We start from the raw sequence: 55,402 nt of genomic DNA, 5'->3' as shown, positions 1-55,402 counted from the left end.
CAGCGTTCGTCGTTAAGCATGGCCTCACTGTGCTTAGCCAGCCAGAGTTCATTAAGAAGCCTTGCCCAGAAGCGCTGAGCATCATGGTTCTGTTCCAAGACTCGAATTTCCCAATGAGCAGGGTTTGCGTCCATGATGGCTTGGGCTGCGAGCTTACCTATGCCTTTCGCTCGATACTTCCGAACTACAAAGAATTCCACGATGGCGCGCGTGTTGCCCTGAATGTGTACCTCATCATTTGTAAGCGCGAAGCCAGCCCATTTACCTTCCACAGTAATGACATATGCCGACCAGTTCGGATTAATCCAGAAGCAGTCCAGATCGCAGTAGCCATACTGACCGTGCTCATCCAAGTCTGTCCCATCGATCTCGGAAAAATCGTGCTGGTAAAGTTCCATCAAATTTCTGACTATCAGGCGTTCACTCAAACGAGCAAGTCGGGTTTCGATCATTGCGTCTCAGTAGAGAATTAATGCAGGTAGTAAGCATGCAAATTTCAGAGCAAGGCAATGTCGAAGCAGCGGCCATTTCTGACCGAACCCGGCCGTTCCCGTCAGCTTAGCAGGTTGCCTGCGTTGAAGAATCACTGACTGTCACGACAGGCCGCTGCCGACCCAAAGCAGACGATCGGAACCATTCCTGGTATGTATAGCCCTAGCCTCCAAGTATGGGATAACATCGGCGAGAATGGTCGCGCGCGGGGTGGGCCAATTTGGCGCTAGTGGCGACCAACGAGAGTAACGACGGGCGCGCAAAAAATCGCCGCGTCGAAATGGTCGTCCGCTGATCCACCTGGCACACTGCCGGACTCAACTACTATTTATCCGGAGATTCATTTGTCCACCATGTGCTTTCCCCCTCGCCGGCCGGCCGTGATAGCAATGATGCTGTTGCCATTCGGCGTGGCCAACGTAGCCGCCGCTACGGCTGCCGCACTGGTCAATCTGCCGCCACCCGGCTTGTACCGGGTCGACTCGGACGCTAACTCCATACAAAGTAACGGCGCTGTGCTAAAACAGAAAAACGACAGCACAAGCGGCATGGCCAGTATGCGGGTCCATTCTCCAGGTGGTACCGCTGTTGTCAGCACGCTTGCTAGTCCGGGACAAATTTGTATCGGTGCTACCGGCAGCGGCCTGATGCAGCCGACTGGCCAGCAATGCAAGAGTTCGGCACCCGTGCACGCGGCAGGGAGCACCACCTTCAGTTCGCGCTGTGCCAACGCCGATACCACCGTGGCCGTGCGCAAGCTCAACAGCGGTACTTGGGAAATGAAGACATCGGTTATCGAACGCTTAGGGCAACAAGGCCTGCTCGACTTCGATCAACAGCGCAAGACGTTCGAGAACGTGTTGAAGAACTCCACCAGCGCCGATGAGCGTGAGGATGCGCAATATGCGCTGGCAAACTGGGAAGAACACAAGGCCGACATGCGCGCGATCGCTGCGGAAGGTGGTGCAACCGGTGCCGCTACGCGTTCGAGCGTTCTCGTGACGCGTCTGACACGAATCGGTGGTCAGTGCACAAGCTCTGGAGCGTCGCTGACTAAGGGGGCGCGATGAGGAGCACCCTGACGGTAGCATGCGCCGCCCTGCTGCTTGGCGCGTGCAGCAAATCTGCCGACCAGACGCCGCCTGAAGATGGCGCCACAGGCCAGGCAGCTTCGGCCACCAGTAGCGAAAACCAACCATCAGCTTACCGCGCTACCCTGCTTGGGCTGGCTGCCGGCACCTACGGCGGCTCATGCAACGGCATCGGCGGCCCCATGCCGTCAGAGGCAGTTTTCTAGTTTTCATTCGTATCGGTCGACGGTGATAGGAGTGTTCGAAAGTCCGCACTTGGCCGAAAGCGTCCTGTCGCACTAGGTTAGCAGCTTCAAAAACGGAAAAATCCACGGGTTGTCACAGACGCCGTTTTCCTTGATGGCATCCTTTAGATCGGCCAACGTGAACAAATTCTTGATCTGATATTCCGAAGTCGTGGCAACGAATGCTACGTAGTCCGGAACGGGAGCGTAGCAAAGTTTCCTTGCATGGCTGCGCGTACCTTCACTTCCATTGCCCCCTTGCGTCGAGCACTTTCTTCCTTCCCTTCCCGGCGCCGTCCAGCCGGGGCGCCAGGACGGAGAGAATTTCGGCCGCTTCTTTGAGAATGCGCTGTTTTTTACCGCTCAACCGGGCTCGTATGCCAGCCTCGTTGCACGCGACAACGATCTTGACGCTCAGCCAAAAGCATCTACAGGAAGAGACGGAAATCGTCATTCCTGGCGATCCTCAACCGTTCTGGGCCGCCTTGGCGTCTGCCAGCTCGTCGGTGCTAGCCATGTAGCCCTCATCGGCGGCCAGCTGCGCGTCCGGCGGCAACTGCTCGTGTTCGCGCGCGCGGGTGAGGAGCACTTGCACCGTGTCGATTTTATGGCGCACAGTCTCGGATAACGCGGCCAGGGTCAGCGGCTCCGGGAGCATCACTTCGCATTCTTCGGCGGCGCGCGCGGCCGGGTGCTCGCGCGCGAGTTCGCCGGATTGTCCCGTCTCGTCGCGCTCGATCAAGCGCAGCACGTTGCGCAAACCCTGCTCCAATTGTTCCAGCCGGCTCGATTCCATTCAAAACCTCCCGTGTTTGCGATAAAAAAAGGCACTTCGGCCAACTGCACGCCGCAACGCCCTGCAAAGCATACACATTCTTCCTCGCCGACGACGCCCTGCTCGAAGCTAACGCCAGTGAGATGGATGCGCGATATGTACCTCAACGTGAAAACGCCGTGGCGGGGCCTAAAATTGGCTGGAACAGCTCTCGCCGCGTGATTTACCGCTCTTCCTGCAGACGCTTTTAACTGAGTGTGCTTACCTGCGGCTTTAGCATTGAGGCCGGCACACTAGCCGGTTGAGTAGTGGGCGGGGCGCGGAGTTTGCGACACGTCTAGAGCGATTTATCCGGGTCTTGCGTCCCGAAGCGATGGCCGCTTGCAAGTGACGGACTGTCACGACAGGCAGCAATCGCCCGATTGCTTTCCGTTCTATTTCCTGTCCGCTTAGGAGGCCGACCGCCTCAAGCCGCAAGGCATCCGAACTTCCGGTTTCGACCCGAAGCGGACGGTCGTCGAAGGGCCAGCCTCATCGATGCACCAATCGCCACTTTCCTATACAGCCAACAAGCAAAAAATAGGACGCCGCCATGAGCCAAAGCATGTCGCCCCATCCGATGCGCGGCCAGCCGTAGTCGTGAAAGTACTTAGCATTGACCGTCCAACTTGTGTAAGCGGAAAAAGCAAATAAGACTAGCAAAACCGCACCAAAGCCACCGACAAGAAGGCGCGCAACATATCCAATCTTATGGTGTTTAGTATCCATATCTTATGTCCGGTTATGGCCGAAAGCGGAAGTTCGCCAGAGCATGTCAGCCCTGGCTTCTTGTATCGAACTTTATTGTTTTGTGTCCGTCTTTGTTGTTCGTCCACATCGGCGTCCGCCTGACATCGATGTCGTTCAAACTTTTCCGATCTGCCGGTCGATCGCCTTGAGCGCACGCTCGTTACGCTCGCTATAACGATCGGTCAGGTAATCGCTCCGCCCCCTGGTCAGCAGCGTGAACTTGACCAGCTCCTCCATCACGTCGACCACGCGGTCGTAATAGGCCGAAGGCCGCATCCGGCCGTCGTCATCGAATTCCTTGTACGCCATCGGTACCGACGACTGGTTGGGAATCGTGATCATGCGCATCCAGCGCCCCAGCAGGCGCAGCGTGTTGACCACGTTGAACGATTGCGACCCGCCGCAGACCTGCATCACGGCCAGCGTCCGGCCCTGGCTCGGGCGGACGGCGCCCTGCTCCAGCGGGATCCAGTCGATCTGGTTCTTCATCACGCCTGTGACCGTGCCGTGGCGCTCGGGGCTGCACCAGACCTGCCCTTCCGACCACAGGCACAACGCGCGCAGTTCGACGACTTTCGGGTGCGTCTCCGGCACGCTGCCCACCATCGGCAAGGTCATCGGATCGAATATTTTCACCTCGGCGCCGAAGTGCTCGAGGATGCGCGCAGCCTCGAAGGTGAGAAAGCGGCTGAACGAGCGTTCGCGCAGTGAACCGTACAGCAGCAGGATGCGCGGCGGATGATTCATGTCGTCCACTGGCTCGAGCTTGTCGATGGTCGGCATGTCCAGCAGTTCGGGCCGGATATTCGGCAGGTTCGGGATGTTGTCGTTCATGGTAATCGCCTTTCTTAGCTCAGGCGCAGCGCAAGCGCGCACAGGGTAACGAGCAGGATCGGCAGCGTCAGCACGATACCCACCCGGAAGTAGTAGCCCCACGAGATCTGGATATCCTTCGCCGCCAGCACATGCAGCCACAGCAGGGTGGCCAGGCTGCCGATCGGGGTGATTTTGGGGCCGAGGTCGGCGCCGATGACGTTCGCATACACCATCGTCTCGCGCACCACGCCGCTGGTCGTGGTGGCGTCAATAGCCAAAAGGCCCACCAGCACCGATGGCAGATTGTTCATGATCGAGGACAGGATCGCCGTGATGAAGCCGGTGCCAAGCGCGGCGCCCCAGACACCGTATTGCGCGCACCAGTTCAACAGCTCGGTCAGATATACCGTTAGCCCGGCATTCCTCAGGCCGTACACGACCAGATACATGCCGAGCGAAAAGATCACGATCTGCCACGGCGCATCGCGCAGCACGGCGCGCGTCGAGATGCGGTGGCCGCGCGCAGCCACCGCCAGCAGGAGTGCTGCGCCGGCCGCCGCCACGGCGCTGATTGGCACGCCCATGTCGTCAAGCCAGAAGAAACCGACCAGCAGGATCCCCAGCACCCACCAGCCGGTGATGAAGGTTGCCCGGTCATGGATGGCGTCGCCTGGATGCTTCAATTGCGCCATGTCGTAGTTCGCCGGAATGTCCTTGCGGAAGAACCAGATGAGTGCGCCAAGCGTTGCCGCCACCGCGACCAGATTGACCGGTACCATCACCGACGCGTAGCGAGAGAAGCTGATGCCGAAATAGTCGGCCGAGACGATGTTGACGAGGTTCGACACGACCAGCGGCAGGCTGGCCGTATCGGCGATGAAGCCGGCCGCCATGACGAAGGCCAGCGTCGCCTTGGGGGTGAAGCGCAGCGCCAGCAGCATTGCGATCACGATCGGCGTCAGGATCAGCGCTGCGCCATCGTTGGCAAACAGGGCCGACACCGCGGCGCCCAGCAGCACGAGCAGGATGAACAGCCGCAGGCCATTGCCCTTGCCCCAGCGCGCAACGTGCAGGGCCGCCCATTCGAAGAAGCCCGCCTTGTCCAGCAGCAGGCTGATGATGATGATGGCGACGAATGCCCCCGTCGCATTCCAGACGATGGCCCACACCACCGGGATATCAGCGACGTGGATGACACCGGTCAGCAGCGCGACCGCAGCGCCGGCCGTGGCGCTCCAGCCGATGCCCAGTCCCCGGGGCTGCCAGATGACCAAAACGAGTGTTGCGAGAAAAATCAGTGATGCGATCAGCACAAAGGGTCCTAGTGAACAGGTCAATCAAATACAGCGTCGGCAGTGCCGGATGCCGCTCAGGGCAACAGGGTGCCGATGCGGTCGAGCTCGGTCTTGAACCGGTTGCGGTCAGCTTGCAGTTCCTCCAGCGGCAGCGCCAGGAAGGCGTGCATGCGGGCCAGGATGATGGCATAAGTACGCTCGAACGCCGCTTCGATTTGTTCGTCGGTACCGACGACGTGACCTGGATCGTCCAGGCCCCAGTGCGTCCGCAGCACCGGGCCCAGGTAGGCAGGACAGGTCTCGCCAGCCGCGCTGCTGCAGACGGTCACGACGATATCCGGCGTAACCGGCAAATCGTCCCACGACTTGCTGTAATAGCCTTCGGTCGAGATGCCCTTGCGGTGCAGGAGCGCGACAGCGCGCGGATGCAGCGTGCCCGTCGGCTGGCTGCCTGCGCTGATTGCCTGCCACCCCTCGGGCGCCAGATGGTTGAACGTGCCCTCGCTGAGGACGGAGCGGCAGGAGTTGCCGGTGCAGAGAAAGAGAATGTTCATGGGATGGTTGGTCTGGTTAAGGGTTATGTGCAGCGTCAGTTTGGTTTGCATGGCTCGCCAGCGGCCACGTCGCACGGCACGCCACCGCAGCAGTTTTCAGTCAGAAAGCCGACCAGGCCATTCATCGTCGCGATGTTGGCTGAATAGATCACGAAGCGCCCGTCCTGCCGGGACGACAGCAGATCTGCGTGTGACAGCTCTTTCAGATGAAACGACAGCGCCGAAGGCTGCACATCGAGGTGCTCGGCAATCCGGCTGGCCGCCAGCCCCGCCGGCCCCACCTGGACCAGCAACCGGAAAATCGCCAGGCGGCTCCCCTGCGACAAGGCTGACAGGGCGGCAAGTGTGGCTTTGGTATCCATGGTGTTCCCAGTTAATGCATTACAAGACATGAAGATCATATCTGAACGATACAACGATTCAAAGAATATTGAAGTATTTTGACGGCTTGATGACATGGGGGTGGCCATGTCAGGAAAGGCAGGCTGCAGTAGAATGCGCGCTGACTGCAGCTTCGCAGGCGCCGCATTACACTAGGCGCCAGGACGTATCGTTTTAAAGGATTTCTTCATGAGTGGTTATTTGCAGGGTAACGAGATGACGGCAGGCGCAGGTGCACCCACGCCCACCGCTGTGCCCGCTCCCGCGGCCCCCGTACCGGCAACGCCGAAAGCCGTCACCGTGCCATCGCTGCTGGCCATGCGCGCAGCCGGCAACAAGATCGCGATGCTGACCTGCTACGACGCCAGCTTCGCGTCGCTGATGGACCGCTGCGGCGTCGAGATCCTGCTGATCGGCGATTCGCTCGGCATGGTCTGCGCCGGTCACGATTCGACGCTGCCGGTGACGGTGGCCGACATGGTCTATCACACGGCCTCGGTCGCGCGCGGCAACAAGCACGCACTGGTGCTGGCCGACATGCCGTTCGGCGCCTATGGCAACCCGCAGCAAGCCTATGACAGCGCCGTGCAGCTGATGCGCGCCGGTGCGCAGATGATCAAGATCGAAGGCGGCGCCTGGCTGGCCGACACCGTGCGTCTGCTGGTTGAACGGGGCATCCCGGTGTGCGCCCACATTGGCCTGACGCCGCAGTTCGTGCACCAGCTGGGTGGTTTCCGCGTACAGGGCAAGACCGACGCCGGCGCCGACAGCCTCAAAAACGATGCGCTGGCGCTGCAGGCGGCCGGTGCGGCGCTGATCCTGATCGAGGCGGTGCCGGCGGCGCTGGGCAAGGAAGTCACCGAGCTGCTGTCGGTGCCGACGATCGGCATCGGCGCAGGTCCCGATTGCTCGGGCCAGGTGCTGGTGATGCACGATCTGCTGGGCGTGTTCCCGGGCCGCAAGGCGCGCTTCGTGAAGAACTTCATGGACGGCCAGACCAGCATCGATGCAGCCGTCACGAGCTATGTGACGGCCGTGAAGGATGGCAGCTTCCCGGCTGCCGAACACTGCTTCTGATCTACGCGACGCCCTAGCGCCTGATAATACGGGCGCTCAGGGCGATCACGAGGCCCGACAGCGACAGTCCGCCCAGCGCCACCATGATGCTCGAGTGCATGGCGACCCAACCGAGCACCGGCGGCGCCAGCAGCAAGCCACCGTAGCCGAGCGTGGCCACCGCTGCCACGCCATTCCCGGCGCTCATGCCGGGGATGCGCGCGGCGGCCCCGAACAGCAGCGGCACCACGTTTGCCGCGCCCAGTCCCACCAGCGCAAAACCGACCGCCGACAGCACGAAGTGTGTGCTGGCCACTGCCAGCGCTAGCCCGGCGAACATCGCCAAGCCGCCAATGACCATGATGCGCAGCGCGCCGAAGCGCACGATCAGCCGGTCGCCGGCGAAACGGCACGCCGCCATCGCAATCGAAAACGCCGAGAAGCCCAGCGCCGCCGATGCTGGCGTGGCGCCGGTGCGTTCTTCCATCAGCAAGGCGCTCCAGTCGACCAGCGCGCCTTCCACCGCAAAGCACAACAGCGCCAGCAGGCCCAGACTCAATGCTGCGCCGCGCGGCAGCGAGAAGTGGCTGCCGGCGCCGTGCGTGGCGGCAAAGCCCATCACGCGCGGCGCGGACAGTGCCAGCACGACCGCCGTGACCACGCCGACCATCAGCGCGCCCTGGCCATGGCCCAGACCCTGCCCGACCAACAGCCCGCCAATGCCGGCGCCGAACAGGCCGCCGAGGCTGAAGAAGCCATGGAACGACGACATCGTCGGCAAGCCGCGCGCGGTTTCGACTTCGCTCGCGTTGGCGTTCATCGCCACGTCCAGCGCGCCGTTGCTGACGCCGAACAGGAACGCGGCGATGAACAGCAGCGGCAAACTCGGCGCGCCCATGATCAGCGGCGTCATCGCCGCAAACGCAAAGCCCGACAGCAGCACCATGCGGCGTGTGCCCCAGCGCCCGGTCAGCCCACCCATCAGCGGCATTGCCAGCAGGGCGCCGCCAGCGATGGTCAGCAGCACCATGCTCAGCATGCCGGTGTCGATCCCCATGCGCGCCTGCACGGTCGGTACGTGCGCGGCCCACAGGCCGATGCCGGCGCCGTTGAGCAGGAACACGGTGGAGATGGCCCAGCGCGCCGCGTCGATGCTGCGTGGATTGGCGGTAGATACGGGATTCATGCGACAGCCTTTGTGGTGATGGTGATGTCGAGCGCCGGATGGTGCTGGCGCAGCAGGGCAATGCTGGCGGCGGGTGCGTCGTGCTCCAGCACCAGATGGTCGATCTCTGACAGCGCGCCGAACAGGAACGCCGCGCTGTCGTCGAAGCGTTCGTTGAGCGCCGCGACCGCGTGGCGCGTGCTGGCGGCGAACATCGCGCGTTTGAGCGCTGTTTCTTCGGGGTCGGATGCACTCACGCCACGCGCGGGATCGAGGCCGCAGACGCCGACGAGCGCCAGATCGAGCCGCAGGCGCGCCACCTCGGCCAGCGTGGCCGCGCCGACCGTCGCGCCGAGCGCGGGATGGTAAGTCCCGCCCAGCAGCACGATCCGGGTGCGCTGGAACGCGCCCAGCGCCAGCGCGATCTGTGGGCTGTTGGTGACGATCGTCGCGGCGCAGCCGTCGTCCAGCAGGCGCGCCAGCGCCAGGTGCGTCGAGCCGGCGTCGATCAGGACCGTGTCGTCCGGCCGGATGCAGGCGCGCAGACCATGCGCCAGTGCGGTCTTGCGCGGCAGGTCGGTGGTCGCACGCTCGCTGAAGCTGGGCTCCGGCTGACGCCGGATCGCGCCGCCATGCACGCGGCGCAGCAGGCCGGCAGCATCGAGTTCGCGCAGGTCGCGCCGGATCGTATCTTCCGAGGTGGCCAGGCGGGTGGCCAGTTCTGCCGCCAGTACCCTGCCCTCGCGCTCGACGGCATCGACGATCGCATCACGCCGTTCTTCGGCTAATTGCATGGTGTTCTCCTTGTTCTAGACACGTCACTGTACACAAACATGCACGTTCGTGCAATAACGTGCATAAAAACGCAAAAACGTGATCCGTGTCCCGATGACGCAATCCTGCAGTTCGCACCGGATTCCCGCATTTCGGCGCAAGACCCGCCGCAGCGCGGTTTTTCTGCGCGATACTCGACAGATGACGACGACCAAGTCTTACGCACTGTCACCGATGTGGCGCCTGTACGTCGCCGCCTGGCTGAGCTACATGCTGGTGATTGCACTGGTGATGCAGGCCGACACCCTGCTGGCGGGCCGGCTCGACCCATCCCTGTTCTGGCGAGCCTTTGTGAGCATTGCGCCATCGGCTGCGATGCTGGCCCTGCTCTGGCCGCTCAGTGGCCGCTTCGAACGGCGCGCCGTCGCCGGCGTGCAGCGCTTCGTCATCCATATCTTGACGGCAGTGGCCTTTGCCACCTATGCGCATACGGTGCTGGTGGTAACGCAGAATCCGCCGCCCCATCCGCTGTCCTGGCACCTGTGGCCCTTCCTGTACAACATGATGAGCTACGCCGTGGTGGCGGGTGTCTTTCACCTGGTGCGCGCCAACGCCGCGACCCAGCGCCAGGCCCTCGCCACGCAGCAGGCGCAGACGCTGCTGGTGGCGAGCGAACTGGGCGCGCTGCGCAGCAAGCTCAATCCGCATTTCCTGTTCAATACGCTGCACTCGATCATCGCCCTCACCGGCCGCAATCCCGAGGCAGCCGAAACGGCACTGTTCCAGTTCTCGAACATGCTGCGCTATGTGCTCGATACCGAACGCGCCGGCATCGACCGCGTGACGCTGGACGCCGAACTCGATTTCGTGCGTGACTACCTGGAACTGGAAAGCCTGCGCCTGGGCGAGCGCCTGCGGGTCGAGTGGGATCTCGACCCCGACCTGGGCGATTGCCTGGTGCCGGCCCTGAGCCTGCAGCCGCTGGTCGAGAACAGCATCAAGCACGCGTTCAATCCGTTCACCCGCCATGGCATCCTGCGCATCGAGAGCCGGCGCGAACCCGACACCGGCCTGCTGCGCGTGACCGTGCGCGACGACGGCCCTGGCGCTGCAGCGGCCACGATCGAGGCCTCGCCCGGCCTGGGCATCCGCACCATCGGCCGGCGCCTGGACCTCGACTACGCCGGCCGCGCCGCGCTGCGCATCGACTCCCAACCCGGCGCCGGCTTCGCCGCCTGCGTCACCGTGCCCACGACGCCATGACCACAAAGACCGTATTTTTCGCCGAAGACGAACCGCTCGCACGCGATGTGCTGCGCGACGCCATCTACGCCCATCCGGGCCTGCGGCTGGTAGGCGAAGCGGCCGATGGCGCGAGCGCGCTGGCGCGCATCGGGGCGCTGCGGCCCGACGTCGTGTTCATGGATATCCAGATGCCCGAGATGACGGGCCTCGAGGTGCTGCGCCAGCTCGACTACCTGCCGCAGATCGTCTTCACGACCGCTTATGATCACTATGCGGTGGCCGCGTTCGAGCTGCACGCGGTCGACTACCTGCTCAAGCCGTTCACGCGGGCGCGCTTTGCCGACAGCGTGGCGCGCCTGCTCGATGGCGCGCGGTCCGAACGCGCCGCCGTCGACGATGCGCTGGTGCGCGCCAGTGCGGGGCCGGCGCCGCTCGATCGCATCCTCGTGCGCGACCGTGGCCGCATCTTTCCCCTTGCGGCGCACGAGATCGAATACATGAAAGCCGATTCGAAGTACACGGTGATCACCGCGCGCGGCCAGCATTTCCTGGTGCGCATCGGGATGTCGGAACTCGAAGCGCAGCTCGATCCACGGCGTTTCATCCGCGTGCACCGCTCGGCGCTGGTGAACCTGGACTTCGTCGAATCGATGCGCGCCGACGACCAGTCGCAACTGCAGATCTTCATGCGCGACGGGACCTGCATCGGCGCCAACCGCGAGGCGTCCCGACTGTTGCGCGAGATGGCAATTTAGGCCGCCGGCCAGGTTTCGGATTTATAATCGCGGAATTTTCCGCTCATAAATTTCCTGGCCTCGGAGCACCTACTGCATGAACCTCACTTTGATCACCTTCGTCGTGCTCTATCTGCTCGGCACGCTGGCTCTCGGCATGTGGGCGGGCACGCGGATCAAGAACACCAGCGACTTTGCCGTCGCCGGGCGCAGCCTGCCGCTGGTCATGGTGATCACCACCACCTTTGCGACCTGGTTCGGCGCCGAGACGGTGATGGGCATCCCGGCCAAGTTCGTGCAGGGCGGCCTGAACGCCGTGATCGAAGACCCGTTCGGCGCCGGCATGTGCCTGGTGCTGGTGGGCCTGTTCTTCGCCACCAAGCTGTATAAACTCAACCTGCTCACGATCGGCGACTATTACCGGCAGCGCTACGGCAAGGGCATCGAGATCTTTTGCTCGGTCGCGATCATCATGAGTTATCTCGGCTGGGTCGCGGCGCAGATCACGGCGCTGGGCCTGGTGTTTTCAGTCCTGACGGCCGGCGCGATGTCGCCGGCTGCCGGCATGATCGTTGGCACGCTGACGGTGCTGATCTATGTAGTGGTGGGCGGCTTCCTGGCCGTGGCGATTACGGACTTCATCCAGATGATCGTGCTGGTCGTGGGCATGAGCGTGATTGCCTGGTTCGCGGCCGACCTGGCCGGCGGCGCCGGCAACGTGATGGCGATGGCGCAGAACGCTGACCTGTGGCGCGTGTGGCCCGAGCCGAGTTTTACCGACATCATGTTCTTCATCGCCGCGGCCGTGACGATGATGTTCGGCTCGATCCCGCAGCAGGACGTGTTCCAGCGCGTGATGTCGGCCAAGGACGCCCCGACCGCGCGCACCGGCGCCGTGATCGGCGGCGTGAGCTACATCCTGTTCGCCTTCGTGCCGATGTTCATCGTGGCCGCTGCCGTGGTGGTGATGGGCAGCCAGGCGCTCGAGATCGCGCAGAACGACTACCAGCGCCTGCTGCCCACGTTCGTGATGACCAAGATGCCGCTGGTGATGCAGATCCTGTTCTTCGGCGCCCTGCTCTCGGCGATCAAGAGCACGTCATCGGCCACGCTGCTGGCGCCGTCGACGAGTTTTGTCGAGAACATCCTCAAGAACATCCGGCCCGGCATGACTGACCGCCAGCAACTGCTGGCGATGCGCGTCACGATCGTGATCTTTGCCACGCTGGTGCTACTGTATGCAATCGCGATGGAAGGGACGTCGATCTACGAACTGGTGTCGAGCGCGTATCAGGTGCCGCTGGTGGGGGCGTTCGTGCCGCTGGTGATGGGCCTGTACTGGAAGCGTGCCACCACCCAGGGTGCAATCCTGTCGATCGCCGGCGGCTTGCTGACGTGGATACTGTTCTTCGAGCAGATCACCGGCTGGGGCGTGCATTTCCCGGGGCAGCTGGCCGGGTTGATCATGGCGTTTGTCGGCATGGTCGTCGGGTCGCTGGCGCCGCAGGTGCTGGTCAATCGACGCGAAGTGGCGGCGTAAGCCTTGGTTGAACGCGTGGACGGCGGAGCCGTCCACCCTACGTCGATCATCGTGCCAATCGGTGGAACGATTTCATCACCACGCAAACCCGCGTAGGGTGGACGGGTCCCCCGTCCACGCGTTCAACGATCGTCCGATCAAACGTGCAGCAGCAAATGCTCGCGTTCCCACGGGCTGATCACCCGCATGAACTCCTGGTGCTCCAGATCCTTGACCGCCGTGTAGACGTCGATGAAGCGCTCGCCCAGCACATCGCGCAGGCGGTCTTCGCGGCGCAGCACCGTGATCGCTTCGGACAACCCTTGCGGCAAGTCCACCGGCATGTCGTAGGCGCTGCCTTCCACCATTGCTGATGGCTCGATCGCTTCGACCATGCCCAGGTAGCCGCAGGCCAGCGTGATCGCCAGCGCCAGGTACGGGTTGGCGTCGGCCCCGATCACGCGGTTTTCCACGCGCCGGTCTTGCGAACCCGACACCGGCACCCGGATACCCACGGTGCGGTTATCGATCCCCCACTGCAGATTGATCGGCGCGGCCGTATGACGCACGATGCGGCGGTACGAGTTCACGTACGGTGCAACGATCGCCATCGCCGATGGCATGTAGCGTTGCAGGCCGCCGATATAGTGGTGGAACAGCTCGGAAGGCGCGCCGTCTTCGGTGCTGAAGATATTCTTGCCCGTCTCGCCATCGATCACGCTCTGGTGCACGTGCATCGCCGAACCCGGCTCATTGGCCATCGGCTTGGCCATGAATGTCGCGTACATGTCGTGCTTGAGCGCTGCTTCGCGCAGCGTGCGCTTGAAGTAGAACACCTTGTCGGCCAGGCCCAGCGGCTCGCCATGCTGGAAGTTGATTTCCATCTGGCCGGCGCCGATCTCGTGGATCAGCGTGTCGACGTCCAGGTTCATCAGCTCGCAGTAATCGTAGATGTCCTCGAACAGCGGATCGAACTCGTTGACCGCATCGATGCTGTAGACCTGGCGGCTGGTTTCGGCACGGCCGCTGCGGCCGATCGGCGGCACCAGCGGCAAGTCAGGATCGATGTTCTTGGCCGTCAGATAGAACTCGAGTTCCGGCGCCACCAGTGGCTTCCAGCCGCGCTGCTCGTACAGCTTGAGCACGCGACGCAGCACGCTGCGCGGCGCGAAGTCGACCAGGCGGCCGTCGGCGTAATAGCAGTCGTGGATCACTTGCGCGGTCGGGTCGACCGCCCACGGCACCATCGTGATCGTGGTGGGGTCGGCCTTGAGGATCATGTCACGGTCGATGCTCGAGATGGCGCGCTCGTAGGCGTCGTCACGTTCGGGCGTGTTGCCGGTCACGGTCATGCCCAGCACAACTTCAGGCAGGCGCATGCCGCGGTCGTCGGTGAACTTCACGCGCGGCAGGATCTTGCCGCGCGCAACGCCGGTCAGATCAGGCACCAGGCATTCGATTTCGGTGACCCGCTTTGCATCGAGCCACTCGTCCATATCGGTATAACTGAAATTTTCGCGTATTGCCATTATTGCCTCATGTCGGTAATCGATTGCGCGCCCGCTTCATGCCGGGCGCGCCGGGTCATTTCAACAGCGAGCCGCTACCCAGGCGCTGCTCGCGGTAAGCGCGGCAGGCGTCGCCAAAGGCGCGGAACATCTTCATCGAATAGGGGTTGTGCTGGATGCGCCATTCGGGATGCCATTGCACGGCCAGCGTGAAGCCGGGCGACGTCGACACGGTGAACGCTTCCACCAGACCGTCTTCGGCCACGGCTTCGACCGACAGGCCAGGCGCCAGTTCATTGACGCCCTGCCCGTGCAGCGAGTTCACGGGGATCTCGGCCGCGCCGAGAATGCCCTCGAGCATGCCGCCGGGAGTGACCGTGACGTTGTGCGCGTCGCCATATTGCTCATCCATGCCGAGCTCGGCTTTTTCGCGGTGATCGAACTTGCCCACGACCGTCTGCACCGCCTGGTGCAGGCTGCCGCCGAGGGCCACGTTCATCTCCTGGAAACCACGGCAGATGGCGATGATCGGCACGCCGCGGCGCACCGCTTCGCGGATCAGGGGCAAGGTGGTCTGGTCGCGCGCCGGGTCTTGTGGCAGCGTTGGATCCAGCACTTCTTCCGAGTAATAGCTGGGATGCACATTGGAGGCCGAACCGGTCAGCATGATGCCGTCGATGGTGCCGAAGATGGTTTCCAGGTCCAGCGATTCGCCGGACGATGGCAGGATCAGCGAGGCGCAATCGGCGCCCAGGGTGACGGCGTCGACATACTTGTGCTGGGCGGCGTGATACGGATGTTCTCCGAAATCACGCGTGCATGCGGGGACGATTACGATAGGGCGCATGGTGTTGTCCTTCTCTTTGAGGCGCGCGACCACAAGGCAGTCAACGGGTCGGGCGCGGGGGAAATTTCATGTCAAAAGCTTAACTTCATTCGGCTGAGGCAGCCCACACGTTTCCAAAAGTCATCACAATTTCAAGAATCTCAGTATGCAGGAATCGGGCACGGCGGCACGTTCGTTTGCAAATGGGTCTACCATAACGGCTTGCATCCGCGCTCTGCAGCCGATGCTCGACATGAATTGACGAGGACACTATGCCGAATTTGAAAGACCCTTCCCTGCTGCGCCAGCAAGCCTTTGTAGGCGGCGCCTGGTGCGACGCCGACGACGGCCAGACCATTGCCGTGACCAATCCTGCCAACGGCGAGACCGTGGCCAGCGTGCCGCACATGGGCGCTGCCGAAACCAAGCGCGCCATCGATGCGGCCAACGCCGCCTGGCCTGCCTGGCGCAAACTGCCCGCCAAAGAGCGCGCCGCGATCCTGCGCAAGTGGAACGATTTGATGCTGGAAAACGCCGACGACCTGGCATTGTTGATGACGCTGGAACAAGGCAAACCGCTGGCTGAGGCCAAAGGCGAAGTGGCCTACGCCGCCTCGTACTTCGAGTGGTTTGGCGAAGAAGCCAAGCGCGTCGCCGGCGAGACGCTGGCTTCGCCATGGCCGGACAAACGCATCGTCGTGACCAAGGAACCGATCGGCGTGTGCGCCGCGATCACGCCGTGGAACTTCCCGGCCGCGATGATCACCCGCAAGGTCGCGCCAGCGCTGGCCGCCGGTTGCCCGATTGTACTCAAACCGGCCGAACTCACGCCGCTGTCGGCTTTGGCGCTGGCCGTGCTGGCCGAGCGCGCCGGCGTGCCGAAAGGCGTGTTCAGCGTCGTGATTGGCGACTCGAAAGCCATCGGTGGCGAGATGACGGGCAACCCGCTCGTGCGCAAGCTGAGCTTTACCGGCTCGACCGCCGTGGGGCGCCTGCTGATGGAACAATGCGCGCCGACGGTCAAGAAGATTTCGCTCGAACTGGGCGGCAACGCGCCGTTCATCGTGTTCGACGATGCTGATCTGGACGCTGCGGTCGAGGGCGCGATCGCCTCGAAATTCCGCAATGCGGGGCAGACCTGCGTCTGCGCCAACCGGCTGTACGTGCAGGATGGCGTGTACGACGAATTCGCGCGCAAGCTCGCGGTGGCGGTGGGCAAACTGAAGGTGGGTGACGGCCGCGAAGAAGGCGTCACGCAAGGCCCGCTGATCGAAGAAAAAGCCGTGCGCAAGATCGAGCAGCACATCGAGGATGCGCAGGCCAAGGGCGCCAAGCTGCTGCTGGGCGGCAAACGCCACGCGCTGGGGCACAGCTTCTTCGAGCCGACGGTGCTGACCGACGTGACGTCCGATATGCTGGTGGCCCACGAAGAAACCTTCGGCCCGCTGGCGCCGCTGTTCCGCTTCAAAACGGAAGACGAAGTGATTGCCATGGCCAACGACACCGAGTTCGGGCTGGCGTCGTACTTCTATGCGCGCGACATCGGCCGCGTCTGGCGCGTGGCCGAGGCGATCGAGAGCGGGATGGTGGGGGTCAATACCGGCATCATCTCGACCGAGGTCGCGCCGTTCGGCGGGGTCAAGCAATCAGGCCTGGGGCGTGAAGGCTCGACCTACGGGATGGATGATTATCTGGTCGTGAAGTACATCTGCATGGGCGGCATGTAAGCGGCGCCGGCGATCACGTTTTTTTGTAGTCTTTGTACTCGTAATACTTGCGTGCATCGCCGCGCACCAGCTCGGCCGGATACTTCGCCCGGTTGAGCACCATCTTTTCTTCGACCGCCGCGACCAGGTCGACGTCGAGCTTGTCTGCCAGCCGCACGAGATAGACCAGCACATCGGCCATCTCGTGCCGCACCTCAACCAGTTTATCCGCGCCTAGTTCTTCGGCACGGCCCGACTGCAGCCACTGGAAATGCTCCAGCAGCTCGGCCGCCTCGACCATCAAGGCCGAGGCGAGGTTCTTCGGCGTGTGGAACTGATCCCAGTCCCGCTCGTCGACGAACGCGCGCACCAGCGCGCGCAGTCGCATCAGATCACTGTCCACGCCGCTCTTCACGCACGACGCCGTCATCGACGTAACCATCGAGCACCCGGCGCAGCTTCGGTTCGATCTCTTCGAAGCTGCTCACGGTGATGCCCAGGTCGCGCAGCAGGCCGTCGTGCACGCCGTACACCCAGCTGTGGATGGTCAATGGCTGGCCGCGTTCCCACGCATCGCGCACGATGGTGGTGTGGGCCGTGTTCATGACCTGCTCGGCGACGTTCAGCTCGACCAGACGATTGGTGGCGGCGCGGCCGCTCACGTGGCCCAGGTACTTGCCGTGCTTGTCGCGCACATCGCGCACGTGGCCGAGCCAGTTGTCGGCCAGACCCACGCGCGCATCGGTCAGCGCCGCGTGCACGCCCGAGCAGCCGTAGTGGCCGCAGATGATGATGTGCTTGACCTTGAGTACGTCGATGGCGAACTGCAGCACGCTCAGGCAGTTCAGATCCGAATGTACGACGACGTTGGCGATATTGCGGTGAACAAACAGTTCGCCCGGCGCCATGCCCAGCAATTCGTTGGCAGGAACGCGGCTGTCCGAGCAGCCGATCCACAGGTATTCCGGCGCCTGCTGTTCCGACAGCGCCTTGAAGAAGTTCGGGTCCTCGGCCACCATCGTGGCGGCCCACGTGCGGTTGCGTTCGAACAGCTCTGCCGTGGTCAATCCCTTGGTCTTGTATTTGTCCATATTGGTTCCTTGTGCTTGTTGCCGTCCCAAAAGGGGCGTTGCCAGGCCTGTTCTGGAGCAGGCTTCAAAGGCGGGTAGGTCTCGAAACAGGGGGAGTATAACCGTGTTGGCGGACACCGTCGTCAATACGGCAGCGACCAGCCTGATACGCCAGGCGTTGGCAAGATGCCAACCGCGTGGACAAAAAACGGCGCAGTCAACGTTAAATAGAGACTAGCTTTGAACTGACGAGTAGTCCAGTGGTCCAACCCCTGTCCCCAGCGTCAGGAGTCGATCATGAAAGCGCCACGTTTCAAGGGCTGGTTCGCAAAACTGCCATCACTGAACCAGCCGCAGCGCCGGCAAGTGCTTGATGCCCTGCATCCTGCCGCCGGGCTTGATCAGGTGGTTGCGCTCATCACTGAGGTCAGAGCGCCAGGCCGCTGCTGCCCCAGATGCGGCAACGATCGCTGCTACCGGCACGGGTTCGCCAACGATTTACAGCGCTATCGCTGCTGTGTCTGCGGTCGCACCTTCAACGACCTCACCGGCACGCCGCTGGCGCGGCTCAGGCACAAAGCCAAATGGCTCGCGTATTCGCAGGTGCTGCTTGACTCCCTCCCCGTACGCAAGGGAGCAGATCGAATCGGCGTACACCGCAACACCGCCTTTCGCTGGCGACATCGCTTCCTGCATTGGGTCAAGCTCGACCGGCCCGCGCTCCTGAATGGCATCGTCGAGGCTGACGAAACATTTCTGCTCGAATCACAAAAAGGTTCGCGTACGCTTGATCGGCCACCGCGCCACCGCGGCGGCCATGCTGCCAAACGCGGCATTTCCAGCGAACTCGATTGCATTCTGGTCGGGCGCGACCGCGAGGGTCGCACGATCGATGCCGTCACTGGCCGGGGTGCTCTCACGGCTGCGCAACTCGAGCGTGACTTGCTGCCCAGGCTCGACAGGCAAGCCTTGCTTGTCAGTGACGGCCATCCCGCTTACCGCGCGTTTGCACGCAAGCACAGGATCGCGCACGAAGCGGTCAATGTGCGCGCCGGTGTGCGTGTAAGACGTCTGGGGAGCCTTGCCATCCACGTGCAGAACGTGAACGCCTACCACCAGCGCTTCAAGGCCTGGCTACAGGGCTTTCGTGGCGTGGCGTCGCGCTACCTGCCCAATTACCTGGGCTGGCGCTGGGCGCTGGATGGAGAGCGAGTTATTTCGCCGGAACAGTTGCTTCGCATTGCCATCAGCGTCATCAACAGATAACGCTGACTGAGCCCAAAAAAAACCGCTGAAGGCATATGCCATTCAGCGGTAAGTGGACTTACTCGAAGAAGTCCTTGACCTTGTCCATCCAGCCCTTGCTCTGCGGGCTGTGCTTGGCGCCACCTTCGATCGTCAGGCGTTCGAACTCGCGCAGCATGTCCTTCTGCTTGTCGGTCAGCTTGACCGGCGTCTCGACGATCACGTGGCAGAACAGATCGCCCGTGTAGCCCGAACGCACGTTCTTGATGCCCTTGCCCTTGAGGCGGAAGGTCTTGCCGGTCTGGGTGCCTTCAGGCACCGTGAACGACACCTTGCCGGTCAGGGTCGGCACTTCGATTTCGCCGCCCAGGGCCGCTTTCGAGAACGAGATCGGCATTTCGCAGTGCAGGTCGTCGCCTTCGCGCTGGAACACGGTGTGCGGCTTGATGTGGATCTCCACATACAGGTCGCCTGCCGGCCCGCCATTCGTGCCCGGTTCGCCATTGCCCGACGAGCGGATGCGCATGCCGTTGTCGATACCGGCCGGGATCTTCACTTCCAGCGTCTTGTTGCGCTTGATGCGTCCGGCGCCGCCGCAGGCCGCGCACGGCTCAGGGATGATCTTGCCGCTGCCATGGCATTTCGGGCAGGTCTGCTGCACGCTGAAGAAGCCCTGCTGCATGCGCACCTGGCCATGACCGGCGCAGGTGGTGCAAGTCACAGGCTGGGTGCCCGGCTTGGCGCCGCTGCCGTGGCAGGTGTCGCACTTGTCCCAGCTTGGCACGCGGATCGTCGTGTCGAAGCCGTGAGCGGCCTGTTCCAGCGTGATCTCGAGGTTGTAGCGCAGGTCGGCGCCGCGGTACACCTGCGGGCCGGCACTGCGCCCGCCACGGCCACCGCCAAAGATGTCGCCGAAGATGTCGCCGAACGCATCGCCGAAACCACCGGCGCCGCCGCCCATGCCGCCCATGCCGCTGTTCGGATCGACGCCAGCGTGACCGTAACGGTCATACGCTTCGCGCTTCTCCGGGTTGGTCAGCATCTCATAGGCCTCTTTGACCTCCTTGAACTTCTCTTCCGCTTCCTTGTTATCCGGGTTGCGGTCAGGGTGGAACTTCATCGCAAGCTTGCGATAAGACTTCTTGATCTCGTCTTCCGACGCACCCTTCGCGACCCCAAGGATCTCGTAAAAATCACGCTTCGCCATGGTCGGCACCTAAAGTTATCTGAAAACTGAATTCTTTAAACCAAAAAAACCGAGCCGAGTACCTGGAAGGTGTCGGCTCGGCCTGTACGCGAAGGCACAAGGCCTTCGCGCCGGAGACGCTTACTTCGCGTCTTTCACTTCCTTGAAGTCGGCGTCGACAACGTCGTCGTCCTGCTTGCCCGACTGCTCGCCACCGGCTGCACCGGCGCCTGGGCCACCGGCCGCGCCAGCGCCACCAGCCTGCTGCGCCTGCATGTCGGCGTACATCTTTTCGCCCAGCTTCTGCGACGCGCTCGACAGAGCTGCAGTCTTGGCATCGATGTCCGCCTTGTCGCCGCTCTTGATCGCGCCTTCGAGGTCGGTGATTGCCGCTTCGATCTGCTCTTTCTCACCGGCTTCCAGCTTGTCGCCGTATTCGGTCAACGATTTGCGGGTCGAGTGCACCAGGGCGTCGCCCTGATTGCGCGCTTCCGCCATTTCCTTGACCTTCTTGTCTTCTTCGGCGTTCAGCTCGGCATCCTTGACCATCTTCTGGATCTCTTCTTCCGTCAGACCCGAGTTCGCCTTGACGGTGATCTTGTTCTCTTTACCGGTGGCCTTGTCTTTCGCGCCGACGTGCAGAATGCCGTTGGCGTCGATGTCGAAGGTCACTTCGATCTGTGGCGTGCCACGCGATGCTGGCGGGATGCCTTCCAGGTTGAACTCGCCCAGGCCCTTGTTACCGGCCGCGATTTCACGCTCGCCCTGGAACACCTTGATGGTCACGGCCGGCTGGTTGTCGTCGGCAGTCGAGAACACCTGCGAGAACTTGGTCGGGATCGTGGTGTTCTTGTGGATCATCTTGGTCATCACGCCGCCCAGGGTTTCGATACCCAGCGACAGTGGCGTCACGTCCAGCAGCAGCAGATCCTTGCGCTCGCCCGACAGGACCGAACCCTGGATCGCGGCGCCGACAGCGACGGCTTCATCCGGGTTGACGTCCTTGCGTGCTTCCTTGCCGAAGAATTCTTTCACCTTCTCCTGCACCTTCGGCATACGGGTCATACCGCCGACCAGGATGATGTCATCGATGTCCGAAACCTTGACGCCGGCATCCTTGATGGCCATGCGGCATGGCTCGATCGTCTTGATGATCAGCTCTTCCACCAGCGACTCGAGCTTGGCACGGGTCATCTTCAGGTTCAGGTGGACCGGCGCGCCGTTCGCCATGGCGATGTACGGCTCGTTGATTTCGGTCTGCTGCGACGACGACAGTTCGATCTTTGCGCGCTCGGCCGAAGCCTTGATGCGCTGCAGGGCGATCGCGTCTTTCGACAGGTCGAGGCCGTTGATCTTCTTGAATTCGTCGATGATGTAATCGATGATGCGCTGGTCGAAGTCTTCGCCGCCCAGGAACGTGTCGCCGTTGGTCGACAGCACTTCGAACTGCTTTTCGCCATCGACGTCAGCGATTTCGATGATCGAGACGTCGAACGTGCCGCCGCCCAGGTCATACACGGCGATCTTGCGGTCGCCCTTGTCGGTCTTGTCCAGGCCGAATGCCAGTGCAGCAGCGGTCGGCTCATTGATGATGCGCTTGACGTCCAGACCCGCGATACGGCCGGCATCCTTGGTTGCCTGGCGCTGCGAGTCGTTGAAGTAGGCCGGCACGGTGATGACCGCTTCGGTGACTTCTTCGCCCAGGTAGTCCTCGGCGGTCTTCTTCATCTTGCGCAGCACTTCAGCCGAGATCTGCTGGGCAGCCAGTTTCTTGTCGCGCACGCCAACCCATGCGTCGCCGTTGTCGGCCTTGACGATGGCATATGGCATCAGCGAGATGTCTTTTTGCACTTCTTTTTCATCGAACTTGCGGCCGATGAGACGCTTGACTGCGAACAGCGTGTTCTTCGGGTTGGTCACGGCCTGGCGCTTGGCCGGCGCGCCGACGAGGATCTCGCCGTCTTCCTGGTAAGCGATGATCGATGGCGTGGTACGCGCGCCTTCGGCGTTTTCGATCACTTTTGGCTGACCGTTTTCCATGATGGCCACGCACGAGTTCGTGGTGCCAAGGTCGATACCGATAATTCTGCCCATGATGTATTCCTTTTTATATGCTGAGTTTCTGATGGATTCAATATTGGGAAAAACGGCGTGCTTTCAAGAGCATTACGCGGCACGCGGCCATTCTTATTTTGGTGCTGCTGCCGTCACGATGGCTGGCCGCAGCAGGCGGTCGGCGATCATGTAACCCTTTTGCAGCACGGTGACCACGGTATTGGCTTCCTGCTCCGCCGGCACCACGGCAACGGCCTGGTGCTTGTTCGGATCCAGCTTGTCGCCCACTTGCGGCAGCACCTCGACCAGGCGGTTCTTTTCGAACGCGCTGGTGAGCTGCTTGAGCGTCATCTCGACGCCTTCCTTGATCGATTCGACCGTCGGCGCTTCGACCTTCAGTGCCATCTCCAGGCTGTCGCGCACCGGCACCATGGCCTCGGCGAAGCTTTCGATCGCAAATTTGTGGGCCTTGCTGACGTCTTCCTGAGCGCGGCGGCGGATATTTTCCGCGTCGGCCTTGGCGCGCATGAAGGCGTCGTGCATCTCCGCCAGCTTGGCTTCGGTGGCGCTCAGTTGTTCTTCGAGGCCCGGCGTGCCCGCCTGCGCGGCGCCAGCGGTAGCACCATCGTTGATGTCAGCGCCAGGCGCCTGTACATCCTGCTCGTTGCTCATCTCTTTGTTTTCTTGGTCTTGCATCGGAAAAACTCCTGGAATCAAGGACTTGGCTGATTTAAAAACGTATCCTGATTGATACACAGCGCACCAGATGGGGCGATCTCCTACAATTACAAGGGGAATTGCAGAAAAGCCATCTGAAATTCAGGCAAATGCGGCCCTGCAGCGCCAACAACCCGCTATTTTAGCAGGTTGTCAACAGGCAAGTCGGTATGGACTAGTTGGGAGCGCCGAGGCTCTTGGCGCGCGCGGCGCCGCGTTCGGCATCGATGCGGCGTGCTTCGCGCTGCGCCGGCGTGAGGATGGTGGGCCAGCCGATCAGGTGCTGCTCGGCGATTTCGGCCAGGCCGCGAATCCAGGCGGGCGACGCGTTCAGGCACGGGATGTAATGAAACTCCTTGCCACCGGCCGCTTCGAAATCGTGGCGCACTTCCATCGAGATTTCTTCCAGCGTTTCCAGGCAGTCGCTGGTAAAGCCCGGGCAGATCATGTCGATGCGCTCGAGGCCATCGCGCGCCAGTTGCGCGACGGTTGGCGCGGTGTATGGCTGCAGCCATTCGGCCTTGCCGAAGCGCGACTGGAACGTGACCATGTACTCGTCCTGCGACAGGTCGAGCGCGGTCGCCAGCAGGCGCGCGGTTTTATAGCACTCGCAGTGGTACTGGTCGCCCAGCAGCAGGGTGCGCTTGGGCACGCCGTGAAAGCTCATCACCAGCTTCTGGCCGCGGCCATGATTGTCCCAGTGCGCCAGCACATTGTCGCGCAGCGCGTGGATATAGCCTTCGTGGTCGTGATAGTGCTTCACCAGGCGCAGCTCGGGAATGTTGCGCACCTTCGCGTAGTGCTGAAACACGGCATCCCAGATCGAGGCGGTGGTGGTGCCGGAATATTGCGGGTAGGCGGGCAGCACGACGATGCGGTCGACGCCTTCCTCTTTCAGGCGATCGAGCACCTCGGGCATCGATGGCGAGCCGTAGCGCATCGCCATCGCCACAGTGACGTCTTCGTGGCCGCGCTCGGTCAGCATCGCTTGCAGGCGCGTCGCTTGCAGGGCCGTGTTCACGCGCAGGGGCGAACCGTCGCGGGTCCAGATCGTGCGGTATTTCGCGGCCGACTGACCCGAGCGGAACGGCAGGATGATCAGGTGCAGGATGCACCACCAGACCAGGCGCGGCACCTCGACCACGCGCGGATCGGACAGGAACTGCTTCAGGTAGCTGCGCACCTTGCCGCGTGTGGGCTCGTCCGGCGTGCCGAGGTTGACCAGCAAGACCGCGCTGCGCGGGATGGTACCGTGGGTGTAAGGCGGTTCAGGGCGAAATGACATGGGGGCGTAGTGAAGACAGGATCTGGCCATTATAAGTCTGGCATGTCCTGCCCGCAGGACCCAACAGCGGGTCAGCGCGCTTTGGGTTGCCGGTCCGTGGTGTTCGAACCACGGACCGGCAAGGCTAGCGCGAGGTCAGAATCAGAATCAGGTGCTCACGTGCAGGCGCACGTCGATGTTGTTGCGGGTGGCGTTCGAGTACGGGCACACGATGTGGGCCTTGTCGACCAGCTCCTGCAGCTGGGCCTGGTCCATGCCCGGGCCCTTGATGCTCAGATCGACTTCGATGCCGAAGCCCGTCGGGATCTGGCCGATGCCGACGTCGCCGGTGATGGTCAGGTCGGCAGGCAGCGTGACCTTGGCCTGGCCCGCCACAAATTTCAGCGCGCCCAGAAAGCAGGCCGAGTAGCCAGCGGCAAACAACTGCTCGGGATTGGTGCCCGCGCCGCCACCGCCGCCCAGTTCCTTCGGCGTGGACAGCGTCACGTCCAGGGCGCCATCCGAACTTTTCGACGTGCCTTCACGGCCGCCTTGCGACGTGGCTTGTGCGCGATACAGGACTTTTTCGATGCTCATGCGAGTTCCTTCCGGAGTGGTTGTGGGGGTGTTTACTGTGCCACAAAAACACCCGGGGCCCGCGCATGCAAGCCATCACGACGCCAGCAACTCCCTTGCATGCTTGCGTGTGGTCTCGGTAATTTCGATCCCGCCCAGCATGCGCGCCACTTCCTCGACCCGCGCGCGCTTGTCGAGCACGTCGATGCGCGAGACCGTGCGGCCGGCATCGGTCGTGCCCTTGGCCACCTGGAAGTGCTGGTTTGCCTGGCTGGCCACCTGCGGCAAGTGCGTCACGCACAGCACCTGGCGTTGCTGGCCCAGGCGCTTGAGCAGGCGCCCCACCACCTCGGCCACGCCGCCGCCGATGCCGGTGTCGACTTCGTCAAAAATCAGCGTCGGCACGGTCGTCGCATTCGACGTGATGACGGAGATCGCCAGCGAGATGCGCGCCAGCTCGCCGCCCGACGCGACCTTGGCCAGTGCCCGCGGCACGACGCCCGCGTGACCCGCCACCAGGAATTCAATGTGTTCCAGGCCATGCGCGCCCGGCTCGCCGCGGTTCAGGCCGATGGCGAAACTGCCGCCACTCATGCTGAGCTCCTGCATCGCCGCCGTCACCTGCGATCCCAGCTCGTGCGCCGCGGCCGCACGCCGCACCGACAGGCGCCCGGCCACATCCATGTACGCCGCTTCGGCCTTTTCTTCCTGCTTGCGCAGGCCGTCGATGTCGGTGGCATCGGCCAGCTGGCGCAGCTTGGTGGCCAGCAGCGCGTGTTCGTCCGGCAGTTCTTCGGGCGTGACGCGGTACTTGCGCGCCGCCGTGTGCAGCGCTTCCATGCGCGCGTCGACTTCGCGCAGGCGCGCCGGGTCGAGCTCGACCTTGTCGATGTACGTGTTCAGCTCGGACACCGCTTCTTGCAGCTGGATGCGCGCCGGCTCCATGCAGTCGAGCACCGATTGCAGCTGCGTATCGACGTCGACCAGCTTGCCCAGCTTGGCGTTGAGGGTCGACAGTTGCGACAGGATCGGGTGGTCGGATTCGGAGATCGCCGCCAGCGCTTCCTGCGCGCCTTCGAGCAGCGTCGCGGCGTGCGACAGGCGGCTGTGCTCGTTGCCGATGTCGAGCCACTCGCCGGCTTTCGGTGCCAGCTTGTCGAGTTCGGCCACTTGCCACTCGAGGCGCTCGCGCTCGATCAGCACGTTCTTGGCATCGGCTTCGTATTCTTCGCGCTGGCGCACCAGCGCGCGCCAGGTGCGCCAGGCTTGCGACACTTCTTGCGCCTCGATGCGCGCGGCCGGATCGCGCACGCCGATCTGGTTGTCGAGCAGCGCGCGCTGGGCGTCGGGCTTGAGCAGGCTCTGGTGCGCGTGCTGGCCGTGGATGTCGACCAGCAGGTCGCCCAGCTCGCGCAGTTGGGCCGCCGTGGCGGCGACGCCGTTGATATAGCCCTTGGAGCGGCCGGCGTTGTCGATCACGCGGCGCAGCAGCGCCCCGCCCTCGTCAGCGCTGAAGTCGTGTTCGGCCAACCAGACACGCGCCACCTCGGTCGGTGCGAAATCAGCGGTGATGTCGGCTTTGGCGGCGCCTTCGCGCACCATGCTGGCATCGCCGCGGCCGCCCAGCGCCAGCTGCAGCGCATCGATCAGGATCGACTTGCCGGCGCCGGTTTCGCCGGTGAACACCGAGAAGCCGTTCGAGAATTCCAGTTCGATGGCGTCGACGATGACGAAGTCGCGGATGGTAAGTGTGCGCAGCATGAAAAATCGGGTCTCCGGCGGTTAGGGCGATTCTTTGACGACTCTGTAGCAAATGCGGGCGGCTGCGATGGCTAGCTTACTTGAGCCTGCCGTCGTTGGTGGGGTACTCGTTCCAGTGCAGCTTCTGGCGCAGCGTGTGGTAGTAGCTCCAGTCGAGTGGGTGCAGGAACGTGATCGTGTGCGGCGAGCGCGAAATCACGATCTGGTCGCCCAGTTGCAGGCTCGTGAAAGTCTGCATGTCGAAGTTGACGCTGATGTCGCGCCCGCTGACCAGTTCAACGACGATCTCGCTGGTGTCGGGCACCACGATCGGCCGGTTCGACAGCGCATGCGGCGCGATCGGCACCAGCACCGTGCCGCCCAGGCTAGGATGCAGCAATGGCCCGCCGGCAGACAGCGCGTACGCCGTCGAGCCGGTGGGCGTGGAGACGATCAGGCCGTCCGAGCGCTGGTTGTACATGAATTGACCGTCGACGCTCAGTTTGAGTTCGACCATGCCGGCGCCGGTGCCGCGCGCCACGACGACGTCGTTGACCGCGACGCTGGAAAAGATCAGCGCACCATCGCGCATCACGCGCGCTTCTAACAGCGTGCGCTCTTCGCGCCGCGCGCGGCCCTGCAGGATGCTGCTCAGTTGCGGCAGCATGTCGTCCAGCGCGATATCGGTGATGAAGCCCAGGCGCCCCAGGTTGATGCCGATGAGGGCGATATCGTATTCGGCCAGCTGGCGCGCAATGCCGAGCATGGTGCCGTCGCCGCCAACGACGATGCCGATCTGCGCCTGGACGCCGAGCTCGGCCACGGTCATCGATTCGAGATTGTCGAGCGCGAGATTGGCGGCGGTATCGGCCTCGAACACGACGCGGTAGCCGGCCGCGGCCAGAAAATCGCGGATGCGGCTGACCGGCTCTTCGACGCCTGGCGTGTTATGCCGCACCACGAGCGCGATGATCTGTTGCGGTTGGGGCGAAGCGGGCATGGCGATCTCGGCAGTAGTAGGTTAACAACACGCTGGAGATTAACCGATAATTCCTGCGGCTGCCATAGCAGCGCTCGGCAAACACTGTACAGATGCACAGTATACCGGTCGCCGCCCCCGTCCCGCAAGTTCAGCCCACGAGTGCCGCGCCCATGGCAACCATCACTGCGAGGATCAGGCTCAGCACATGAAGCAGGCTCAGCACGATCCAGCGCAGGCCCGTGGCCAGGCGCGCGCCGCCATACACCCTGTGCATCGCCAGCGGCAGATACAAGAGCAGCCACAGCGACAGCGGCAGTTCCAGGAAATCCAGCATTGGCGGCAGCGTCAACAGCACGCTGAACATCAGGAAGGCAAACGCATTGGTGTGCAGCGCAAACAGGAAATGCTCACCGTAGCGCCGCCCCGTGCGCACGTACAGGATCCGCAGGTAAAGCGCGAATAATGGCATCAGCGCGAATACCGCATACGGCGTATAGCTGAAGAATGCCCCCTTGAGCGCCACTTCCTGATCGCGCCGCGGCAGGTCGAGGAAGTGCTGGACTTTCTGACCCAGGGTGGTGTTGAAGGATCCGGCGCCAGTCACGAGCGGCGCGACGGCGCGCTTGAATTCAGTGGCAGGCTCGGGGGCTTTCCTGTCACCCGACACGACGACGGCCGACGGTGGGATCTCTTCGCCGAGATTGATCACTTCCATCCCACTGAACTTGAACAGCGCAAAAAAGATGATGCTGAACGTCAGATACAGGCGCAGCGGCTGCAGGTAGCGGGCGCGCCGGCCTTCGATGTATTCGCAGGTGAGAAAGCCCGGCTTGAAGAGTAACCCGCCAAGCGACTTCCACAGCGCGCCTTCGAGTGCGACGTAGTGCGCGATGAATTCGTGCAGGAACTCGCGCGCGCTCGGCACGTGCAGGTGCGTGGCCTGGCCGCACTGATGACAATAGTTGCCATCGGTGGCGGCGCGGCAGTTCTTGCAGACCGCCGTGGCGTGCTGCGGCAGGGTATCAGGCGTCACGGTGCATCTTCCGTAGAGACATTCAGTATCCTATCTTAGCCAAGTAATTGCAAAAAAGCATCATATTTACAAAGTTCAATTGAGCGACCGTTTTGGGCGTGGGCAGTTAGGATGAGGATGACGAAAATACAAAAGGAGATCGCGATGGCGACCAATGCAAAAGACCGCGCCGTGAATACGGACGAACCGATGGGCAACGATGGCGTCAAACGCCAGCCGCACGAACGCGATGAAACGCCGGATGGCCAGGACACCGAGCCACGCGGCATCATGAAGCAGGCTGCCAGCGACCTCGAACAAGGCCTGATCGATACCGAAGCACGCGGCACGCCCGGCATCTCGGCGGCTGTCGATGCGGCGCCCGGCGCGAGTGGCCAGGCCACCCCGCTACCGGACCGCCATCGCGACATGCGCGACCACGAGGCCGAACCGGCGCCCGAGGCAAAAGACGACGACGATACTGACAACACCAACGAAAGGAACTAAGACATGACAATCAAACGCGACGGCAGCGCCGTATGGAGTGGTGGCATCAAGGATGGCAAGGGCCAGGTGTCGACCGGCAGCGGCGCACTGAAGGACCAGCCATATGGCTTCAACACCCGCTTTGAAGATGCGCCAGGCACCAACCCGGAAGAACTGATCGGTGCGGCGCACGCAGGCTGCTTCACGATGGCACTGTCGGGCCAGCTCGGCCAGGCCGGCCTGACCGCCGACGAACTGCGCACCAAGGCCACCGTGTCGATGGAAAAAGTCGAAGGCGGCTTCTCGATCACGGCGATCCACCTGGAACTGCGCGCGAAGATCCCGGGCGCGAGCCAGGAAGCCTTCGACAAGGCAGCGACCACGGCAAAGGAAAACTGCCCGGTGTCGAAGCTGCTGAACGCCACTATCACACTCGACGCCAAGCTCGAGAGCTGATAGCAAGATCGGATGCGCATCGGGCCCTGTCCGGCAAGGAAACCGTCGAAGGCATAAAATGACGGTCTTTCCGAACCACATAAGGCACACACGATGCGCATCCTGCATACCATGTTGAGGGTCGGCGACCTGCAACGCTCCATCGACTTCTACACCACCGTGCTGGGCATGAAACTGCTGCGCACGAGCGAGAACGCCGAGTACAAATACAGCCTGGCCTTCCTTGGCTACGGCAGCAATCCCGATCACGCCGAACTCGAGCTGACCTATAACTGGGGCACCGACAGCTACGACATGGGCACGGCCTACGGCCACATCGCCATCTCCACCGCTGACATCTACGCCACCTGCGACCAGGTGCGTGCAGCTGGCGGCAACATCTCGCGCGAGCCGGGCCCGGTCAAGGGCGGCAGCACCGTGATCGCCTTCATTACCGATCCGGACGGCTACAAGGTCGAGCTGATCGAACGCGCCGACAACGCCAGCGGTGGCGGCCTGAGCAAGTAAGCCTGCCGCCTGCAGGGATCGCGCGGCGCTGCTACAATCGCCGCGCCTGCATCCTGCAGGCATCTACAACATTACGTCTTCGGGGCGGGGTGCAATTCCCCACCGGCGGTATGACCGGCAACGGTCGAGCCCGCGAGCGCCTGCCCGGCACCATGCCGGGCAGGGTCAGCAGATCTGGTGCGATGCCAGAGCCGACGGTATAGTCCGGATGAAAGAAGATGTGCGCGTTCACGCGCCCGGCCTGCCCTGCCTTGCGTGGGGCAGATGGGCGTGCGGCTGCGCTTTGCCCTGATGCGTTTTTCGCCCACTTTGCGAGGAGCGTTTCACATGCTGGTTTCTACCTATACCCTTTTCAGTCACGACCTGGAAGGCCGCATCGCCGCGGCGCTGGATGCCATGCGCGCCGGCATTCCGGTCATCCTGCTTGACGATTTCGATCGCGAGAACGAGGCCGACCTGATCGTCGCCGCCGAACACATCACCAGCGACACCATGGCCCTGATGATCCGCGAATGCAGCGGCATCGTCTGCCTGTGCCTGCCTGATGACAAGGTCCGCGCACTTGAACTGCCGCCAATGGCGCCGGACAATGGCAGCCGCTTTGGCACGCCGTTCACGGTCTCGATCGAGGCGCGCCATGGCGTGACCACCGGCGTCTCGGCCGCCGACCGCGTGACCACGATCCGGGCCGCCATCGCGCATGACGCCCGGCCGGACGACGTCGTGCGCCCGGGCCACGTATTCCCGCTGCGCGCCACGCCCGGCGGCGTGCTGGCCCGCGCCGGACACACCGAAGGTTCGGTCGACCTGGCCCGGCTGGCCGGTCTGCAGCCGGCAGCCGTGCTGTGCGAATTGATGAACGCCGATGGCACGATGATGCGCGGGGAGCAGATCGAACAGTTCGCTGCAGAGCGCGATTTTCCGATCCTGACGATTGCTGAACTGATTCAGTGGCGCAAGGCGCGAGGGCTATAGATTATTGTAGGGTGGACGGGTTCTCCGTCCACGCGTTCAACGACACTCACGATGCCACAAACCGGGGTAGGTTTGAACGCGTGGACGGCATAGCCGTCCACCCTACGTAGTTACTCCACCAGCAAACTGTTCACCGGCGTCAGATCGGTCTCGCGCAGCGAACCTGCCGCCGCTTTCAGGCGCAAGCCATTGACGATCACGTCATAGCGCGCACGCGACAGGTCGGTACGGGTCTGGTACAGCTGGCGCTGGGCATTGAGCACGTCGATATTGATCCGCACGCCCACCTGGTAGCCAAGCTTGTTCGATTCGAGCGCCGACTGGCTCGACACTTCCGCCGCCTCCAGTGCTTTCACTTGTGCCAGGCCGCTGTTCACGCCGAGGAATGACTGGCGTGCCTGCAGCGCTGCATTGCGGCGCGTTGCTTCCAGCTCGTTGCGGGCGCGGTCTTCCAGCGCGATCGATTCGCGCACGCGGCTGGTGACGGCGTAACCGCTGAAGATCGGCACGCTCCACTGCAGGCCGATCGCATTGTTCTTGGTGTCGCCCGAACTGCCGGTGCGGCCGTTGACGTCGCGGCGCGTCGAGCTGGCCACGAGGTCGAGCGTCGGCATGTGCCCGGCGCGGTTGCGCGAGATGTCGCGCGTGGCGATTTCCACCTGGAGCTGGCTGACCGTCACGCCATAGTTCTGGTTCTCGGCCGACGACACCCACGGATCGACCGTGGCCGGCTGCGGCACGGCCAGCGTGGTACCCGGCTTGAGCGCTGCCAGGTTGCCCGGCGCAGTGCCGATGATGGCCTGCAGCGCGTTGCGCTTGTTGTCCAGGTCATTGACGGCAGCAAATTCCTGCGCCAGCACCAGGTCATACGCGGCTTGCGCCTCGTGCGTATCGGTGATGGTCTGGGTGCCCACTTCAAAATTGCGCTTGGCCGATGCCAGTTGCTCGGTGGTGGCGTCCTTCTGGGCGCGGGTCGATTCCAGCTTGTCTTGCGCCGCCAGCACGTCGAAGTAGGCCTGCGCCACGCGCGTGATCAGGTCCTGCTGGGCCTGGGCAAACTGGGCTTCGCCGATGGCTTGCTGCAGCTTGCTCTGCTGGTAGGTTTCCCAGCGATCCCAGCGATACAGCGGCTGCTGCAGCGCCAGCGTGTATTCGTTGGTGCGCAGGTTCGAGCCACTGCTGTTGATGGTGCCCGGCTGGCCGTTCGGCAAGGTGCCGAGCTGGCCGACATTCCATGGATCGAAATCATTGTCGTTCTTGCTGAGTGCACCGCTGATGCCAACGGTCGGGAGTAGCCCTGCACGCCCCTGGATGATGCGCTCGCGGCTCGCCGACAGCGAAGCACGCGCACTCGCGTACGTCGCGTCATTGGCCAGTGCCTGCTGATACACCTGGATCAGGTCGGCAGCACCGGCGTTGAGCGAGAAGCACGCGCTCGCAAGCAGCACGGCGATAAGGGGTTTCTGCATTGCTATCTCCACAGGGGTCATCAAGTTTTTGGAATCAGGTCAATACGTCGGCATCGACGGATCGACTTGCAAAGCCCAGGCGTGTATCCCGCCCGTCAAGTTGGTTACATTGCTAAATCCATTGCGCTCGAGGAAGGCAGCAACCTGCATGCTGCGCGCCCCGTGGTGGCAGATGCAGACGACCTCGCGGTCGTCGTCGATCTCGGTCACGCGCACCGGAATCAGGTTCATCGGAATCTGGGTCGAGCCGGCAATCCGGCACGTCTCGAATTCCCAGTTTTCACGCACGTCGAGCAGCAGCGGCTGCTCGCGCGCCGGGTCGGCCAGCAAGGCGGCCAATTCGGGAGCAGTAATCTGTTGCATCACGGCGCCCTCAGAACGTGAAACCGGACGGCTTCGATGCGCCCGTCAGCGGCTTGGCGACAGTCTCGAACACGGTGACCGCCTCATGCGCGGTAGCCGAGGTGCGGGTGATCAGCTGGCACGTCATGGCCGGCGCAGCACCGACGATCGCGATCATGCGGCCACCGATTTTCAGTTGCTTGATCAGCGACTCCGGCAGCAGCGGCAGCGCGCCCGACACGACGATCACGTCGTAGTCGGTGCCGGTGGCCCAGCCCTGGGCGCCATTGCCCACTTCGACCGCGACATTGGTGATGCCGGCAGCGTCCAGGTTCTGCTTGGCCTGGGCGGCGGTTTCCGGCAGGATTTCAACGCTCGTCACGTGACGCGCCTTGCTCGCCAGCAGCGCTGCCAGGTAGCCCGAACCGGTGCCGATCTGCAGCACGTTGTCGCCCTGCTTGACGCCAGCCTCTTGCGCCATGCGCGCTTCAACCTTCGGATTGAGCATGGCTTCGCCGCCCGGCAGCGGGATTTCGGTGTCGGCAAATGCCAGGTTCTGATACGCCAGTGGCACGAATTGTTCACGCTTGACCACGTGCAGCAGGTCGAGGATGTCCTGGTCCAGCACATTCCAAGGACGGATCTGCTGTTCGATCATATTGAAGCGGGCTTGTTCGATATTCATTTCAGTTCTCGGTGGAAAAATAAACAATCCGATATTCTAATCCGTGAACGGTGCTGGAACCTACCTGAATAGGTATCTCGAGGCACATCTTATCGACGCACGCCTTCCCCAGAGGAAAATTGCGACAGTCTGCAGTTTGGAGGGGATGAACGCCAGAAAACCGTCCCTGGCGTGAACGGGCGTTTAGCGGGCAGGTTGGCCAGCCGGCACGAGGCCATTGAGGGTGATGTCGAGGAAGGCGTCGAGGAAGGCTTCGGGATGCAGGTCGCAGCGCTCGCACGGGGCGATGGTGTGTTTCCAGGTGGACAGCATCAGCATCGGCGCGATCAACACCTGGGTGGTCTGGGAAATATCGATCGCACGAAACTCGCCGCGCTGCACGCCGCGCTCGAGCATGCTGGAAATCATGCGCATGCCGCGGCTCATGACTTCGGTCTGGTAAAAGCGCGCCAGCTCGGGGAAATTATCGGCTTCCGCAAAGATCAGCTTGCTGATGCCGGACGCCTTGGTCGCGCCCACGCGATGCCACCACGACAGGATCACGCTGCGCAGCAGGTCGGCGCTGTGGCCTTCGAATTCAGCCACCGAGATTTCGGCCTGCCCCAGCATCGGCACGATACTCTGGCGCACGACGGCCTTGAACAGGTCTTCCTTGTTGGTGTAATACAGATACAAGGTGCCCTTGGACACACCGGCGCGTTTGGCCACGTCTTCCAGGCGGGTGGAGGCAAAGCCGCGCTCGACGAACAGCTCGACGGCAGCCGAAAGCAACTCCTGCGGCCGCGCTTCCTTGCGACGTTCCCAGCGTGGCTTGCTGTCTGTTTGGCAGTCCATTTTCCCACTCAGAAATTATCTAAGGAACAACCAATATAGACCTGTCATGTTGTTGCCGTCAAGCGACCGCTGCCTGACTAAAAATAGGTTGTTTTTTGCCACAAAAAGTACGAACCACATCATCTGATGCAGGCGTCGCGGTCCGATGTATACTTGCGGTCTGCCACTTTTCAAACGCCATGCTGTCCACTTCTGTCCCCTTCCAGTGCCGGCCGCAATGCGGCGCCTGCTGCACCGCCCCGTCTATCACCAGCCCGATCCCTGGCATGCCTAATGGCAAGCCGGCAGGCGTGCGTTGCGTGCAATTGGGAGAGGACGAGCGCTGCCGCATCTTTGGGCAGCCCGAGCGGCCCGCCTTTTGCGGCGGGCTGCAACCGTCGCACGAGATGTGTGGCGATACGCGGACGCAGGCGATGGTGTGGTTGGGTGAGCTGGAACGGCTGACGTCGCCCGAGCCCGTATGAATATGGTGGCTTAGATCGCTGGCTTGCCGCGTGCCTGTTGCACGCGCTGGAACAGGCCGCCAAGCGTCAGGCCGTCGTGCCAGATGTCCGCCAGCAAGACGCCATAGCGTTCGCGCAGTGCGCGCGCCAATGGTTCGATGTCGGTGGCGTCGGGCATCCAGCGCGTTGGCTTGGCAGCGCGCACGACATTGAGCACCGGATCGTCAGGGCGCAGATGCAAGCGGTCGCAAGCGCGAAAAGCGCAGGCCGAGCCACACACGGCGAGGAAATCGCGGATGTCCTTGCGGGATGCGGAAGGGAAAGAACTACGCCACGCCCGGCCCTGAAAAGGCCGGTAACGCAAGGCGTTGGGCAACTGCCAATCATGAAATGCTACCCAGGCCAGCGCAGCAAGAATGAGGACAAGAAAAAGACTCATGGGCTTGAGTGTAGCACGCGTTTTTACGCATGACACATCTTTACAGCGAGATTAAAACGGCCTTGATGCCATCCGCAGCAGCTCGTACGGTTCAGTTAGCCCAACGGCAGCCGCCCCGCTCATGGTAAGCTCTGCCCCCTCGCATGTACCTCCCACAGTTCACTTCCACAGCACAAAAACACCATGGATATCGTTCTCGCCATTAAGGCAATCATCATGGGCCTGGTCGAGGGTTTCACTGAATTCCTTCCGATTTCGTCGACCGGCCACCTGATCCTGATGGGCAGCTTGCTCGATTTCACGGGCACCAAGGCAACCGTTTTCAAGATTGTCATCCAGGCCGGCGCCATGCTGGCCGTGGTTTGGGAATACCGTGCGCGCATCGCGAAGGTGTTCGCCGGACTGGGCGCCGATCCCGTCCAGCAGCGCTTTGCGCGCAATGTCGTGATCGCATTCTTTCCCGCCGCCATTGCCGGCGTGCTGTTCAGCGCGGCCATTACCGAAGTGCTGTTCCACCCGATTCCCGTGGCCGTCGCCCTGGTGCTCGGCGGTATCGTCATCCTGTGGGTCGAACACCGCAACCGCCAGAATCCCAAGCCGGCGCGGGTCGAGACGGTCGACGACATGAGCATGCTCGATGCACTCAAGGTCGGCTTCGCGCAAGCGTTCGCGCTGATCCCGGGCACCAGCCGTTCGGGCTCGACGATCATCGGCGGCATGCTGTTCGGCCTGTCGCGCAAGGCGGCCACCGAATTCTCGTTTTTCCTGGCCATGCCCACGATGCTGGGCGCCACGGTCTACTCGATCGCCAAGGAGCGCGACCTGCTGTCGATGGCCGATGTGCCGCTGTTTAGCCTGGGCTTTTTCTCAGCGTTTATTTCCGCATTCCTGTGCGTGCGCTGGCTCCTGCGTTACATCAGCACACACGACTTCACGATCTTTGCCTGGTACCGTATCGTATTCGGTATCCTGATCCTCGTGACCGCCCAATTCGACCTGCTTACCTGGGCGGACTAAACCTGCAGCATCAGCCGGTCCAATACACAGCTTGAACACTCTGTCCGACATTGATCGTATGAATTCAGACACCGGCGCCGACATGGTCACCGACACTGGCGCCGACCTCAGCGCGCGTGCGCTTCACGTGCTCGAGACCGTCTTCGGCTACCCCGCCTTCCGCGGCCAGCAGGGCGAGATCGTCGAGCACGTGGCCAGTGGCGGCGACGCGCTGGTCCTGATGCCCACCGGCGGCGGCAAGTCGCTGTGCTACCAGATTCCCGCGCTGCTGCGCGACGGCGTCGGCGTGGTCATCTCGCCGCTGATCGCGCTGATGCAGGACCAGGTCGATGCGCTCGAAGAAGTCGGCGTGCGCGCCGCGTTCCTCAATTCGACCCAGACGTTCGAAGAAGCGATGCGCATCGAGCGCCTCGTGCGCACCGGCGAGATCGATCTGGTCTACGTGGCGCCCGAGCGCCTGATGACGCAGCGCTGCCTCGAGCTGTTCGACGCATCGAAGATCTCGCTGTTCGCGATCGACGAAGCGCACTGCGTCTCGCAATGGGGCCACGACTTCCGCCCCGAGTACATCCGCCTGTCGATCCTGCACGAGCGTTTCCCGAACGTGCCGCGCATCGCGCTCACGGCGACGGCCGACCAGCAAACGCGCGCCGAGATCGCGCTGCGCCTGCAACTGGGCGAAGCGCGCCAGTTCGTTTCGTCGTTCGACCGCCCCAACATCCGCTACTCGATCGTCGAGAAAGCCAACGGCCGCAAGCAGCTGCTCGACTTCATCGCCGGCGAGCATTCGGGCGACTCGGGCATCGTCTACTGCCTGTCGCGCAAGAAGGTCGAAGAAACCGCCGACTTCCTCAACGAAAACGGCATCCGCGCCATGGCGTACCACGCCGGCATGGAATACGCGGTGCGCGCCAAGAACCAGGCGCGCTTCCTGCGCGAAGAAAACATCGTCATGGTCGCCACCATCGCCTTCGGCATGGGCATCGACAAACCCGATGTACGCTTCGTGTGCCACCTCGATCTGCCAAAAAGCATCGAAGGCTATTACCAGGAGACCGGCCGCGCCGGCCGTGACGGCGGCCCCGCCAGCGCCTGGATGGCCTACGGCCTGCAAGACGTTGTCCTGCAGCGCCGGATGATCGACGAATCCGAGGCCGACGAAACGTTCAAGCGCGTGCTGTCGATGAAGCTCGACGCCATGCTCGGCCTGTGCGAAACCCTGTCGTGCCGCCGCATGCGCCTGCTCGACTATTTCGGCGAACGCTCGGGCCCGTGCGGCAACTGCGACACCTGCCTGATCCCGCCGGTGAGCTTCGATGGCTCGGTGCCGGTGCAAAAGCTTCTTTCCACCATCTACCGGGTCGACCAGCGCTTTGCCGGCGGCCACGTGATCGACGTGCTGCGCGGCGCAACCACCGAGCGCATCACCCAGTGGCACCACGACAAGCTCACCGTGTATGGCGTTGGCGCCGACCGCAGCGAGCAGGAGTGGCGCGCCATCCTGCGCCAGGCCATTGCGCTGGGCCTCGTCACCGTCGACCACGACGCCTTCAGTTCGCTCAAGCTCACCGACGCCGCGCGTCCAGTGCTCAAGGGCGAGCAGACGGTGCAGTTGCGCCAGTACCAGAAACCGGTCAAGGCCAAGCGCCCTTCCACGTCGCGCTCGACGTTCGAGGAAGTGGAGCTGTCGCGCTCCGAGCAAGGTATCTTCGAGCGCCTGCGCTCGTGGCGCATGGGCACCGCGCGCGAACACGGCGTGCCGGCGTATGTCGTGTTCCAGGATGCGACGCTGCGCGAGATCGCCAAGGTCAAGCCGACCTCGATCGACCAGCTGCGCGGCGTGACCGGCGTGGGCGAGAAAAAGCTCGTGTCGTATGGCGACGCGATCGTCGCGATCATCAACGAGATGCTCTAGCCTTTACTCGCGAAACAGATAAGTAAAACTGCGGCTGACGGGCAGCATTTCGCTGCTGCCGCGCAGCAGCACCTGCATGCGCTCGGCGTCGATGCGCTCGGCGGCGCGGATCGCCGTCACCTTCACGACCGTGCCGCGATGGATCTGCCAGAAACGGTCGGGATCGAGTCCGCCCAATAAATCCTTCAACGGGATGCGCACCAGCGCCTCCGACCCTTCGAGCACCACGCGCGTGTACTTGGTATCGGCCTGGAAGAACAGTACCTCCTCAACGTCGATCAGGCGGATCTGCTTGCCCACGCTGGCTTTCAGCCACTTCAATTTTTCGTGCGCTGGCGCCGGCGACGCCGCTTTTACTTGCCGGACGACTGCGCTCACATCCATTGGCTGGCTGTCGAGTTTTTCGCGCAGCCGCGCCAGCGCTTTATCCAGGCGCCCCGGCTGGATGGGCTTGAGCAGATAGTCGACCGCGCCCGCGTCGAACGCATCGACGGCGTACTGGTCGTAGGCGGTGACGAACACCACGTGCGCCTGGCGGCCGATGCGCTCGGCTACTTCCAGACCCGACAGGCCGGGCATGCGGATATCGAGGAACACCACGCGCGGCGCATGCTCCAGATAGGCGTCCCAGGCATCGAGGCCATTGTCGACCGCCGCGATCACCTGCGCGTCGGGCCAGGCCAGCGCCAGCATGCCGAGCAGGCGCTCGCGCATCAGCGGTTCGTCTTCGGCGACCAGTATCGTGACGGTCATTGCGCGTCCTTGCGGGGGATGAGGAGTTCGGCCAGCAGGCCCGGTTCGGCTTCGCTCAGCGCCAGGCTGGCGCTCTCGCCATAGGCCAGGCGCAGGCGGCTGCGCACATTCTCCAGGCCCGTGCCGTTGCCGGGCGTGTCGCTCATGCCCACGCCGCTGTCATGCACAGCAATGCGAATGTGATTGGCGTCTTCCTGCGCGGTGACGGTGATTTCGCCGCCGCGCAGCGACGGCTCGATGCCGTGCTTGATCGCGTTCTCGGCCAGGGTCAATACCAGCATGCTCGGGATCCGGGTGGCGGCCAGGCTGGTGGGGAGATCGATCCGGAACCGCAGGCGCTCACCCATCCGGATCTGCATCACGGCCAGATACGATTCGACCAGGCCGAATTCGGTGGCCAGGCTCACCTGCTCGCAGCGCATGTCGCTCATGCTGGCGCGCAGAAAATCGATCAGGTGCGCCGTGAGTTCGGCGGCGCGCGGCGCGCCTTGCTCGGCCAGTTGCTGGACCGCGCCGAGGGTGTTGAACAGGAAGTGTGGTTCGATCTGGGCGCGCAACAGGCGCAGTTGGGTCTCGCTCAGTTCACGGGCCAGGCGAGCCTGCTCGGCGTCCTGCTCAAGCTTCAAGGCGAGCAGCGCATAGTGACGATTGCGCACCGTCGCCAGCACGAAGCCGGGCAACACCACCAGCACCAGGACGCCGAAACCGCTCAACATCAGCACCCTCGGCGCCGACTCCAGCAGGCGCGCCCAGGAGCCCCCCCGAAAAATCATGGCCACTACCGAGCCGAACAAGCCACCCAGCATCCCCAGGAGGATGGTATTGGCAAGCAACTTGCCTCCGCGCAGCGAATACTTTTCATGGTTGAACCAGATCCCGACCAGGGCGGTCAGCACACCCAGCCCGACGCCATTGGCTGCCACGACAGCCCCCAGCATCGACAGCTTGGGCAGAAATGCCATCTTGACCAGCGCGCCGAATACTGAAAAGACCAGACACAGCTTGGCAAGGAGGCGTACCAGCGCCCAGCCACGGTAGGTTACCGAGATGCGATACACCTCCTGGCGCTCGATGTGCGATAGCTTTGCAGCCTTGCACGCCATGGCGCGCCGCCATCCGGCTGGCGCCTGGTCAGCCAGGCCAGGCGTCTTCAACACCGCCAGCAGCTCCTGTTCCCACTCTGTCCACCAGTTCGCGACGCGTCCCCACATGGCTTCCTCCGTTCTCGTCAATGTATAGCAACGAGACCAGTCTGGGGAAGAACCGCTGCCATGGACAGCGGCGCGTGACGAACGACGAAGGGAATGGTGCGAACGACGACTTCTTTACTTGCGCGTGAAGACCAGGTCCCACACACCGTGACCGAGCTTGATGCCGCGGTTCTCGAACTTGGTCAGCGGACGGTAAGCCGGCTGCGGCGCGTAGCCGTCGGCAGTATTGGTCAGTTCGGGCTCGGCGCTCAAGACTTCCAGCATCTGCACTGCGTAGTCTTCCCAGTCGGTCGCCAGGTGCAGGTAGCCGCCAGGGGCCAGCTTCTGGCACAGAAGCTTGACGAACGCCGGTTGGATCAGGCGGCGCTTGTTGTGGCGCGCCTTGTGCCAGGGGTCGGGGAAGAACACGTGCACGCCGTCGAGCGAGCAGTCGACGATCATGTGGTTGAGCACCTCGAACACATCGTGCTGGATCAGGCGCAGGTTGGCAATATCCTGCTCGCCGATCTGCTTGAGCAGGCTGCCGACGCCCGGCGTATGCACTTCGACGCCGATGAAGTCTTTCTCGGGCATCAGCTTGGCGATGTGGGCCGTGGTGTCGCCCATGCCGAAGCCGATTTCCAGGATCACCGGCGCGGTACGGCCGAAGGCCTGCGCCACGTCGAGCGGTTCTTTCTTGTACCCGATCAGGAACTTGGGGCCCAGTTCATCGAAGGCCCGCGCCTGCGCGGTCGACAGCCGGCCCGCGCGCGTGACAAAACTGCGGATGCGGTGTTCGGTGGGATCGTACAGCATGGACCGCGCCGGGCCATTGTTGGGCTTATCAAGAGACATGGGATGTGGGGACGAAGAAAGTGAAGAGGAAAATGCGGCTGTCATTATAGCCGACGCGCCGCGCCGCCCGGATCGGCCATAATCGCGTCTTCACCCAGCTTGCCGGAGTCTGTCCATGCATTCCACGAAACACCCGATCGCCATCGACGAGCATATCGCCGCCGTCAACCTGACCTCATTCCATTACGGCGTGCCAGGCAGCGGCAAGAAGGTCTATATCCAGGCCTCGCTGCACGCGGATGAAGTGCCGGCCATGCTGGTCGCACACGTGCTGCGCCAGGAACTCGAGCGCCTCGACGCCGAAGGCCGCATCAAGGGCGAGGTGATCCTGGTGCCGGTGGCCAATCCGATCGGCCTGGGGCAGGTGATTCACGGCGCGCCGTTCGGCCGCTACGACCTGGCGACCGGCACCAACTTCAATCGCGCCTACCGCCACGTAGCGCAGGATGTGATGGCGGGAGTAGCCGGCCAGCTGGGTCAGGACGCCGCCGCCAACGTCGCGCTGATCCGCCAGCATGCACGGCGTTCGGTGGCCAGCTGGGAGCCTGGCAACCCTACCGCCACGCTCAAGAAAACGCTGCTCACGATGGCGATCGACGCCGACATCATGCTCGACCTGCACTGCGACACCGAGGCGGTGCTGCACATGTACGCGGGCACCCCGCTGGTCGAGGCAGTGCTGCCGCTGGCTGCGCTGATGGAAGCGCGCGTGCTGCTGGTGGCGACGGAATCGGGCGGCGAACCGTTCGACGAAGCGTGCGGCCGCCTGTGGTGGGACCTTACACGCCACTATCCCGATGCCGCGATTCCACCGGCCTGCGTGGCCGTCACGGTTGAACTGCGGGGCGAGAACGACGTCAATTACGACTACGCGCGCAAGGATGCCGATGCGCTGCTGCGCTACCTGGCGCATCAGGGCGTGCTGGATATCCCGGTTGGCGACATGCCCGCCTACGCCTGCGCGCCGACACCGCTCGACGCCGTCGAACCACTGACCGCGCCGCATGCGGGCGTGCTGGTGCTGCGCAAGGCGCTGGGGGAACGGGTCGAAGCAGGCGAGCCGATTGCGGACATCGTCAATCCGGTCAGCGGGCAGGTCACGCCAGTGGCGGCGAGCCGCCCCGGGTTGCTGTTTGCGTGCACCGCGCACCGGCATCTGCTGCGCGGGATGCACGTTTGTAAAGTGGCGGGGACGGACTCGTTCAGGATTGGGGATTTGCTGTCGAGTTGAGGTCGCGCGGTGTTTTGCTGCCCATGACTCGGGCAACTACGGCTGTCAATGCGAGCGCTGGCAGCAGCCATGCGTGGCCGATCTTCAACTCCATCAGCGTCGCGCCGCTGACCAAGCACCAGAGCACCGGGACCAGCCAGAAGATCGCCGGCGCACGCCATGCGAGCAGCACGCCCAGGGTGGCAACGACTGTGGGATCGGGAACGATGCCGAAGACTTCTGCCTGACGCCATTGGCCACCATCGCGAGCCAGCGCCAGCAAGGGATAGGCGAGGATGGCCAGGCCAGACAGACCGAGTGCTAGAGGTTGCGGTGCTGGCGCTGCGTTACTTGGCCTGTATGCGAGCCAGCACAATAGCAGCGCATGCACTGCGAACGCCACAGCAAAGTATGGCGCCGCCGTGTTGATCTCGGCATAGCGCTCCAGGTGATACGCCCATGCGACCCAGCCCCAGGCTGCAGCCAGTACCAGCGCTGCTGATCGTCGCAGGTGCTGGCGTGGCCGCGCGATGGCGCCGAGCACGATGACGCCCGCCACCAGCGCCAGAAAATGTGCAGGCCAGATCGCGGCGTTGTAGCTCTCGATGAGCCGGTAGTAGCTGCGGCTTGAAAACATCAGAAAATCGGACAGCGAATACTTCCACCACTCGCTCATGCCAGCCTTTCGACATCCTGCGCGATGCGCTTGCGCAGCGCCTCGTCCGGCATGCGACCGGTGCCGGCCAGCAGATTCTCGCGCACGTGCGCGACGCTGGACGTGGCCGGAATCGCGCACGTGACGGCCGGATGCGACACGATGAACTTGAGCAGCGCCTGCGCCCACGTCGTGCAGCCGATATCGGCCGCCCAGCCAGGCAACGGCTTCCCGGCCAGCGCCTGCGTCAGGTCGCCCTGGCGAAACGGCCGGTTGACGATCACGCCGATCTTGCGCTCGCGCGCCAGCGGCAGGATGCGCTGCTCGACGTCGCGATCGAGCGCGTTGTACGAGATCTGCACGAAGTCGATCGGCTGCGACGCCATGATTTTCTCGATCTCGGCGTGGCGGCGGCCTTCGGACGTGGTGATGCCGACGTAGCGCAGCCGCCCTTCCCGCTTCATCGCCAGCAGGATTGGCAAATGCTCTTCCCACGACAGCAGGTTATGCACCTGCAGCAGATCGAAGCGCGGCACGCGCCACAACTTGCGCGACGCCTCGACCTGCGCCACGCCACGCGCGCCGCCGCTGACCCAGACCTTGTCGGCCGAGAACAGCCGCACGGGTTTGAGAGTTTGCACCGCCTCGCCGATCACGTCCTGGGCCGAGCCGTACATGGGCGATGAATCGACCAGCCTGCCGCCACCGGCGAAGAACTGGCGCATCACGTCGACCGATTCGCGGCGGCCCTGCAGGTCGCGGCCGACGTTGAAGGTGATCCAGCTGCCAAGGCCGATGACGGGGAGTTGTTCGCCGCTTGAAGGAATCGGTCGGGTAAGCAACGGGGCGGGTGGTGCAGCAGCGAGCAGCGGTGACAGGGCCAGTCCGCTTGAGGCGGCAATCATGGATGCCAGCAGATGACGGCGTGATGGGGAGGTCGGTGGCATGCAGAGCGCTCCTTGCTTGGACGGTGAAACGCAAGGCTACATCGGCGCGACTGAACGTGGCGCAGCGCTACACGGTGGGATGCTGGGTCAGCCATCGTCTACACTACATCATCGCCGTGATCCGACAAGCACATGCCGCATCCAGTTTGAAGGCAGCAAATGTCCAGGAAGTCAATGCCATGCCGAATTTAAGATCTGGAACGATGGTTCCAACACCGGAAGAAGATGCGGAAATTACAGCCGCAGCGATGGATGACCCTGACGCGCGTCCATTGTCCGATAATGAGTGGGAGCTGGTGAAGCCGATACGTAGCGGCGATGTGCCTGTCGATTCGGGGAAATCTTGAACCCAGGCGTTCGCGTCAGGTCATGATTGGAGCGGGTGAAGGGAATCGAACCCTCGTCGTAAGCTTGGGAAGCTTCTGCTCTACCATTGAGCTACACCCGCGTTGCCTGCATTCTACGCGGGTTTTAACGTTGTTGACAACATTGCAGTCTGGAGAGTGTAATCCAGGCAGGAGCTGAAGGAGCTTGTGGTAATTTTGATGGTAGAGATTCATGGCACTTCGATATCGTTTTCGGTACGGGAGCCATCCATGGAAAACGATTTTCAGACAACGGAATCGACGCTGGTAGATTATGAATTGCTGTTGACAGCCAAAAATAAATTGGTAGAATCCACACAGGCCATGCCAGCCTTGCTACCTACCTATAGCGAACCCTCAGGGATGGCAGTTGCAAAGCACATTCAAAACCTTGGTCATTTGATCATGGCGACATTGATGTAAGAGGTAGGCTTACAACAGCTGCATCTGCAGGTCGTCGTGCATTCGGAATAACCATGCAACCAACTCTCCACGCTAGCGTCCTTGAGCATGCTCAACGGATTTCTGAGCTGCGCTCTATCTCTTTCTCTGAAGCTGTAAATCGCTTAGCGGAAGTGCGCCCCTACTACTTGCAGAGTCTTCCTTTGTTCACCAAGTGGAGGGAAAGGCGCCCACCGTTTGCGGTTACTTCTCACTTAGTGCGCACTCTAAATTCGGAAGCTAAAAAGCTACGAAAACAGTCAAATATCCAGCTCGCGGCAGCGTTGGATGCTGCCGCGTTTCATGCTGGATTTCACGACTGGAAGCACGTAATAAAGATGGCGAACGCCTACGAGCTAACAGTAGAGACGCCCGTCAAATCTGGTTTCGCCTTTGCCATGTGGTATCCGCAAAATCCGTGGGATAAAAAAAAGTGGAATCCGAGAATTTTAGAGTCATCTGGGTTCGTACATGACCCAAGATTATTCTTTTCTACCGCGGAAGATCTAAAAAACTCTTACAGCAACGAAGACGCAGATGGTGGCTTCTATGTTCTTGGCCACCCTGTGACGAAAGAAAATGGTTCGGTTGGAATGAGAACAAGGACTGAGGCTTATTTGGAAGAATTACGGGCAGATGTTTACGTTGAGAATAACCTTCCCGGACTACACTTCTTTCGGTATACCGGCATGGCTATTCCAGCTACGCTCGATGAAGCGCGAACCTTGCTGGAAGATGCATTAGGACCGGTGAGGTGGAATATTAGAGAGCCGAGCTTTCCACCTGAACCGGTATCCCTAAGCGTCGCGATAGAAATGATGATGAGCAAGGAGCCAAACCCAGATCGACCGCCCACGTTGCCGCCGATTGGCGACAAATCGAATATTAGCCTCCACACCCCGATCGTTCATTACGTCTGGCTCAAGGGAGAATTTGTGGAGCTTGACGATTACTACTTCTAATTTTGCGGCAAGAATATCGAGAGGTTATATGTCCACATATCACTATCAATGTCAGTACTGTTTATGCACTACAAACCTGTGGTCAACGGAGGATGGATCAGACGCATTCTACGGCGGTGCGATTGAGGACTGCGGCTGCCAACAATCGGCCCACCCTGCTTACGAGGATGATGACGATTAAGTGTGGGCCCTAAAGAAGTAACATAGTGTTGTATGCCGCCACCACCTCAATGGCTTTTTAAGCTGTGGCGGCCTATTCTAATGTTTGATCACGCGATCGGTTGAATCGAAGATCATCCAAATGCCCTCTCTCCCGCAATTACATCTTTGCTTGGCAAACACGGCAATAAGCCTTTCCTCCGAATCTGGATTTATTGTTCCAACAAAATTTGGCCACAACCGTTGCTATCGAGCTTTTGCAATTCGCACAAAAATATTCCGTTTCTTCTTTTCTTTTTAATACCGTTGAAGCAGTGCTAGTCTTCTGCTCAGCATACGCCGGTTCGACTTGCTCCTTACTGAGCAGTGCCGACCCCAGGTCAAACCTTTTAATGTAATCAACGCGGTTAGGCTTGTGCAATGAAAGCAGTTTTTCACCAAGATTTTTAATCGTATCACTAGAGCATATTTTAAGAATTCCCACCGTATCTTTCAGCGTCAACCCGTCCATTTTTTTATGGTACCAAGAAAAAAACTGATCGAGTTTTATGATCGACGCGTCCGAGCTAGCTAGTTTGGGGCGATTTATAATCGCTTTTGGCGAAACGAGAACTACTGAATTGAATGAAGGCTGCAACGTGATACCAAGCCGCTTGGGCAGGCCGATTTCTTTAAATGCGTCTTTGAGTACAGATATGTGACGTGCATTTTGCTCTACCGGAGAAGGAATACCCATTTCTTTCCCTTCATAAAAAGTCGAGAACTCCCCCCTATCATTGATTGACAATCCAGTGCTAAACGTCTTTGTTTCAAGAACGAAAACTTCAAACGCTCGATTCATCAACAAATGATCGATCTGAGCAACGCGACCGCCAATTTCAAGGCGAAGATCGTGAATGACGAATAGATTTTTGCTAGGCGCAGCATAGAAATCTATTTCGAACGCTGCCTGTCTTTCGGTTGCAATACCAACCGATAGATTCCGCACCTCCCTTTCGATTAGTTGCCTCTTTTCAGCGGGCACACGTTCGTGAGAAAGCAGGTTCTGAAGTATTGCGATCTGCGACTCTTTGTCGTCTGCGCTTTTGATGAGCATGTTTACCTGAGCTAAGTGCAAGTACAATATTGCATTGTATCAACGCTCGCTTGATGTGTGGCAGGTTGGGAAGTTTTTGTGGCGGAAAGTCACAAATGGCACCACAACAGCTTTTCGAAACCCAGGTGGGGTCGAAAATGTGATGGTGACTAACCCCTTGATTTGAACGGTTTTTTGGTCTACAGGGGGTTTCGCGCGGGGGGAACGCGCATGAACAGTGGTTGTTCTTGATATAAAGGGGCATGGGAAGCTTCTGCTCTACCATTGAGCTACACCCGCGTTGCCAGCATTCTACGCGCGTTTGCGAACGTTTGACAAATTCCCAAGCGAAGTACGCGCATGCTGCTCGTTAGCCATGCGCGCAGCATCACATCATTCGGGCGACTCCACCTCATACCCCTTCGCCACCAGCGCCGCGATCACGCCTTTAGGATCAAAAATATCGTCCATCGACAACAGCGCAAAGGTCGATGCATTGGCAGCAAGTGCCTTCTCGGCCGACGCGATCCATTTCGCATGCGAGCGCGCCTTCACGTTCTTCCATTCAGGCTCCGTATCGAGCGCGGCGCTGTTCATCAGCGCGCCGAAACACGCCTCCTCGCGTTCGGCGTAGTTCAGCTTGCGCATCTCATCCACGTCGCCCTTGGCCCAGGCATTGGCGCGTGCTGTTGCGCCGTCGAGATCCTGCTTCAGCGTGGCCATCGTCGTCCTCAAGCAGGCGGCGTCAGCCAGATTCGACTTCTTGAAGTTCTTGATCAACGCGCGCGCATTGTCCGTCGGTAGTTCAACCTCCGTCGACGTCTGTTTCAGCTCACTCTTCTTGATCAGCGCGAGCAGCTGCTTGCGCACCGCATAGCCGTTCACCAGGCCCGCTTCCTTGCGCGCCGCTTCCGTTAACGCCTGCGCGGCAAAGATCGGCCGCTCGCGTTCGACGTCGCTGTTCTCGGGCAGGTAGGTTGCCTTGAGCGTGCTCCACTGCGCGTAGTCTTCCTGCGGCAGAACATCACGCAGCTGCGCGCCATCCGGATTCTTGCGCACGCCGATCAGGCTTGGCAGCAGCGTGACCATTCTGAAAAAGCCCGGCTTGGCTGTGGCGCCTGGTGGTGCCAGGTACTCCTGCGAATGCTTGATGACGTTTTCTACCTGCTGCGAGCGCCACGTCATGTTCTTTGGCAGCGGCGCGTAGGTGCCAAACACCCACAGCACATGATCGCCCTTCTTCACCTTCCACATGCCGGGGCCGGGCCGTTGGGCGACGACGTGGATCTGTTCAGGCGCAGGTTCGACCGCGTCCGTGGTGACAACAGCAGCAGGCGGAGCACCGGCCCCGTCAAGCGACTGTGCCCATCCAGGGGCAGCCAGCAACGACAAGCACAGTGCGGGAACGACGAGTGGGCGCATGAAGAGATCCTGTTGTGAAAGTAGCCAGAAGCGTGCGCCGATTATGAGGCGGCCATCGCGGCGATCACAAGGACTTTCGAATGCATACGCAAGGCGCAGTGTGCGGATAAGTAAGCCTGGGACGGGTGCCCGCCGGGCCTCCGCACGCGTCACGATATCGCGACGTGGATCAGTTCTCGCCAGACTGCTCAAGCAGCGACTGCGCCACACGCAAGCCCTCGACCATCACGGCAAACGCTTCGTGCTTGGTTGCCTCGTCCGGCACGCGCAGCACGTACGACGGATGATAGATCGTCACGACCCACGCGTCGCCATGGCGCACCGGTTGGCCGAGACTGTCCCTGAGCGTCACGTTCCCCTTCTGCAGCACCGATTTCAGCGCAGTCGCGCCCATCGCCACGATCACCTTCGGCTTGCGGGTGGCGATTTCCTTTTCGAGCCAGTAGTGGCAGGCCTCAATCTCTTTCTGCGCCGGCGTCTTGTGCAGGCGTCGCTTGCCGCGCGGCTCCCACTTGAAATGTTTGACGGCGTTGGTGATGTACACGCCCTGGCGGTCCACCTCCGCCTGCGCAAACACGCGATCGAGCAGCTGGCCGGCCGGGCCGATGAACGGCTGGCCTGACAGGTCCTCCTGGTCGCCCGGCTGCTCGCCGACAAGCATGATCTGCGCGTGGTCCGGCCCGATCCCGCCGACGGCCTGCGTCGCGTGCTGCCACAGTTCGCAGCGCCGGCATTCATCGAGCTTTGATGGCTGTTCGCGGTCAGGCTGGGCTTTCTCGGCCGCGATCGGGATCGTCGTGCCGCGGCGCTGCCCCACCTCGGCGACCTGGCCGATGCGGCGCGCGCCCAGGCCGGCCTGGCTGACCATCGACGGCACCAGCGCGCCCTCGGGCAGGTTCTTCCAGAAGCGCGACGGCACATGGCTTTGCATGACCTTCGTGTTCAGGCGCGCTGGGTTGAAGATGCTGCGGTAGTAGGTCAGCCAGAGCGCCTCGCCGTCGTCTTCGAGATCGGCGGGGCCGGACATCAACGGCCCCGCGTCGTGCAGCGTGGCGCCGTCCCACAGCACGCTGGCCTCGGGCGTGGCGATCATCCAGGTCATCTTGCCCATGCGGGCAACGAAATGCTCGGCCACCTGCGGCAGCACGTCGTGCGCGGGTTCGAACCAGGCGACGAACTGCGGCGGCCCGGCCTCGATCGGCCGCTCGCGAAAGCGGATATACGCGAACATGTCGTGCACCTCACGCCGCACGGCCTTGACCATCGACGTCAGCCGCGCGCCATCGGGATCGGCGGGCGACTGCACATCATGCTCGCCCTGCTGCCAGCGCCAGACCACGCGGTACAGGAAAGCCCAGCGATCGTGGTCGCGGTAGCAGGCGGCGGTTTGCAGCATCTCCATCAGGGAGCGCGGTACTTGCGGCCTGGGCGTGGCTTGCGCCACCCGTTCGGCAGGCGGGGCCGCGAGAAGGTCGCCAGTCGGTTGCACCGTCTCCAGGGCCGATGCCGGCGCTGCCGGCGCGCTCGAAAACAAATCGGCGCCCGGCTCGCCCCACGTCACCGTCTCGGGCGGCACGCCTGCGCGCAACAGGGCGCGGGCCGTGGCGCGCCACTCGACGAACGAGGCCACCAGCAGCGGCTGCCCTGCGCGGACCGCGGCGACGGCTTCGCTGGCGACGACGGCTGCGGTGGCCGCAGGGGTCATGCTGCCTGCAGCTCCGGCCACAGGTTCATCTGCTGCGGCGCGTCGGCCATGTGCTTGCGCAGCAGGTCGGAGCTGGTCGCGCCCTGCGCCGGCTTGTAGTCGGCGGTGATGACGAACGGTGCCAGCTTTTTCAGGCTGCAGCGCAGCCGCGATAAATCTTCCCAGCGGATGCGGCGAATGCGGCGCAGGTCGGCGATGCGCTTGGCGTTGCGCAGGCCGATGCCGGGGATGCGCGCGATCAGCGTCGCATCGACGCGGTTCAGGTCCATCGGAAACTGGTCACGGTTCGACAGCGCCCAGGCCAGCTTGGGATCGATGTCCAGCGCCAGATTGCCCGTCTGCGGCATGATCTCGCCGGCCGTGAAGCCGTAACTGCGCAGCAGGAAATCGGCCTGGTACAGGCGGTGTTCGCGCAGCAGCGGCGGTGGCGCGAGCGGCACGCTCTTGGGGCTTTGCGGGATGGGGCTGAACGCGGAGTAGTACACGCGCTTGAGTTTATAGCTGCCGTACAGCGTCTCGGCGGTGTTGAGGATCGTGTGGTCGTCGCTGGCGTCGGCCCCGACGATCATCTGCGTGCTCTGGCCGGCCGGCGCGAAGGCGGGCGACCTTGGCTCTTCGGCTTTTTCATCAAGCTTGCGCCGGATGGAGCCCATCGCCAGTTTGATGGTGTGCACGCTCTTTTCGGGCGCGAGCCTGGTCACGCTGTCGTGCGTCGGCAGCTCGATGTTGACCGACAGGCGATCGGCCCAGCGGCCCGCTTCAGTGATCAACAGCGGGTCGGCATCGGGAATCGTCTTGAGGTGGATGTAGCCGCGGAAGTTGTGCACCTCGCGCAAGGTGCGCGCCACGGCCACCAGTTGCTCCATCGTGTAGTCGGCCGACTGGATGATGCCGGAACTGAGGAACAGGCCGTCGATGTAGTTGCGCAGGTAAAAATCCTGCGTCAGCTTGACTACTTCGTCGACCGCAAAGCGGGCGCGCGGCACGTTCGACGTGCGCCGGTTGATGCAGTACTGGCAGTCGTAGATGCAGAAATTGGTGAGCAGGATCTTGAGCAGCGAGACGCAGCGGCCGTCGGGCGTGTAGCTGTGGCAGATGCCCATGCCGGTGGTGGCGCCCAGGCCGTCCTTGCCCTCGGAGCCGCGCTTGGGCGCACCGCTGCTGGCGCAGGATGCGTCGTACTTGGCCGCGTCGGCCAGGATTTCGAGCTTGTCGTTGAGTTCCATCGGACGCCCGTGGCTGTATGGGCATACAGTATAGCGTGGCGTGTCATGACAGAGGGTGGGGCAGCGCACCCGTGCGGGGGTGGCGCCGGTTCAAAGACGGGACGTTAGTTATGCGTGCAGCAAGCTTTCGGCCTGCGATAACTGCTGCGCATCCATGCGGCGCGCGGTGCGGGCCAGGTAGTCGCGTGCCGGCCCGATCCCGGCGCCTCCCGCCCGATGCAGCCACGCATAGGCTTCAACTAAGTCGCGCGGCGCGCCCTGCCCCGCCGCATACATCACGCCCAGGTTGAACTGGGCCCGCGCGTGGCCCTGGCGCGCCGCGCACAGGTACCAGAAATGGGCTGCTTCGTAATCCTTGTCCGCGCCCTTGGCGCAGTCGTAGCGCAGCCCTAGCTCGAACTGCGCCAGCGCGTGCTTCTGGTCTGCCGCCTTGTGCAGCCAGTCGGTGGCTTCGGCCGGATCGCCCAGATCGAGCCGGTCGAGCAGCGTGGCCACCATGTACTGCGCCGCCGCGTAACCCTGGGCTGCGGCGCGCCGGTACCACCCGAGTGCCTGTACGCTGTCCTGCGCCGCGCCGATGCCGTTTTCGTGGCGCAGGCCCAGGTCGAACTGCGCGCGCAGGTGACCCTGCTCGGCGGCCTTGCGGTACCACGCCGTGGCTTCCACCGCATCGCGCTCGACGCCGTTGCCCGTGTCGAGGAGCTGCCCGAGGTGGTACTGCGCGACCGGCAAGCCCTGCTCCGCTGCACGGCGGTACCAGACGGCCGCCTGCGCCGCATCCTGCACCACGCCCTGGCCGTGCTCGTGGCGCATGCCCAGGCTGTCCTGCGCGCCTGCGTGGCCCTGCTGCGCGGCGCGCCGGTACCAGATCGCGGCTAGCGCGTCGTCCTGCGGCACGCCGTGGCCGGTGTCGTACATCAGCGCCAGATTGAACTGCGAGCTGGCATGGCCCTGGATGCCCGCGCGGCCGTACCACAGCATCGCCTGTTCGCCGTCCGCTTCCACGTCCTGGCCCTTGTCGTAGCGCAGGCCGAGATTGAACTGGGCCGGCGCGTAGCCCTGCAGCGCAGCCTTTCGCATCCAGCCGAGCGCCTGCGCCGGATCGCGCGCGACGCCCTGGCCGCTGTCGTAGCGCAGGCCCACGCTGTACTGCGAACGGGCGTAACCCTGGCTGGCGGCGCGCCGGTACCAGTCCAGGGCCGCATCGTGGTCCTGCGCCACGCCCTTGCCGGTGTCGTACATCATCCCGAGATTGTGCTGGGCGCCCGGCTCGCCCTGTTCTGCGGCGAGGCGGAACCAGTGCAGCGCGCGGCCCACGTCCTGCGCCACGCCCTGCCCCTTGGCGTACAGCCAGCCCAGGTTGTACTGGGCCAGCGCGTAGCCCTGGCTGGCGGCGCGCTCGTACCAGTGGGCGGCCAGCATGAAGTCCTGCGGCACGCCCTGGCCCTTCTGCAGCATCACGCCGAGGTTGTACTGAGCCTGCGCCAGATTGGCCGTGGCCGCGCGCCGGTACCAGCTCACCGCCAGTTCGTCGCTTTGCGCCACGCCCTGGCCGTTCACGTACATGAAGCCCAGGCTGTGCTGGGCCTCGGCCACGCCACGCTCGGCCAGGCCTTTCACACGCAGGAATTCGGCGCTGTACAACGACGTGTCGGGCATGCCCACTCAGGCCAGCACGGCGCGCAGGTTCGATCCGGGCCGGGTGCGCAGCGCCACCATGAAGTCGCCCAGCGAAATCGGGCGGTAGAACAGATAACCCTGCATCGTCATGCAGCCGTTGGCGCGCAGGTAGCGCGCCTGTTCTTCGGTCTCGACGCCTTCGGCGATCAGGTTCAGGCCCAGGCCGCGCGCGATCGAGATGATCGCCAGGATCACCGGATAGTGGCCGTCTTCCTCGTGGATCTCCTTGACGAACGACTGGTCGATCTTGATGGTGTGGATCGGGAAGCGGTGCAGGTACGACAGCGACGAGTAGCCGGTGCCGAAGTCGTCGATCGCGATCGACACGCCCAGCTCGCACAGTTTGTTGAGCTGCTCGATCGCGTACTGCGGGTTGCGGATGCAGATGTTCTCGGTGATCTCGACTTCGATCTGCTGCGGCGAGATCGCGTAGCGCGCCAGTGCGCCGCGCATCTTTTCAAAGAAATCGCCGCGATCCAGGTATTGCGGCGACAGGTTCAGCGAGAGCCGGATGTCGCTGCCGCCAACGGCGTTCCAGCGCAGCATGTCGCGGCACAGCGCGCCGATCATCCAGTCCGAGATCGGCAGCATCAGGCCGTTTTCTTCGGCGAATGGCAAAAATTCGCCGGCCGACAAGCGCCCGCGCGTTGGATGGTTCCAGCGCATCAGCGCCTCCGCGCCCGTGATGTTGCCGGTCATGGCGTCGATCTGCGGCTGGTAGAACATCTCCAGCTCGTCGTGCTCGAGCGCGCGGCGCAGCGCCTGTTCCAGCGCGATCTTCTGGTGCGACACTTCGAGCATCGAGTCGTGATAGAAGCTGTGGCCGTTCTTACCCAGCGCTTTCACCTGGTACATCGCGATGTCGGCGTGGCGCAGCAGTTCGTCGATCGATTCGCCGTCCTTCGGATAGATCGCGATGCCGATCGAGGCCGAGATGTGCACTTCGTGGCCATCGAGGTCGAACGGCAGCTGCAGGCAGGCCAGGAATTTATCGGCGACCATGCGCGCGTCTTCGTGGCTGACCAGTTCTGGCAAGACGATGGTGAATTCGTCGCCGCCCTGGCGCGCCAGCGTGTCGCCCTTGCGCAGGCATTCCTTCAGGCGGCTGGCCGCCTGCTGCAGCAATTCGTCGCCCTTGACGTGGCCGAGCGTGTCGTTCACCAGCTTGAAGCGATCGAGGTCGATGAACATCACCGCGAGTTCGGTCTGCTTGCGCTTGGCCTGGATCACGGCCAGGCCCAGGCGGTCCTTGAACAGGATGCGGTTTGGCAGGTCGGTCAGGATGTCGTGGTAGGCCTGATAGGCGATGACTTCTTCGGCGCGCTTGCGGTCGGTGATGTCGCGCGCCACGCCGTAGGTGCCGAAGAACTCGAGCTTCTTTACTTCCTGGTCCGGCACGTGCATGCCGATCGCGTTCAGCGAAATCGTCATCAGCGTCGTGTTGAACGTGCGGTCGCTGCTGGTGTTGCCATTCCCGCCCCGGCACTTCAGGCGCAGTTCGACGTTGCGCGATGCGCGTTCGTCGATGCGGCGTTCGTTGAACACGTAGCGCGCGCGTTCCAGGTCTTCTTCGTGCACGACGATCGAGTAATGCTTGCCGATCAGCTCTTCGCGCGTGTAGCCGAGCAGCTGGTAGGCGCGGTCATTGACGAACGTGAAGCGGCCTTCGTGATTGAGCGTATAGATGATGTCCGGCGACGAGTCGACCAGGTAGCGGTACATCTTCTCGGAGTTCTCGAGCTGGTTCGCGATGCGTGCGTTTTCCAGCGCCAGGCGCCGGCGTCCCAGTGCGTTGCTGACGGTCGAGAGCAGCTCTTCGCGGCTGTACGGTTTGCGCAGGTAGCTGTAGGCGCCGCGCTTGAGCGCGCCGATCGCGGCGTCGATGCCCACCTCGCCGCTCATCACGATCACGTCGGCGTCGATGCCCTTGTCGTTGATGAAGTCCATGATCTCGTGGCCGCCGATATCGGGCAGGCGCAGGTCGAGCAGGACCAGGTCGAAGCGCTGGCGCGACAGCTGCGCCAGCGCCTCGGTGCCGGATGGCGCGGTCACGAGGCGGTAGCCACGCCCCTGCAGCAATTCGTACAGCGACGCCAGCAGACGGGGTTCATCGTCGACCAGCAGCAGGCGTGGCTGGCTGTCGGCGTCAAGTGTCGGGGAAAACGGGGATGGTTCACCAGGGAGCATGGTGGCAGGGTGCGCGTGCATGGTGAGGGTCAGGCGGAACCGAGCGCGCGCGCCGGCAGCGCGAGCGCCGTGCCAGCGCCGGTGTACGCCGGCAGGAGTATTTCAAACGAGGTACCGGAACTGGCGCTGCGGCAGGCGATATGCCCGCCCATCTTCTTGACCAGGCCATGGACGATCGACAAGCCCAGGCCGCGCTTGCCGCCAT

57 protein-coding genes, 1 tRNA gene and 1 riboswitch (2 of these 59 only partly in view) are annotated in these 55,402 nt (G+C 62.6%); of the genes, 18 read left to right on the top strand and 40 right to left on the bottom strand.

Annotation, left to right across the window (positions count from 1 at the left end; all coding sequences use genetic code 11):
* Positions 1-452, bottom strand: the 5' portion of a protein-coding gene (locus tag HD842_RS17855) for a GNAT family N-acetyltransferase (RefSeq protein WP_183556106.1). 37 nt of this gene lie to the left of the window's left edge; 452 of the gene's 489 nt are visible here — the first part of the coding sequence; its start codon is at positions 450-452; its stop codon lies beyond the left edge, outside the window.
* Between the two features lie 429 nt (positions 453-881).
* On the opposite strand from HD842_RS17855, the gene HD842_RS17850 reads away from it, so the two are divergent.
* Positions 882-1,562, top strand: coding sequence for a hypothetical protein (locus HD842_RS17850; protein ID WP_183556105.1), 681 nt, complete (start codon positions 882-884; stop codon positions 1,560-1,562).
* A 486-nt stretch (positions 1,563-2,048) separates the two neighbouring features.
* Here HD842_RS17850 and HD842_RS17845 read toward each other — a convergent pair whose 3' ends face one another.
* The 7 genes from HD842_RS17845 to HD842_RS17815 all read right to left on the bottom strand — a co-directional run bounded on the left by HD842_RS17845 (position 2,049) and on the right by HD842_RS17815 (position 6,398).
* Entirely contained in the window at positions 2,049-2,261 is a 213-nt protein-coding gene (locus HD842_RS17845) for a hypothetical protein (RefSeq protein WP_183556104.1), read from the bottom strand.
* A gap of 12 nt (positions 2,262-2,273) precedes the next feature.
* Entirely contained in the window at positions 2,274-2,603 is a 330-nt protein-coding gene (locus HD842_RS17840; protein WP_183556103.1) for a hypothetical protein, read from the bottom strand.
* Between the two features lie 510 nt (positions 2,604-3,113).
* Positions 3,114-3,350: a hypothetical protein gene (locus HD842_RS17835; protein ID WP_183556102.1), complete on the bottom strand. Its 237-nt coding sequence runs from the start codon at positions 3,348-3,350 to the stop codon at positions 3,114-3,116.
* Between the two features lie 135 nt (positions 3,351-3,485).
* Positions 3,486-4,205: an arsenical resistance protein ArsH gene (arsH, locus tag HD842_RS17830; RefSeq protein ID WP_183556101.1), complete on the bottom strand. Its 720-nt coding sequence runs from the start codon at positions 4,203-4,205 to the stop codon at positions 3,486-3,488.
* A gap of 14 nt (positions 4,206-4,219) precedes the next feature.
* On the bottom strand, positions 4,220-5,500 hold the full coding sequence (locus HD842_RS17825; protein ID WP_183556100.1) for an arsenic transporter: 1,281 nt from the start codon (positions 5,498-5,500) through the stop codon (positions 4,220-4,222).
* A gap of 56 nt (positions 5,501-5,556) precedes the next feature.
* The gene (locus HD842_RS17820; RefSeq protein WP_183556099.1) at positions 5,557-6,036 is read right to left on the bottom strand and encodes an arsenate reductase ArsC; all 480 of its coding nucleotides are present in this window, start codon (positions 6,034-6,036) and stop codon (positions 5,557-5,559) included.
* 35 nt (positions 6,037-6,071) lie between these two features.
* The gene (locus HD842_RS17815) at positions 6,072-6,398 is read right to left on the bottom strand and encodes an ArsR/SmtB family transcription factor (protein ID WP_183556098.1); all 327 of its coding nucleotides are present in this window, start codon (positions 6,396-6,398) and stop codon (positions 6,072-6,074) included.
* A gap of 208 nt (positions 6,399-6,606) precedes the next feature.
* On the opposite strand from HD842_RS17815, the gene panB reads away from it, so the two are divergent.
* Positions 6,607-7,494 carry a 3-methyl-2-oxobutanoate hydroxymethyltransferase gene (gene panB / locus HD842_RS17810; RefSeq protein WP_183556097.1) on the top strand — a complete coding sequence of 296 codons (888 nt, stop codon included), beginning with the start codon at positions 6,607-6,609 and terminating at the stop codon, positions 7,492-7,494.
* A gap of 13 nt (positions 7,495-7,507) precedes the next feature.
* Here panB and HD842_RS17805 read toward each other — a convergent pair whose 3' ends face one another.
* Together HD842_RS17805 and HD842_RS17800 are read right to left on the bottom strand one after the other, a co-directional pair.
* Positions 7,508-8,659 (bottom strand): MFS transporter, encoded by a 1,152-nt coding sequence (locus HD842_RS17805; RefSeq protein ID WP_183556096.1) that lies wholly within the window; start codon positions 8,657-8,659, stop codon positions 7,508-7,510.
* Positions 8,656-9,432, bottom strand: a complete 777-nt coding sequence (locus tag HD842_RS17800; RefSeq protein WP_183556095.1) for a DeoR/GlpR family DNA-binding transcription regulator — start codon at positions 9,430-9,432, stop codon at positions 8,656-8,658. The genes HD842_RS17805 and HD842_RS17800 overlap by 4 nt, the downstream gene beginning before the upstream one ends.
* A 181-nt stretch (positions 9,433-9,613) precedes the next feature.
* On the opposite strand from HD842_RS17800, the gene HD842_RS17795 reads away from it, so the two are divergent.
* The 3 genes from HD842_RS17795 to HD842_RS17785 all read left to right on the top strand — a co-directional run bounded on the left by HD842_RS17795 (position 9,614) and on the right by HD842_RS17785 (position 12,931).
* Positions 9,614-10,675 (top strand): sensor histidine kinase, encoded by a 1,062-nt coding sequence (locus tag HD842_RS17795; RefSeq protein ID WP_183556094.1) that lies wholly within the window; start codon positions 9,614-9,616, stop codon positions 10,673-10,675.
* On the top strand, positions 10,672-11,412 hold the full coding sequence (locus HD842_RS17790; protein WP_183556093.1) for a LytR/AlgR family response regulator transcription factor: 741 nt from the start codon (positions 10,672-10,674) through the stop codon (positions 11,410-11,412). Before HD842_RS17795 ends, HD842_RS17790 begins: the two co-directional genes overlap by 4 nt.
* Before the next feature lie 76 nt (positions 11,413-11,488).
* Complete coding sequence (locus HD842_RS17785; RefSeq protein WP_183556092.1) at positions 11,489-12,931, top strand: sodium:solute symporter family protein; 1,443 nt, start codon at positions 11,489-11,491, stop codon at positions 12,929-12,931.
* 137 nt (positions 12,932-13,068) lie between these two features.
* On the opposite strand, the gene HD842_RS17780 is transcribed toward HD842_RS17785, so the two are convergent.
* Positions 13,069-14,439 (bottom strand): glutamine synthetase family protein, encoded by a 1,371-nt coding sequence (locus HD842_RS17780; RefSeq protein WP_183556091.1) that lies wholly within the window; start codon positions 14,437-14,439, stop codon positions 13,069-13,071.
* A gap of 55 nt (positions 14,440-14,494) precedes the next feature.
* Entirely contained in the window at positions 14,495-15,265 is a 771-nt protein-coding gene (locus tag HD842_RS17775; protein ID WP_183556090.1) for a gamma-glutamyl-gamma-aminobutyrate hydrolase family protein, read from the bottom strand.
* Between the two features lie 251 nt (positions 15,266-15,516).
* Between HD842_RS17775 and gabD the strand changes: the two genes are divergently transcribed.
* A complete protein-coding gene (gene gabD, locus HD842_RS17770) occupies positions 15,517-16,971 on the top strand; it encodes an NADP-dependent succinate-semialdehyde dehydrogenase (protein WP_183556089.1) in 1,455 nt (484 codons plus the stop codon).
* A gap of 13 nt (positions 16,972-16,984) precedes the next feature.
* Here gabD and HD842_RS17765 read toward each other — a convergent pair whose 3' ends face one another.
* Together HD842_RS17765 and can are read right to left on the bottom strand one after the other, a co-directional pair.
* The gene (locus HD842_RS17765; RefSeq protein ID WP_183556088.1) at positions 16,985-17,380 is read right to left on the bottom strand and encodes a nucleotide pyrophosphohydrolase; all 396 of its coding nucleotides are present in this window, start codon (positions 17,378-17,380) and stop codon (positions 16,985-16,987) included.
* Positions 17,343-18,041, bottom strand: coding sequence for a carbonate dehydratase (gene can / locus HD842_RS17760; protein ID WP_183556087.1), 699 nt, complete (start codon positions 18,039-18,041; stop codon positions 17,343-17,345). Before can ends, HD842_RS17765 begins: the two co-directional genes overlap by 38 nt.
* A 276-nt stretch (positions 18,042-18,317) precedes the next feature.
* On the opposite strand from can, the gene HD842_RS17755 reads away from it, so the two are divergent.
* Entirely contained in the window at positions 18,318-19,286 is a 969-nt protein-coding gene (locus tag HD842_RS17755; RefSeq protein ID WP_183556086.1) for an IS1595 family transposase, read from the top strand.
* 58 nt (positions 19,287-19,344) lie between these two features.
* Here HD842_RS17755 and dnaJ read toward each other — a convergent pair whose 3' ends face one another.
* The 8 genes from dnaJ to HD842_RS17715 form a co-directional block, all read right to left on the bottom strand.
* Positions 19,345-20,472 (bottom strand): molecular chaperone DnaJ, encoded by a 1,128-nt coding sequence (gene dnaJ, locus HD842_RS17750; RefSeq protein WP_183556085.1) that lies wholly within the window; start codon positions 20,470-20,472, stop codon positions 19,345-19,347.
* 120 nt (positions 20,473-20,592) lie between these two features.
* Positions 20,593-22,545 carry a molecular chaperone DnaK gene (gene dnaK / locus HD842_RS17745; RefSeq protein WP_183556084.1) on the bottom strand — a complete coding sequence of 651 codons (1,953 nt, stop codon included), beginning with the start codon at positions 22,543-22,545 and terminating at the stop codon, positions 20,593-20,595.
* 93 nt (positions 22,546-22,638) lie between these two features.
* Positions 22,639-23,202 carry a nucleotide exchange factor GrpE gene (gene grpE / locus HD842_RS17740; RefSeq protein WP_183556083.1) on the bottom strand — a complete coding sequence of 188 codons (564 nt, stop codon included), beginning with the start codon at positions 23,200-23,202 and terminating at the stop codon, positions 22,639-22,641.
* Positions 23,203-23,398: 196 nt separating this feature from the next.
* Positions 23,399-24,508, bottom strand: coding sequence for a ferrochelatase (hemH, locus tag HD842_RS17735; protein WP_183556082.1), 1,110 nt, complete (start codon positions 24,506-24,508; stop codon positions 23,399-23,401).
* Positions 24,509-24,655: 147 nt separating this feature from the next.
* The gene (locus tag HD842_RS17730) at positions 24,656-25,084 is read right to left on the bottom strand and encodes an organic hydroperoxide resistance protein (RefSeq protein ID WP_183556081.1); all 429 of its coding nucleotides are present in this window, start codon (positions 25,082-25,084) and stop codon (positions 24,656-24,658) included.
* 75 nt (positions 25,085-25,159) lie between these two features.
* Positions 25,160-26,824, bottom strand: a complete 1,665-nt coding sequence (recN, locus tag HD842_RS17725; RefSeq protein WP_183556080.1) for a DNA repair protein RecN — start codon at positions 26,822-26,824, stop codon at positions 25,160-25,162.
* Between the two features lie 76 nt (positions 26,825-26,900).
* Complete coding sequence (locus tag HD842_RS17720; RefSeq protein WP_183556079.1) at positions 26,901-27,803, bottom strand: NAD kinase; 903 nt, start codon at positions 27,801-27,803, stop codon at positions 26,901-26,903.
* Positions 27,804-27,933: 130 nt separating this feature from the next.
* The gene (locus HD842_RS17715; RefSeq protein ID WP_183556078.1) at positions 27,934-28,818 is read right to left on the bottom strand and encodes a DUF3667 domain-containing protein; all 885 of its coding nucleotides are present in this window, start codon (positions 28,816-28,818) and stop codon (positions 27,934-27,936) included.
* A gap of 144 nt (positions 28,819-28,962) precedes the next feature.
* On the opposite strand from HD842_RS17715, the gene HD842_RS17710 reads away from it, so the two are divergent.
* The 4 genes from HD842_RS17710 (at position 28,963) to ribB (ending at position 31,221) form a co-directional block, all read left to right on the top strand.
* A complete protein-coding gene (locus HD842_RS17710) occupies positions 28,963-29,304 on the top strand; it encodes a hypothetical protein (RefSeq protein ID WP_183556077.1) in 342 nt (113 codons plus the stop codon).
* 3 nt (positions 29,305-29,307) lie between these two features.
* A complete protein-coding gene (locus HD842_RS17705; protein ID WP_183556076.1) occupies positions 29,308-29,739 on the top strand; it encodes an OsmC family protein in 432 nt (143 codons plus the stop codon).
* Between the two features lie 93 nt (positions 29,740-29,832).
* Positions 29,833-30,246 carry a lactoylglutathione lyase gene (gloA, locus tag HD842_RS17700; RefSeq protein WP_183556075.1) on the top strand — a complete coding sequence of 138 codons (414 nt, stop codon included), beginning with the start codon at positions 29,833-29,835 and terminating at the stop codon, positions 30,244-30,246.
* A 71-nt stretch (positions 30,247-30,317) separates the two neighbouring features.
* A riboswitch (FMN riboswitch) is annotated at positions 30,318-30,470 on the top strand.
* A 103-nt stretch (positions 30,471-30,573) separates the two neighbouring features.
* A complete protein-coding gene (gene ribB, locus HD842_RS17695; protein ID WP_183556074.1) occupies positions 30,574-31,221 on the top strand; it encodes a 3,4-dihydroxy-2-butanone-4-phosphate synthase in 648 nt (215 codons plus the stop codon).
* A gap of 110 nt (positions 31,222-31,331) precedes the next feature.
* On the opposite strand, the gene HD842_RS17690 is transcribed toward ribB, so the two are convergent.
* From HD842_RS17690 to HD842_RS17675, 4 genes are all read right to left on the bottom strand, one after another.
* Positions 31,332-32,690: a TolC family outer membrane protein gene (locus tag HD842_RS17690; protein WP_183556073.1), complete on the bottom strand. Its 1,359-nt coding sequence runs from the start codon at positions 32,688-32,690 to the stop codon at positions 31,332-31,334.
* Positions 32,691-32,729: 39 nt separating this feature from the next.
* Positions 32,730-33,053: a rhodanese-like domain-containing protein gene (locus HD842_RS17685; RefSeq protein ID WP_183556526.1), complete on the bottom strand. Its 324-nt coding sequence runs from the start codon at positions 33,051-33,053 to the stop codon at positions 32,730-32,732.
* A 10-nt stretch (positions 33,054-33,063) separates the two neighbouring features.
* Positions 33,064-33,717, bottom strand: a complete 654-nt coding sequence (locus tag HD842_RS17680) for a protein-L-isoaspartate O-methyltransferase family protein (RefSeq protein WP_183556072.1) — start codon at positions 33,715-33,717, stop codon at positions 33,064-33,066.
* A 183-nt stretch (positions 33,718-33,900) separates the two neighbouring features.
* Entirely contained in the window at positions 33,901-34,551 is a 651-nt protein-coding gene (locus HD842_RS17675; RefSeq protein ID WP_183556071.1) for a TetR/AcrR family transcriptional regulator, read from the bottom strand.
* A gap of 179 nt (positions 34,552-34,730) precedes the next feature.
* Here HD842_RS17675 and HD842_RS17670 point away from each other — a divergent pair, with 179 nt between their 5' ends.
* Positions 34,731-35,015 carry a YkgJ family cysteine cluster protein gene (locus HD842_RS17670; protein ID WP_183556070.1) on the top strand — a complete coding sequence of 95 codons (285 nt, stop codon included), beginning with the start codon at positions 34,731-34,733 and terminating at the stop codon, positions 35,013-35,015.
* A gap of 10 nt (positions 35,016-35,025) precedes the next feature.
* On the opposite strand, the gene HD842_RS24145 is transcribed toward HD842_RS17670, so the two are convergent.
* Positions 35,026-35,235, bottom strand: a complete 210-nt coding sequence (locus HD842_RS24145; RefSeq protein ID WP_229424820.1) for a hypothetical protein — start codon at positions 35,233-35,235, stop codon at positions 35,026-35,028.
* A 381-nt stretch (positions 35,236-35,616) separates the two neighbouring features.
* On the opposite strand from HD842_RS24145, the gene HD842_RS17660 reads away from it, so the two are divergent.
* Both HD842_RS17660 and recQ read left to right on the top strand, forming a co-directional pair.
* On the top strand, positions 35,617-36,450 hold the full coding sequence (locus HD842_RS17660) for an undecaprenyl-diphosphate phosphatase (RefSeq protein ID WP_183556068.1): 834 nt from the start codon (positions 35,617-35,619) through the stop codon (positions 36,448-36,450).
* 58 nt (positions 36,451-36,508) lie between these two features.
* On the top strand, positions 36,509-38,365 hold the full coding sequence (gene recQ / locus HD842_RS17655; RefSeq protein ID WP_229424819.1) for a DNA helicase RecQ: 1,857 nt from the start codon (positions 36,509-36,511) through the stop codon (positions 38,363-38,365).
* Between the two features lie 3 nt (positions 38,366-38,368).
* Here the strand turns inward: recQ and HD842_RS17650 are convergent, their stop codons facing one another.
* From HD842_RS17650 to trmB, 3 genes are all read right to left on the bottom strand, one after another.
* Positions 38,369-39,118 carry a LytR/AlgR family response regulator transcription factor gene (locus HD842_RS17650; protein WP_183556067.1) on the bottom strand — a complete coding sequence of 250 codons (750 nt, stop codon included), beginning with the start codon at positions 39,116-39,118 and terminating at the stop codon, positions 38,369-38,371.
* A complete protein-coding gene (locus HD842_RS17645) occupies positions 39,115-40,329 on the bottom strand; it encodes a sensor histidine kinase (protein ID WP_183556066.1) in 1,215 nt (404 codons plus the stop codon). The genes HD842_RS17650 and HD842_RS17645 overlap by 4 nt, the downstream gene beginning before the upstream one ends.
* Positions 40,330-40,443: 114 nt before the next feature.
* Positions 40,444-41,124: a tRNA (guanosine(46)-N7)-methyltransferase TrmB gene (gene trmB / locus HD842_RS17640; RefSeq protein ID WP_183556065.1), complete on the bottom strand. Its 681-nt coding sequence runs from the start codon at positions 41,122-41,124 to the stop codon at positions 40,444-40,446.
* 154 nt (positions 41,125-41,278) lie between these two features.
* On the opposite strand from trmB, the gene HD842_RS17635 reads away from it, so the two are divergent.
* On the top strand, positions 41,279-42,394 hold the full coding sequence (locus HD842_RS17635) for a succinylglutamate desuccinylase/aspartoacylase family protein (RefSeq protein WP_183556064.1): 1,116 nt from the start codon (positions 41,279-41,281) through the stop codon (positions 42,392-42,394).
* Here HD842_RS17635 and HD842_RS17630 read toward each other — a convergent pair.
* Positions 42,366-43,049, bottom strand: a complete 684-nt coding sequence (locus HD842_RS17630) for a DUF6064 family protein (RefSeq protein WP_183556063.1) — start codon at positions 43,047-43,049, stop codon at positions 42,366-42,368. The genes HD842_RS17635 and HD842_RS17630 overlap by 29 nt on opposite strands.
* Positions 43,046-43,975, bottom strand: a complete 930-nt coding sequence (locus HD842_RS17625; protein ID WP_183556062.1) for an aldo/keto reductase — start codon at positions 43,973-43,975, stop codon at positions 43,046-43,048. Before HD842_RS17625 ends, HD842_RS17630 begins: the two co-directional genes overlap by 4 nt.
* 56 nt (positions 43,976-44,031) lie before the next feature.
* On the opposite strand from HD842_RS17625, the gene HD842_RS17620 reads away from it, so the two are divergent.
* The gene (locus HD842_RS17620; protein WP_183556586.1) at positions 44,032-44,322 is read left to right on the top strand and encodes a hypothetical protein; all 291 of its coding nucleotides are present in this window, start codon (positions 44,032-44,034) and stop codon (positions 44,320-44,322) included.
* Between the two features lie 27 nt (positions 44,323-44,349).
* Here the strand turns inward: HD842_RS17620 and HD842_RS17615 are convergent.
* Positions 44,350-44,423, bottom strand: a tRNA-Gly gene (locus HD842_RS17615).
* A gap of 148 nt (positions 44,424-44,571) precedes the next feature.
* On the opposite strand from HD842_RS17615, the gene HD842_RS17610 reads away from it, so the two are divergent.
* Together HD842_RS17610 and HD842_RS17605 are read left to right on the top strand one after the other, a co-directional pair.
* Positions 44,572-44,763 carry a hypothetical protein gene (locus HD842_RS17610; RefSeq protein ID WP_183556061.1) on the top strand — a complete coding sequence of 64 codons (192 nt, stop codon included), beginning with the start codon at positions 44,572-44,574 and terminating at the stop codon, positions 44,761-44,763.
* Positions 44,764-44,816: 53 nt separating this feature from the next.
* On the top strand, positions 44,817-45,743 hold the full coding sequence (locus HD842_RS17605) for a hypothetical protein (RefSeq protein ID WP_183556060.1): 927 nt from the start codon (positions 44,817-44,819) through the stop codon (positions 45,741-45,743).
* Positions 45,744-46,062: 319 nt separating this feature from the next.
* Here the strand turns inward: HD842_RS17605 and HD842_RS17600 are convergent, their stop codons facing one another.
* From HD842_RS17600 to HD842_RS17570, 7 genes are all read right to left on the bottom strand, one after another.
* Positions 46,063-46,998, bottom strand: a complete 936-nt coding sequence (locus HD842_RS17600) for a nuclease-related domain-containing protein (RefSeq protein WP_183556059.1) — start codon at positions 46,996-46,998, stop codon at positions 46,063-46,065.
* A 372-nt stretch (positions 46,999-47,370) separates the two neighbouring features.
* A complete protein-coding gene (locus HD842_RS17595) occupies positions 47,371-48,399 on the bottom strand; it encodes a TraB/GumN family protein (protein WP_183556058.1) in 1,029 nt (342 codons plus the stop codon).
* A 169-nt stretch (positions 48,400-48,568) separates the two neighbouring features.
* Positions 48,569-50,104 carry a UdgX family uracil-DNA binding protein gene (locus HD842_RS17590; RefSeq protein ID WP_183556057.1) on the bottom strand — a complete coding sequence of 512 codons (1,536 nt, stop codon included), beginning with the start codon at positions 50,102-50,104 and terminating at the stop codon, positions 48,569-48,571.
* Entirely contained in the window at positions 50,101-51,330 is a 1,230-nt protein-coding gene (locus HD842_RS17585) for a putative DNA modification/repair radical SAM protein (RefSeq protein WP_183556056.1), read from the bottom strand. Before HD842_RS17585 ends, HD842_RS17590 begins: the two co-directional genes overlap by 4 nt.
* Positions 51,331-51,438: 108 nt before the next feature.
* Positions 51,439-52,989, bottom strand: coding sequence for an SEL1-like repeat protein (locus HD842_RS17580; RefSeq protein ID WP_183556055.1), 1,551 nt, complete (start codon positions 52,987-52,989; stop codon positions 51,439-51,441).
* Positions 52,990-52,995: 6 nt separating this feature from the next.
* A complete protein-coding gene (locus HD842_RS17575; protein WP_183556054.1) occupies positions 52,996-55,218 on the bottom strand; it encodes a putative bifunctional diguanylate cyclase/phosphodiesterase in 2,223 nt (740 codons plus the stop codon).
* Positions 55,219-55,226: 8 nt separating this feature from the next.
* Positions 55,227-55,402: the 3' portion of an HDOD domain-containing protein gene (locus tag HD842_RS17570; protein ID WP_183556053.1), read on the bottom strand. Its footprint extends 1,996 nt past the window's final position; the window shows 176 of its 2,172 coding nt (coding positions 1,997-2,172); the start codon falls outside the window, past its right edge — the gene reads right to left on this strand; it ends in the stop codon at positions 55,227-55,229.

It is taken from the genome of Massilia aurea (assembly GCF_014200505.1).
Classification (GTDB): Bacteria; Pseudomonadota; Gammaproteobacteria; order Burkholderiales; family Burkholderiaceae_D; genus Telluria; species Telluria aurea_B.
The sequence above is the reverse complement of the archived record's forward strand: the minus strand, read 5'-3'. Positions and strand labels throughout refer to the sequence as shown.

Bases quoted from the DNA above. Each gene is read 5' to 3' on its own strand.
- HD842_RS17720 (WP_183556079.1), bottom strand. From the start codon at position 27,803: ATGCCCGCTTCGCCCCAACCGCAACAGATCATCGCGCTCGTGGTGCGG.
- HD842_RS17650 (WP_183556067.1), bottom strand. From the start codon at position 39,118: ATGACCGTCACGATACTGGTCGCCGAAGACGAACCGCTGATGCGCGAG.
- HD842_RS17680 (WP_183556072.1), bottom strand. From the start codon at position 33,717: ATGAATATCGAACAAGCCCGCTTCAATATGATCGAACAGCAGATCCGT.
- HD842_RS17635 (WP_183556064.1), top strand. From the start codon at position 41,279: ATGCATTCCACGAAACACCCGATCGCCATCGACGAGCATATCGCCGCC.
- HD842_RS17660 (WP_183556068.1), top strand. From the start codon at position 35,617: ATGGATATCGTTCTCGCCATTAAGGCAATCATCATGGGCCTGGTCGAG.
- HD842_RS17630 (WP_183556063.1), bottom strand. From the start codon at position 43,049: ATGAGCGAGTGGTGGAAGTATTCGCTGTCCGATTTTCTGATGTTTTCA.
- HD842_RS17610 (WP_183556061.1), top strand. From the start codon at position 44,572: ATGGAAAACGATTTTCAGACAACGGAATCGACGCTGGTAGATTATGAA.
- HD842_RS17840 (WP_183556103.1), bottom strand. From the start codon at position 2,603: ATGGAATCGAGCCGGCTGGAACAATTGGAGCAGGGTTTGCGCAACGTG.
- HD842_RS17685 (WP_183556526.1), bottom strand. From the start codon at position 33,053: ATGCAACAGATTACTGCTCCCGAATTGGCCGCCTTGCTGGCCGACCCG.
- recQ (WP_229424819.1), top strand. From the start codon at position 36,509: ATGAATTCAGACACCGGCGCCGACATGGTCACCGACACTGGCGCCGAC.
- gabD (WP_183556089.1), top strand. From the start codon at position 15,517: ATGCCGAATTTGAAAGACCCTTCCCTGCTGCGCCAGCAAGCCTTTGTA.
- HD842_RS17850 (WP_183556105.1), top strand. From the start codon at position 882: ATGATGCTGTTGCCATTCGGCGTGGCCAACGTAGCCGCCGCTACGGCT.
- HD842_RS17710 (WP_183556077.1), top strand. From the start codon at position 28,963: ATGGCGACCAATGCAAAAGACCGCGCCGTGAATACGGACGAACCGATG.
- hemH (WP_183556082.1), bottom strand. From the start codon at position 24,508: ATGTCATTTCGCCCTGAACCGCCTTACACCCACGGTACCATCCCGCGC.
- HD842_RS17575 (WP_183556054.1), bottom strand. From the start codon at position 55,218: ATGCACGCGCACCCTGCCACCATGCTCCCTGGTGAACCATCCCCGTTT.
- gloA (WP_183556075.1), top strand. From the start codon at position 29,833: ATGCGCATCCTGCATACCATGTTGAGGGTCGGCGACCTGCAACGCTCC.
- arsH (WP_183556101.1), bottom strand. From the start codon at position 4,205: ATGAACGACAACATCCCGAACCTGCCGAATATCCGGCCCGAACTGCTG.
- HD842_RS17815 (WP_183556098.1), bottom strand. From the start codon at position 6,398: ATGGATACCAAAGCCACACTTGCCGCCCTGTCAGCCTTGTCGCAGGGG.
- ribB (WP_183556074.1), top strand. From the start codon at position 30,574: ATGCTGGTTTCTACCTATACCCTTTTCAGTCACGACCTGGAAGGCCGC.
- HD842_RS17670 (WP_183556070.1), top strand. From the start codon at position 34,731: ATGCTGTCCACTTCTGTCCCCTTCCAGTGCCGGCCGCAATGCGGCGCC.
- HD842_RS17645 (WP_183556066.1), bottom strand. From the start codon at position 40,329: ATGTGGGGACGCGTCGCGAACTGGTGGACAGAGTGGGAACAGGAGCTG.
- HD842_RS17835 (WP_183556102.1), bottom strand. From the start codon at position 3,350: ATGGATACTAAACACCATAAGATTGGATATGTTGCGCGCCTTCTTGTC.
- HD842_RS17755 (WP_183556086.1), top strand. From the start codon at position 18,318: ATGAAAGCGCCACGTTTCAAGGGCTGGTTCGCAAAACTGCCATCACTG.
- HD842_RS17580 (WP_183556055.1), bottom strand. From the start codon at position 52,989: ATGCCCGACACGTCGTTGTACAGCGCCGAATTCCTGCGTGTGAAAGGC.
- grpE (WP_183556083.1), bottom strand. From the start codon at position 23,202: ATGCAAGACCAAGAAAACAAAGAGATGAGCAACGAGCAGGATGTACAG.
- HD842_RS17795 (WP_183556094.1), top strand. From the start codon at position 9,614: ATGACGACGACCAAGTCTTACGCACTGTCACCGATGTGGCGCCTGTAC.
- HD842_RS17790 (WP_183556093.1), top strand. From the start codon at position 10,672: ATGACCACAAAGACCGTATTTTTCGCCGAAGACGAACCGCTCGCACGC.
- HD842_RS17585 (WP_183556056.1), bottom strand. From the start codon at position 51,330: ATGGAACTCAACGACAAGCTCGAAATCCTGGCCGACGCGGCCAAGTAC.
- HD842_RS17775 (WP_183556090.1), bottom strand. From the start codon at position 15,265: ATGCGCCCTATCGTAATCGTCCCCGCATGCACGCGTGATTTCGGAGAA.
- HD842_RS17600 (WP_183556059.1), bottom strand. From the start codon at position 46,998: ATGCTCATCAAAAGCGCAGACGACAAAGAGTCGCAGATCGCAATACTT.
- dnaK (WP_183556084.1), bottom strand. From the start codon at position 22,545: ATGGGCAGAATTATCGGTATCGACCTTGGCACCACGAACTCGTGCGTG.
- HD842_RS17690 (WP_183556073.1), bottom strand. From the start codon at position 32,690: ATGCAGAAACCCCTTATCGCCGTGCTGCTTGCGAGCGCGTGCTTCTCG.
- recN (WP_183556080.1), bottom strand. From the start codon at position 26,824: ATGCTGCGCACACTTACCATCCGCGACTTCGTCATCGTCGACGCCATC.
- HD842_RS17590 (WP_183556057.1), bottom strand. From the start codon at position 50,104: ATGACCCCTGCGGCCACCGCAGCCGTCGTCGCCAGCGAAGCCGTCGCC.
- HD842_RS17730 (WP_183556081.1), bottom strand. From the start codon at position 25,084: ATGAGCATCGAAAAAGTCCTGTATCGCGCACAAGCCACGTCGCAAGGC.
- can (WP_183556087.1), bottom strand. From the start codon at position 18,041: ATGGACAAATACAAGACCAAGGGATTGACCACGGCAGAGCTGTTCGAA.
- HD842_RS17805 (WP_183556096.1), bottom strand. From the start codon at position 8,659: ATGAATCCCGTATCTACCGCCAATCCACGCAGCATCGACGCGGCGCGC.
- HD842_RS17820 (WP_183556099.1), bottom strand. From the start codon at position 6,036: ATGAACATTCTCTTTCTCTGCACCGGCAACTCCTGCCGCTCCGTCCTC.
- dnaJ (WP_183556085.1), bottom strand. From the start codon at position 20,472: ATGGCGAAGCGTGATTTTTACGAGATCCTTGGGGTCGCGAAGGGTGCG.
- HD842_RS17845 (WP_183556104.1), bottom strand. From the start codon at position 2,261: ATGACGATTTCCGTCTCTTCCTGTAGATGCTTTTGGCTGAGCGTCAAG.
- panB (WP_183556097.1), top strand. From the start codon at position 6,607: ATGAGTGGTTATTTGCAGGGTAACGAGATGACGGCAGGCGCAGGTGCA.
- HD842_RS17605 (WP_183556060.1), top strand. From the start codon at position 44,817: ATGCAACCAACTCTCCACGCTAGCGTCCTTGAGCATGCTCAACGGATT.
- HD842_RS17785 (WP_183556092.1), top strand. From the start codon at position 11,489: ATGAACCTCACTTTGATCACCTTCGTCGTGCTCTATCTGCTCGGCACG.
- trmB (WP_183556065.1), bottom strand. From the start codon at position 41,124: ATGCTGTACGATCCCACCGAACACCGCATCCGCAGTTTTGTCACGCGC.
- HD842_RS17595 (WP_183556058.1), bottom strand. From the start codon at position 48,399: ATGCGCCCACTCGTCGTTCCCGCACTGTGCTTGTCGTTGCTGGCTGCC.
- HD842_RS17705 (WP_183556076.1), top strand. From the start codon at position 29,308: ATGACAATCAAACGCGACGGCAGCGCCGTATGGAGTGGTGGCATCAAG.
- HD842_RS17625 (WP_183556062.1), bottom strand. From the start codon at position 43,975: ATGCCACCGACCTCCCCATCACGCCGTCATCTGCTGGCATCCATGATT.
- HD842_RS17765 (WP_183556088.1), bottom strand. From the start codon at position 17,380: ATGACGGCGTCGTGCGTGAAGAGCGGCGTGGACAGTGATCTGATGCGA.
- HD842_RS17780 (WP_183556091.1), bottom strand. From the start codon at position 14,439: ATGGCAATACGCGAAAATTTCAGTTATACCGATATGGACGAGTGGCTC.
- HD842_RS17675 (WP_183556071.1), bottom strand. From the start codon at position 34,551: ATGGACTGCCAAACAGACAGCAAGCCACGCTGGGAACGTCGCAAGGAA.
- HD842_RS17800 (WP_183556095.1), bottom strand. From the start codon at position 9,432: ATGCAATTAGCCGAAGAACGGCGTGATGCGATCGTCGATGCCGTCGAG.